Origin of the sequence: Streptomyces sp. NBC_01288 (assembly GCF_035982055.1) — a bacterium.
Classification (GTDB): Bacteria; Actinomycetota; Actinomycetes; order Streptomycetales; family Streptomycetaceae; genus Streptomyces.
In genome coordinates this window covers 7543548-7599700 of sequence record NZ_CP108427.1, presented here as the reverse complement: position 1 = coordinate 7599700, position 56153 = coordinate 7543548, and the positions used below count along the sequence as shown (strand labels likewise).

At 70.4% G+C, this 56153-nt stretch carries 57 protein-coding genes and 1 pseudogene (2 of these 58 cut by a window edge); 37 read left to right on the top strand and 21 right to left on the bottom strand.

Annotated elements, in window-relative coordinates; genetic code table 11:
• The 7 genes from OG194_RS34295 to OG194_RS34265 all read left to right on the top strand — a co-directional run.
• Positions 1-466 carry the 3' portion of a GntR family transcriptional regulator gene (locus tag OG194_RS34295; RefSeq protein ID WP_327404646.1) on the top strand. The gene continues 158 nt to the left of window position 1, outside the view, so the window shows 466 of its 624 coding nt (coding positions 159-624); the start codon falls outside the window, past its left edge; its stop codon occupies positions 464-466.
• Between the two features lie 431 nt (positions 467-897).
• On the top strand, positions 898-3609 hold the full coding sequence (gene aceE, locus OG194_RS34290; RefSeq protein ID WP_327404645.1) for a pyruvate dehydrogenase (acetyl-transferring), homodimeric type: 2712 nt from the start codon (positions 898-900) through the stop codon (positions 3607-3609).
• A gap of 282 nt (positions 3610-3891) precedes the next feature.
• Positions 3892-4875, top strand: coding sequence for a helix-turn-helix transcriptional regulator (locus OG194_RS34285; RefSeq protein ID WP_327404644.1), 984 nt, complete (start codon positions 3892-3894; stop codon positions 4873-4875).
• Between the two features lie 78 nt (positions 4876-4953).
• Positions 4954-5475: a DUF4240 domain-containing protein gene (locus OG194_RS34280; protein WP_327407309.1), complete on the top strand. Its 522-nt coding sequence runs from the start codon at positions 4954-4956 to the stop codon at positions 5473-5475.
• 75 nt (positions 5476-5550) lie between these two features.
• Positions 5551-6078: a carboxymuconolactone decarboxylase family protein gene (locus OG194_RS34275; RefSeq protein ID WP_327404643.1), complete on the top strand. Its 528-nt coding sequence runs from the start codon at positions 5551-5553 to the stop codon at positions 6076-6078.
• Between the two features lie 181 nt (positions 6079-6259).
• Positions 6260-6739 carry a hypothetical protein gene (locus tag OG194_RS34270; protein ID WP_327404642.1) on the top strand — a complete coding sequence of 160 codons (480 nt, stop codon included), beginning with the start codon at positions 6260-6262 and terminating at the stop codon, positions 6737-6739.
• Positions 6740-6793: 54 nt separating this feature from the next.
• The gene (locus tag OG194_RS34265) at positions 6794-7615 is read left to right on the top strand and encodes a S1 RNA-binding domain-containing protein (protein ID WP_327404641.1); all 822 of its coding nucleotides are present in this window, start codon (positions 6794-6796) and stop codon (positions 7613-7615) included.
• Between the two features lie 45 nt (positions 7616-7660).
• On the opposite strand, the gene OG194_RS34260 is transcribed toward OG194_RS34265, so the two are convergent.
• The 4 genes from OG194_RS34260 to OG194_RS34245 form a co-directional block, all read right to left on the bottom strand.
• Positions 7661-7891, bottom strand: a complete 231-nt coding sequence (locus OG194_RS34260; RefSeq protein WP_327404640.1) for a hypothetical protein — start codon at positions 7889-7891, stop codon at positions 7661-7663.
• Between the two features lie 103 nt (positions 7892-7994).
• Positions 7995-8876: a hypothetical protein gene (locus OG194_RS34255; protein ID WP_327404639.1), complete on the bottom strand. Its 882-nt coding sequence runs from the start codon at positions 8874-8876 to the stop codon at positions 7995-7997.
• 493 nt (positions 8877-9369) lie between these two features.
• Positions 9370-9741 (bottom strand): DUF397 domain-containing protein, encoded by a 372-nt coding sequence (locus OG194_RS34250; protein WP_327404638.1) that lies wholly within the window; start codon positions 9739-9741, stop codon positions 9370-9372.
• Positions 9738-10550: a helix-turn-helix domain-containing protein gene (locus OG194_RS34245; RefSeq protein WP_327404637.1), complete on the bottom strand. Its 813-nt coding sequence runs from the start codon at positions 10548-10550 to the stop codon at positions 9738-9740. Before OG194_RS34245 ends, OG194_RS34250 begins: the two co-directional genes overlap by 4 nt.
• Before the next feature lie 83 nt (positions 10551-10633).
• On the opposite strand from OG194_RS34245, the gene OG194_RS34240 reads away from it, so the two are divergent.
• Positions 10634-11041, top strand: a complete 408-nt coding sequence (locus tag OG194_RS34240) for an ATP-binding protein (protein ID WP_327404636.1) — start codon at positions 10634-10636, stop codon at positions 11039-11041.
• Between the two features lie 56 nt (positions 11042-11097).
• Positions 11098-12228: a lipid II:glycine glycyltransferase FemX gene (locus OG194_RS34235; RefSeq protein WP_327404635.1), complete on the top strand. Its 1131-nt coding sequence runs from the start codon at positions 11098-11100 to the stop codon at positions 12226-12228.
• 114 nt (positions 12229-12342) lie between these two features.
• Here the strand turns inward: OG194_RS34235 and OG194_RS34230 are convergent, their stop codons facing one another.
• Positions 12343-13158: a peptidoglycan recognition protein family protein gene (locus OG194_RS34230; protein WP_327404634.1), complete on the bottom strand. Its 816-nt coding sequence runs from the start codon at positions 13156-13158 to the stop codon at positions 12343-12345.
• A gap of 188 nt (positions 13159-13346) precedes the next feature.
• On the opposite strand from OG194_RS34230, the gene OG194_RS34225 reads away from it, so the two are divergent.
• On the top strand, positions 13347-14531 hold the full coding sequence (locus OG194_RS34225; RefSeq protein WP_327404633.1) for a MarP family serine protease: 1185 nt from the start codon (positions 13347-13349) through the stop codon (positions 14529-14531).
• A 10-nt stretch (positions 14532-14541) separates the two neighbouring features.
• Here OG194_RS34225 and OG194_RS34220 read toward each other — a convergent pair whose 3' ends face one another.
• Positions 14542-15030, bottom strand: coding sequence for a GNAT family N-acetyltransferase (locus tag OG194_RS34220; RefSeq protein WP_327404632.1), 489 nt, complete (start codon positions 15028-15030; stop codon positions 14542-14544).
• A 73-nt stretch (positions 15031-15103) separates the two neighbouring features.
• Here OG194_RS34220 and OG194_RS34215 point away from each other — a divergent pair, with 73 nt between their 5' ends.
• The 3 genes and pseudogenes from OG194_RS34215 (at position 15104) to OG194_RS34210 (ending at position 18068) form a co-directional block, all read left to right on the top strand.
• A complete protein-coding gene (locus tag OG194_RS34215; protein WP_327404631.1) occupies positions 15104-16000 on the top strand; it encodes a TIGR01777 family oxidoreductase in 897 nt (298 codons plus the stop codon).
• A gap of 211 nt (positions 16001-16211) precedes the next feature.
• Positions 16212-16367: pseudogene (locus OG194_RS47725) on the top strand (FAD-dependent oxidoreductase); the annotation flags it as partial.
• Between the two features lie 237 nt (positions 16368-16604).
• Positions 16605-18068 carry an FAD-dependent oxidoreductase gene (locus tag OG194_RS34210; RefSeq protein ID WP_442811817.1) on the top strand — a complete coding sequence of 488 codons (1464 nt, stop codon included), beginning with the start codon at positions 16605-16607 and terminating at the stop codon, positions 18066-18068.
• A 69-nt stretch (positions 18069-18137) separates the two neighbouring features.
• Here the strand turns inward: OG194_RS34210 and OG194_RS34205 are convergent, their stop codons facing one another.
• Positions 18138-19574, bottom strand: a complete 1437-nt coding sequence (locus tag OG194_RS34205) for a regulator (RefSeq protein WP_327404629.1) — start codon at positions 19572-19574, stop codon at positions 18138-18140.
• A gap of 284 nt (positions 19575-19858) precedes the next feature.
• Between OG194_RS34205 and lipB the strand changes: the two genes are divergently transcribed.
• The 4 genes from lipB (at position 19859) to OG194_RS34185 (ending at position 22958) form a co-directional block, all read left to right on the top strand.
• On the top strand, positions 19859-20656 hold the full coding sequence (gene lipB / locus OG194_RS34200) for a lipoyl(octanoyl) transferase LipB (RefSeq protein ID WP_327404628.1): 798 nt from the start codon (positions 19859-19861) through the stop codon (positions 20654-20656).
• A gap of 105 nt (positions 20657-20761) precedes the next feature.
• The gene (gene lipA, locus OG194_RS34195; protein ID WP_327404627.1) at positions 20762-21727 is read left to right on the top strand and encodes a lipoyl synthase; all 966 of its coding nucleotides are present in this window, start codon (positions 20762-20764) and stop codon (positions 21725-21727) included.
• Between the two features lie 262 nt (positions 21728-21989).
• A complete protein-coding gene (locus OG194_RS34190) occupies positions 21990-22190 on the top strand; it encodes an SCO2195 family GlnR-regulated protein (RefSeq protein ID WP_327404626.1) in 201 nt (66 codons plus the stop codon).
• Positions 22191-22250: 60 nt separating this feature from the next.
• Positions 22251-22958, top strand: a complete 708-nt coding sequence (locus OG194_RS34185) for a DUF4191 domain-containing protein (RefSeq protein WP_043682242.1) — start codon at positions 22251-22253, stop codon at positions 22956-22958.
• Between the two features lie 81 nt (positions 22959-23039).
• Here OG194_RS34185 and OG194_RS34180 read toward each other — a convergent pair whose 3' ends face one another.
• The 3 genes from OG194_RS34180 to OG194_RS34170 form a co-directional block, all read right to left on the bottom strand.
• Complete coding sequence (locus OG194_RS34180) at positions 23040-23555, bottom strand: flavin reductase family protein (RefSeq protein ID WP_327404625.1); 516 nt, start codon at positions 23553-23555, stop codon at positions 23040-23042.
• Positions 23556-24020: 465 nt separating this feature from the next.
• On the bottom strand, positions 24021-25196 hold the full coding sequence (locus tag OG194_RS34175) for an acyl-CoA dehydrogenase family protein (RefSeq protein ID WP_327404624.1): 1176 nt from the start codon (positions 25194-25196) through the stop codon (positions 24021-24023).
• Positions 25197-25417: 221 nt separating this feature from the next.
• Positions 25418-25888 carry an RDD family protein gene (locus OG194_RS34170; protein ID WP_327404623.1) on the bottom strand — a complete coding sequence of 157 codons (471 nt, stop codon included), beginning with the start codon at positions 25886-25888 and terminating at the stop codon, positions 25418-25420.
• A gap of 198 nt (positions 25889-26086) precedes the next feature.
• Between OG194_RS34170 and glnA the strand changes: the two genes are divergently transcribed.
• The 3 genes from glnA to pspAB all read left to right on the top strand — a co-directional run bounded on the left by glnA (position 26087) and on the right by pspAB (position 29441).
• Positions 26087-27496, top strand: a complete 1410-nt coding sequence (gene glnA / locus OG194_RS34165) for a type I glutamate--ammonia ligase (protein WP_327404622.1) — start codon at positions 26087-26089, stop codon at positions 27494-27496.
• Between the two features lie 425 nt (positions 27497-27921).
• Entirely contained in the window at positions 27922-28845 is a 924-nt protein-coding gene (htpX, locus tag OG194_RS34160) for a zinc metalloprotease HtpX (RefSeq protein WP_327404621.1), read from the top strand.
• A 2-nt stretch (positions 28846-28847) separates the two neighbouring features.
• Positions 28848-29441, top strand: a complete 594-nt coding sequence (gene pspAB, locus OG194_RS34155; RefSeq protein ID WP_327404620.1) for a PspA-associated protein PspAB — start codon at positions 28848-28850, stop codon at positions 29439-29441.
• 16 nt (positions 29442-29457) lie between these two features.
• On the opposite strand, the gene OG194_RS34150 is transcribed toward pspAB, so the two are convergent.
• Both OG194_RS34150 and OG194_RS34145 read right to left on the bottom strand, forming a co-directional pair.
• Positions 29458-29763 carry a hypothetical protein gene (locus tag OG194_RS34150; protein WP_327404619.1) on the bottom strand — a complete coding sequence of 102 codons (306 nt, stop codon included), beginning with the start codon at positions 29761-29763 and terminating at the stop codon, positions 29458-29460.
• Positions 29764-29992: 229 nt separating this feature from the next.
• The gene (locus OG194_RS34145) at positions 29993-31333 is read right to left on the bottom strand and encodes a DUF2252 domain-containing protein (RefSeq protein WP_327404618.1); all 1341 of its coding nucleotides are present in this window, start codon (positions 31331-31333) and stop codon (positions 29993-29995) included.
• Between the two features lie 153 nt (positions 31334-31486).
• Between OG194_RS34145 and OG194_RS34140 the strand changes: the two genes are divergently transcribed.
• Complete coding sequence (locus tag OG194_RS34140) at positions 31487-32671, top strand: winged helix DNA-binding domain-containing protein (RefSeq protein WP_327404617.1); 1185 nt, start codon at positions 31487-31489, stop codon at positions 32669-32671.
• A gap of 750 nt (positions 32672-33421) precedes the next feature.
• On the opposite strand, the gene OG194_RS34135 is transcribed toward OG194_RS34140, so the two are convergent.
• The 4 genes from OG194_RS34135 to OG194_RS34120 form a co-directional block, all read right to left on the bottom strand.
• Positions 33422-33736, bottom strand: coding sequence for a hypothetical protein (locus OG194_RS34135; RefSeq protein WP_033284269.1), 315 nt, complete (start codon positions 33734-33736; stop codon positions 33422-33424).
• A gap of 227 nt (positions 33737-33963) precedes the next feature.
• The gene (locus tag OG194_RS34130; protein ID WP_327404616.1) at positions 33964-34383 is read right to left on the bottom strand and encodes an arsenate reductase ArsC; all 420 of its coding nucleotides are present in this window, start codon (positions 34381-34383) and stop codon (positions 33964-33966) included.
• A gap of 48 nt (positions 34384-34431) precedes the next feature.
• Positions 34432-35250, bottom strand: coding sequence for an MIP/aquaporin family protein (locus tag OG194_RS34125; protein WP_327404615.1), 819 nt, complete (start codon positions 35248-35250; stop codon positions 34432-34434).
• A complete protein-coding gene (locus OG194_RS34120; RefSeq protein ID WP_327404614.1) occupies positions 35247-35645 on the bottom strand; it encodes an ArsR/SmtB family transcription factor in 399 nt (132 codons plus the stop codon). The genes OG194_RS34125 and OG194_RS34120 overlap by 4 nt, the downstream gene beginning before the upstream one ends.
• 99 nt (positions 35646-35744) lie before the next feature.
• Here OG194_RS34120 and arsM point away from each other — a divergent pair, with 99 nt between their 5' ends.
• The 4 genes from arsM (at position 35745) to OG194_RS34100 (ending at position 38816) form a co-directional block, all read left to right on the top strand.
• Positions 35745-36539 (top strand): arsenite methyltransferase, encoded by a 795-nt coding sequence (gene arsM / locus OG194_RS34115; protein WP_327404613.1) that lies wholly within the window; start codon positions 35745-35747, stop codon positions 36537-36539.
• 10 nt (positions 36540-36549) lie between these two features.
• On the top strand, positions 36550-36942 hold the full coding sequence (locus tag OG194_RS34110) for an arsenate reductase family protein (protein ID WP_327404612.1): 393 nt from the start codon (positions 36550-36552) through the stop codon (positions 36940-36942).
• Between the two features lie 89 nt (positions 36943-37031).
• The gene (locus OG194_RS34105) at positions 37032-38015 is read left to right on the top strand and encodes a proline iminopeptidase-family hydrolase (protein WP_327404611.1); all 984 of its coding nucleotides are present in this window, start codon (positions 37032-37034) and stop codon (positions 38013-38015) included.
• A 114-nt stretch (positions 38016-38129) separates the two neighbouring features.
• Positions 38130-38816, top strand: a complete 687-nt coding sequence (locus tag OG194_RS34100) for a hypothetical protein (protein ID WP_327404610.1) — start codon at positions 38130-38132, stop codon at positions 38814-38816.
• A gap of 4 nt (positions 38817-38820) precedes the next feature.
• Here the strand turns inward: OG194_RS34100 and OG194_RS34095 are convergent, their stop codons facing one another.
• Positions 38821-39627, bottom strand: a complete 807-nt coding sequence (locus OG194_RS34095; RefSeq protein WP_327407308.1) for an alpha/beta fold hydrolase — start codon at positions 39625-39627, stop codon at positions 38821-38823.
• Between the two features lie 133 nt (positions 39628-39760).
• Here OG194_RS34095 and OG194_RS34090 point away from each other — a divergent pair, with 133 nt between their 5' ends.
• The 7 genes from OG194_RS34090 to OG194_RS34060 all read left to right on the top strand — a co-directional run bounded on the left by OG194_RS34090 (position 39761) and on the right by OG194_RS34060 (position 47305).
• Positions 39761-40219: a MarR family winged helix-turn-helix transcriptional regulator gene (locus OG194_RS34090; RefSeq protein ID WP_327404609.1), complete on the top strand. Its 459-nt coding sequence runs from the start codon at positions 39761-39763 to the stop codon at positions 40217-40219.
• 256 nt (positions 40220-40475) lie between these two features.
• Positions 40476-41504 (top strand): glutamine synthetase, encoded by a 1029-nt coding sequence (gene glnII, locus OG194_RS34085; RefSeq protein ID WP_327404608.1) that lies wholly within the window; start codon positions 40476-40478, stop codon positions 41502-41504.
• A 352-nt stretch (positions 41505-41856) separates the two neighbouring features.
• Positions 41857-42426 carry a winged helix-turn-helix domain-containing protein gene (locus OG194_RS34080; RefSeq protein ID WP_327404607.1) on the top strand — a complete coding sequence of 190 codons (570 nt, stop codon included), beginning with the start codon at positions 41857-41859 and terminating at the stop codon, positions 42424-42426.
• Between the two features lie 92 nt (positions 42427-42518).
• A complete protein-coding gene (locus OG194_RS34075) occupies positions 42519-43511 on the top strand; it encodes an NAD-dependent epimerase/dehydratase family protein (protein WP_327404606.1) in 993 nt (330 codons plus the stop codon).
• A gap of 159 nt (positions 43512-43670) precedes the next feature.
• The gene (locus tag OG194_RS34070; protein WP_327404605.1) at positions 43671-44933 is read left to right on the top strand and encodes a sensor histidine kinase; all 1263 of its coding nucleotides are present in this window, start codon (positions 43671-43673) and stop codon (positions 44931-44933) included.
• Complete coding sequence (locus OG194_RS34065; protein ID WP_327404604.1) at positions 44918-45571, top strand: response regulator transcription factor; 654 nt, start codon at positions 44918-44920, stop codon at positions 45569-45571. The genes OG194_RS34070 and OG194_RS34065 overlap by 16 nt, the downstream gene beginning before the upstream one ends.
• 183 nt (positions 45572-45754) lie before the next feature.
• A complete protein-coding gene (locus OG194_RS34060) occupies positions 45755-47305 on the top strand; it encodes a DUF1996 domain-containing protein (RefSeq protein ID WP_327404603.1) in 1551 nt (516 codons plus the stop codon).
• An 88-nt stretch (positions 47306-47393) separates the two neighbouring features.
• On the opposite strand, the gene OG194_RS34055 is transcribed toward OG194_RS34060, so the two are convergent.
• Positions 47394-47795 carry a hypothetical protein gene (locus tag OG194_RS34055; protein ID WP_327404602.1) on the bottom strand — a complete coding sequence of 134 codons (402 nt, stop codon included), beginning with the start codon at positions 47793-47795 and terminating at the stop codon, positions 47394-47396.
• Positions 47796-47937: 142 nt separating this feature from the next.
• Here OG194_RS34055 and OG194_RS34050 point away from each other — a divergent pair, with 142 nt between their 5' ends.
• The 5 genes from OG194_RS34050 to OG194_RS34030 all read left to right on the top strand — a co-directional run bounded on the left by OG194_RS34050 (position 47938) and on the right by OG194_RS34030 (position 53295).
• Positions 47938-48450 carry a tetratricopeptide repeat protein gene (locus tag OG194_RS34050; RefSeq protein ID WP_327404601.1) on the top strand — a complete coding sequence of 171 codons (513 nt, stop codon included), beginning with the start codon at positions 47938-47940 and terminating at the stop codon, positions 48448-48450.
• A gap of 61 nt (positions 48451-48511) precedes the next feature.
• A complete protein-coding gene (locus tag OG194_RS34045; protein WP_327404600.1) occupies positions 48512-50437 on the top strand; it encodes a hypothetical protein in 1926 nt (641 codons plus the stop codon).
• A gap of 205 nt (positions 50438-50642) precedes the next feature.
• Positions 50643-51509 carry a metal-dependent hydrolase gene (locus OG194_RS34040; protein WP_327404599.1) on the top strand — a complete coding sequence of 289 codons (867 nt, stop codon included), beginning with the start codon at positions 50643-50645 and terminating at the stop codon, positions 51507-51509.
• Entirely contained in the window at positions 51509-52549 is a 1041-nt protein-coding gene (locus tag OG194_RS34035) for a PDR/VanB family oxidoreductase (RefSeq protein WP_327404598.1), read from the top strand. The genes OG194_RS34040 and OG194_RS34035 overlap by 1 nt, the downstream gene beginning before the upstream one ends.
• 56 nt (positions 52550-52605) lie before the next feature.
• Positions 52606-53295, top strand: a complete 690-nt coding sequence (locus tag OG194_RS34030) for a TetR/AcrR family transcriptional regulator (protein WP_327404597.1) — start codon at positions 52606-52608, stop codon at positions 53293-53295.
• 17 nt (positions 53296-53312) lie between these two features.
• Here OG194_RS34030 and OG194_RS34025 read toward each other — a convergent pair whose 3' ends face one another.
• The 3 genes from OG194_RS34025 to pulA form a co-directional block, all read right to left on the bottom strand.
• Positions 53313-53669: a 5-carboxymethyl-2-hydroxymuconate Delta-isomerase gene (locus OG194_RS34025; RefSeq protein WP_327404596.1), complete on the bottom strand. Its 357-nt coding sequence runs from the start codon at positions 53667-53669 to the stop codon at positions 53313-53315.
• Between the two features lie 31 nt (positions 53670-53700).
• Entirely contained in the window at positions 53701-55320 is a 1620-nt protein-coding gene (locus tag OG194_RS34020) for a fused response regulator/phosphatase (RefSeq protein WP_327404595.1), read from the bottom strand.
• Between the two features lie 78 nt (positions 55321-55398).
• A protein-coding gene (gene pulA / locus OG194_RS34015) for a pullulanase-type alpha-1,6-glucosidase (protein ID WP_327404594.1) crosses the window boundary here: on the bottom strand, positions 55399-56153 show its final stretch. It continues 4651 nt past the right edge of the window; 755 of the gene's 5406 nt are visible here — the last part of the coding sequence; the start codon falls outside the window, past its right edge — the gene reads right to left on this strand; it ends in the stop codon at positions 55399-55401.

The window sequence follows — 56153 nt, the reverse complement described above, 5'->3', positions numbered from 1 at the left end:
CGAGCTGGAGTCGCTGCGGCTGATCGAGTCCGCGCCGAACAAGGGCGTACGCGTCCGGAATCTGACCGCGGCCGACCTGGAGGAGAGCTACCCGGTGCGGGCCGGTCTTGAGGCGATCGCGGCCGAGCTGGCGGCCGGGAAGCTGGCCGAGGACTGCTCGGCGCTCGAACCGCATGTCGCCGCGCTCTACGAGGCCGACCGCGACGCGGACGGCACCGGCCAGGTCCGGCACACCGTCGGCTTCCACCGCGAACTGGTCCGCGCCGCGGGCAACTCCGTGCTGCTGCACACCTGGGAGGGCCTCGGCATCGAGGTGTTCACGGCGCTGTCGATCCGCTGGCTGGGCACGGTCCAGCAGTCGTACGCGGAGGAGCACGAGGAGTTGGTGGCCGCGTTCCGACGCCGGGATCCGCGGATCGCGGAGCTGGTGAAGGCGCATGTCCTGGGCTGCGCCCCGCGCCCCTGAACACCCAGCGAGGACACGGCCTCCGCCGATGCCACACCCGCACCTCCTGACCCAGCCCACCCCAATCCCCTAAGGGGCGCGGGGAACTGCGCGACCAGCCCCCACGCACCCGCACCCCGCACACAACCCAAGCCCCCACCCCGACCACGCCCGACCACAGGGGCGCTCCCCCTCCCAAAAGACCCCCTCCGACCTGCGAAAACCCCGGGCAACCACGACACCCGGTGCCGCCGCCGGAGGCACCCCGTGCCGACTTTCTCGTAATCAAGATATTTTGCCCGGGAACCTTTGATCGATCATCGATCAGGGAGTTACAGTCACCGACGGGCTCCTTACAAGGGCCCGCCGCCCTGTCCTGCCAAAGACCAAGGGCACCCCCGAAATCCCCTTGCCGATGAGGGAACCCCCCTTCGACCGAGGAAGGCGGCGTTATGACCGACCCCTACGCCATCCAGCCGAGCGAGCTCGACCAGCTCCCGGACCGCGACCCCGAGGAGACCGCCGAATGGCAGGCCTCCCTGGACGCCGTCACGAAGGCTGCGGGCCCGCACCGTGCCGCGTACCTGATGCGCCGCACGCTGGAGCGCGCGGAGGGCAACGGCCTCGCGCTGCCCAAGCTGCTTGAGACGGACTACGTCAACACCATCCCGACCGCCGCCGAGCCGTCCGCGCCCGGCGACGAGGCGCTGGAGCGCCGGATCACCGCGTGGAACCGCTGGAACGCGGCGGCCATGGTGACCCGGGGCGCGAAACACGGCGTCGGCGGCCACATCGCGACCTTCGCGTCCGCGGCCTGGCTGTACGAGACCGGCTTCAACCACTTCTTCAAGGGCAAGGAATCCCAGGAGGCGCCCGGTTCGGGCGACCAGCTCTACATCCAGGGCCACGCCTCCCCCGGCATCTACGCCCGCGCCTTCCTCGACGGCCGCCTCACCGAGGCGCACCTCGACAACTTCCGCCAGGAGGCGGGCGGCAACGGCCTCCCGTCGTACCCGCACCCGCGCCGGCTGCCCTGGCTCTGGGAGTTCCCGACGGTGTCGATGGGCCTCGGCCCGCTGTCGGCGATCTACCAGGCGCGCTTCAACCGCTACCTCACCGCGCGCGGCATCAAGGACGTCTCCGAGTCGCACGTCTGGGCGTTCCTCGGCGACGGCGAGATGGACGAGCCCGAGTCGACGGCGGCCCTCGCACTCGCTTCCCGTGAGGGTCTGGACAACCTGACCTTCGTCATCAACTGCAACCTCCAGCGCCTCGACGGCCCGGTCCGCGCGAACTTCAAGATCGTGCAGGAGCTGGAGGCCCAGTTCCGCGGCGCCGGCTGGAACGTCATCAAGTCCCTGTGGGGCAACGCCTGGGACGAGCTGTTCCGGCTCGACACCACGGGCGCGCTCGTACGACGCCTGCGCGAGGTACCGGACGCCCAGGTGCAGACGTACCAGACGCGTGGCGCCGCCTACATCCGCGAGGACTTCTTCGGCAAGGACCCGGCACTCGTCGAGCTGGCGAAGCTGCTGAGCGACGACAAGATCCTGGAGTGTTTCCACCTCTCCCGCGGTGGTCACGAGGCGAGCAAGGTCTACGCCGCGTACAAGGCGGCCGTAGAGCACAAGGGTGGCCCGACGGTCATCCTGGCGCAGACGGTCAAGGGTCACACGCTCGGCGAGGGCTTCGCGTCGAAGAACGCCAACCACCAGATGAAGAAGCTGTCGACGGACGAGTTCAAGCAGATGCGTGACCTGCTCGAACTCCCCATCAAGGACAGCGACTTCATCGACGGAGTCGTTCCGTACGGCCACCCCGGCGCCGACTCCCCCGAGGTCCGTTACCTCCAGGAGCGCCGCGCCGCTCTGGGCGGTCCCGCCCCGGCCCGCCGCACGCACCCCCTCGCCGCGCTGCCCGCCGCGGCCGACAAGACGTTCGCGTCCTTCGACAAGGGCTCGGGCACCCAGAACGTCGCTACGACGATGGCGTTCGTACGGCTCGTCAAGGACCTGGTCCGCGACAAGGAGACCGGCAAGCGCTGGGTCCCGATCGTCCCGGACGAGGCGCGCACCTTCGGTATGGAGTCGCTCTTCCCGTCCCTCGGGATCTACTCCCCCAAGGGCCAGACGTACGAGCCCGTCGACCGCGACCAGCTCATGTACTACAAGGAAGCCAAGAACGGCCAGATCCTCAACGAGGGGATCACCGAGGCCGGTTCGATGGCGGACTTCATCGCCGCGTCGACGTCGTACGCGACGCACGGCGAAGCGATGATCCCCTTCTACATCTTCTACTCGATGTTCGGCTGGCAGCGCACTGCCGACCAGATGTGGCAGCTCGGCGACCAGCTCGGCCGCGGCTTCCTCGTCGGTGCGACGGCGGGCCGTACGACGCTGACGGGCGAGGGCCTTCAGCACGCGGACGGTCACTCCCCCGTGATCGCGGCGACGAACCCGGCCGCGCTGTCGTACGACCCCGCGTTCGCGTACGAGGTCGCGGCGATCGTCAAGGACGGCATCCGCCGCATGTACGGCGAGGCCGCCCCGGGCGAGGACTCGAACGTCTTCTACTACCTCACGGTCTACAACGAGCCGATCCCCCAGCCCGCCAAGCCGGCCGGCCTCGGCATCGACGAGGGCATCGTCAAGGGCCTGTACCGCTTCAACACGGCGGAGTCTGCTGGACTTTCGCCGGTTGCCAACGCGGCGCGGATCCAGCTTCTGGGCTCCGGTACGGCGATCCACTGGACGCTGAAGGCGCAGCGGTTGCTCGCGGAGGAGTGGGGTGTGGCTGCCGATGTGTGGTCGGCCACGTCCTGGACCGAGCTGCGGCGGGATGCGTTGGACGCGGACGCGGCGTTGCTGCGGGGCGAGGAGCGAATTCCGTACGTCCGGCAGGCGTTGCAGGGGGCCGAGGGTCCGGTGCTCGCGGTCTCCGACTACATGCGCCAGGTTCCCGACCAGATCGCGCAGTGGGTCGAGCAGGACTACTCGTCGCTGGGTGCGGACGGGTTCGGTCTGTCGGACACGCGGGATGCGGCACGTCGGTACTTCGGGGTGGACGCGGAGTCGATCGTGGTCGCGGCGTTGGCGCAGCTGGCGCGGCGTGGGGAAGTGAAGGCGACGGCGGTCAAGGAGGCGCGGGAGCGCTACGGCCTGTAGGGGCTGTTTCTTCGCCCCCGCCGCCCCTACCCGTCCCGTCCTTCTGGGGCTCCGCCCCAGACCCCGCTCCTCAAACGCCGGAGAGGCTGAAAACAGCCTCTCCGGCGTTGCGGCTATCAATGGCGGGTCCGCACCACTCAGCCCGTCCGGCGTTTGAGGACGAGGCCGTTCAGGCCGAAGCGGGGGTCCGGGGGCTGGCCCCCGGGACGGGGTCTGGGGCGGAGCCCCTGGAGGATGGGACGGGTAGGGGCGGCGGGGGCGAGATCCCTCATCATGGGACGCATGCGCGCTGCCCGTCTCATCAAAATGGTGCTGCTGCTTCAGTCCCGGGCCTCGATGACCGCCGCTGAACTGGCCCGCGAGCTGGAGGTTTCCGAGCGGACCGTCACCCGGGACGCGCAGGCCCTGTCGGAGGCGGGCGTGCCGGTTTACGCGGATCGAGGGCGGGCCGGCGGGTATCGGCTGGTAGGCGGGTATCGGACCCGGCTGACCGGGCTGGGCCGTAGCGAGGCCGAGGCGCTGTTCCTGAGCGGGGTCCCGGGCGCGTTGCGCGAGATGGGGTTGGAGGACGCGGCCTCCGCAGCCCGGCTGAAGGTGTCCGCGGCGCTGATGCCCTCCCTGTCGGACGCCTCGCGCGCGGCGGCCCAGCGGTTCCACCTCGACGCCCCCGGCTGGTTCACCGAGCCCAAGACACCCGAACTGCTCCCCGCCGTAGCGGACGCCGTGTGGGACGACCGGAGGATGGTCGCACGGTACCGGCGCGCGGACTCCGACGTCGAACGCGAACTGGAGCCGTACGGACTCGTCCTCAAGGCAGGTGTCTGGTACCTGTGCGCGCGGATCACCGCCGACCCCGATTCCTACCGGGTGTACCGCATCGACCGGTTCACAGCGGTGGAGCCGAGCGCCGAACGCTTCGTACGGGACCCGGATTTCGACCTTCCGGCGTTCTGGGAGGAACGGGCGGAACAGTTCGCGCGGTCGATCCTGCGGGCGGAGGTGGTGGTGCGGCTGTCGCCGGACGGCGCGCGGAGACTGCCGTACGCCGTCGATCCGGTCGCCGCGCGGGAGGCGCTGGACGCAGTGGGCCAGCCGGACGCCGACGACGGGTGGGTGACGGTGACCCTGCCGGTGGAGTCCGAGGAGGTCGCCCACAGCCAGCTCGCGGGGCTCGGCCCGGACGTGGAGGTGCTGGCCCCGGAGAGCCTGCGGGCACGCTTCACGGACGACGCGCTACGGCTCGCCGCTCTGTACCAGCGCCCATAACGATCTGCCCCGCTCCAGGTGACAATCCGCTGCACTCCACGTGCGCACCACCCCTCCAGGCCCGATGCTTGACCCGTGATGGACGAGACGGAGTTCTGGGAGTTGGTGGACGCCACCCGCGAGGCCGCCGAGGGCGACCCCGAGGAGCAGGCCGACCTGCTCGTCGACCGGCTTCTGCTGCTGGACCCGGAGCTGGTCCTGGACTTCGCCCGGCATTTCGAGGCTCGTTACAACCGCGCGTACACGTGGGACCTCTGGGGTGCCGCGTGGGTGCTGCTGGACGGCGCGAGCGACGACGCGTTCGACTTCTTCCGGTGCTGGCTGATCGGTCAGGGCCGCGAGGTGTACGAGGGTGCCGTGCACGACCCCGACTCGCTGGCCGAGCTCATCGACGACTTCGACTACGAGATCGACGGCGACGGTGAGGAACTGGGGTACGCGGCGGACGAGGCGTACGAACAGCTCACCGGAGCCGTCGCCCCCGACCTGGGGATTCCCCCGGCGCCGGCCGAGCCGCTCGGGGCGGCGCTCAACCTGGAGAACGAGGCCGTGCTCGCGGAACGTTTCCCGAAGCTGCGGGAGAGGTTCCGGCAGGAGTGAGAGGGGTACGGCGATGGGTGCCCACCCCTCGACCGAGTCGATGGGCTCGATCAACCCGATCCCAGTGAGGTCACCGTGGCTCGAATACCGTACCCGGAGCGTTCCGCCGAGGCCGTGGACGCGCTTCCCACTCCGCTGAACGCGTTCCGCATGCTCTCCCACGCCCCGGATCTGACGGGTCCGGCGATCGACCTGGGCATGGGCGTGCTCGGGTCGTCGATACCGGTGCGGTTGCGCGAACTGGTGGTGGTGGCGGTGGCGGCACACACAGACTGCGCCTACGGGATCGTCCAGCACCGCCCGATCGCGCTCCACGCGGGGGTCACCGCCGACCAGTTGGCGGCGGTCGTCGAACTCCGGCGCGAGGAGGGCGAGTTCGACGAGGTCGAGTCGGCGCTGCTGACGGCGACGGAGGAGCTGATGGACCGACACACGCTCACAGACGCCACGTTGGGCACCCTGCGCAAGCATCTGACCGACCGTCAGGTGGTCGAGCTGATCACGACGGTCGGGTACTACACGATGCTCGCCGGCCTCCTGAACGGGCTGGGCGTGGACATCGATCCGGTGGGCGAGAAGTACCTGGGCATGGGCCGCGGCTAGGTACTGTCCGGGCCCCGCCCGCATCTGTGACGGCGCGTCAACTCCTGTGTCACAAGGGCGTCTTGATGTGGTCCCGCTCGCAACTTCCTCCTGACCGTGGGTCTCCTATGAGACAACAATGCCCTTTCGCCTTGGGCGAGTTGACGGACAAGTGCCGCCCACAGTCACCCCCGGAGGGGTCATGTTCCCGATCGTTCGCCCGCGTTCGATGGTTCTGCTCGGTGCCGCCCTCATCGTCGTACTGATCGGCGGGGCGGCCGGCGCCATGCTGCTGGTCGGAGAGCAGGCCGAGGGCAAGGAACTCAACGACCCTGATCCGCAGGCGGTCAGTACGGTCACCGTCTGCTCGGACGTGAAGGTCCACGCGTGGGTCACGATGAACGTCGGGACGGTCGCCAAGCCGGACGACAAGTTCGTCGACTACGACGTGGACGCCACCCGCCACGACCACGACCCCTTCGGCCGCACCCTGGCCAAGGGCTGCAACAGCGCGGCCGGAGCCTTCAACTCCCGGATGCAGTTCAGGGCCCCCGGCCTGAACAAGGGCCGCCCCCTCTATGTGACCGCGCCGGCCGACCGCCGACACGTCCTGGTCCTCCGCCTCACCCAACACCCGGACGGCACGGTCACCAGCACCCAGGAACTGGTCGCCGCACGCTGACGGCCAGGGCTGGAGCAGGGTCGGCGCACGGCTCCCCGTGAGAGGCTGGACGGCATGGGGACAGCGCCGGACGATCAGGCTTCTCGGGACTTCCTGGCCGGGATCCACGTCGGCGACCTGTGCAGCGGAACGGTCGCGGAGATCACGCGGTCGCACGGGGTGGTGGTGACCCTGGACGGCTTCCCCGCACGCCCGCTGGGGATCGTCCCGAAGCCAGACGTCTCCTGGCTTTGGAATGACGCCACGGCCCTGGAGGTCGGCCGACGGATCACCGCTGAAGTGACGGCCGTCGCCCCGGACGAGGGCCGGGTCCGGCTGGCGATGACCGCCACCGAGAACCCGGAACTCTGGGCGTTCCTGACATCGCGTAGGCGCGGTGAGATTCTCTCCGGAACGGTCGCGGCGATCGAGCCGTTCGGCGTGTTCGTGTCGCTGGACGACGGCCCTGCCCATCCGGTCTTCCCCGGCGTCGGGTTCATCACGGTCGCCGAACTGTCGTGGCGGCATGTCGAAGCGATGTCGGACGTCGTGCATGTCGGGCAGCTCATCTCGTGCGAGTTCCTCCAGTTCGACGACTGGAACGGAGAGGCGAGACTGTCCTTGAAAGCGATGTGGCCGGACCCTTTCACAGCGTTCGTCGAAGGACTGGCGGTGGGCCAGAGGCTGCAAGGACAGGTCACCAAGTTGGTCCCGTTCGGCGCCTTCGTTCGGGTCGCCGACAACGTTGAGGGGCTGGTTCATCTCCGAGAACTCGCCCCGGCGCCTGTGGAGACTCCGGAGGACGTCCTCCAGGTCGGCGATGAGGTCACGGTCGTCGTCACCGAAATCGACCGGCCCCGGCGCAGGTTGGCTCTCTCCCGACGCCAGGTCTCATGAAGGCGAGGCCTCGGCCCAACCCGCTGAACCCACACGATCACAACACTAGGCGGCACTCCGGCGACGGGTCGAGTCCGTCGAGATGTAGGCCTGCGTCTGGTCGGCGCGTACCGCGTGGTGCATCGGGGCCGCGTTGGCCTGGTCGAGTGCGGAGGCCGTGACGGCGGCCGGGCCGAGGATCACGGTCGCGACCGCGCAGACCACCGCCCAGGGGCCGCGGGCGGACCTGGCCCAACCGGCCGACTTCTCCGTGGTGTTGGTGTGACTGCTGTTCATTTTCCCCACCTCCAGTCAGTGCGTGTGCATGACGATAGGGAGGTTGTTTCGGTGAACCCGGTGAGTTGCCTGCGAGAAACCTGTGAGCGTACGGCGGCCTTGGTCAGGCGCGCAGCGCCGCCCGCACGAGGGCGATGCCGTTGAGCGACACGGGGGTTGAACCCGGTGTCGAAGGCGCCGTCGGGACCAGCCCCGCGCAGCGGCGGCAGATGCCCGTACGCACACCTCGCGGCAACGGGTCGCGGCACTCCCCGCACTCCGCCAGGGTCTCAACCGGCTTGCGTGGAGCGGTAGTTGTTGTCGGAGTCCGGGCTTCCAGGCGGTACTGGACGAGAGCGGCCGGCGAGCGCACGGGGTGGGGCAGGTCGGCGGTGAGGGCCTGGTACAGGTCGGCCTCGGTCGCCCCGCGCGCCTGCCAGCGGGCGACGAGAGGCGTGAGCCGTTCGATCTCACCGGCGCCGAGACGCAGGGCGGGGGTGCGGTCACCCAGGCGGGCAAGGAAGTTCGCGGCGCCGGTCTCCAACTCGCCTTGCGACGCGGGCTGGTTGGGGGTGTTCTCCTCGGTGTTCTCGCCCAAGGGGTATGCGCCGACGGCCTGGTCCGCCCCTGCCCCGACCGGCGGGCCCTGGTCACTCGGATCAGGAGAGGGGCGTACGGTCCCGAACGCGGCGGCGATCTCCTCCGGTGTCGTCAACGCCACGTTGGAGACGAGCACTTGGGTGGACCACTGGCCGGTCTCGGGGTGCTGGCTGCGCCGGGTGTGGAGGTAGCCCTCTTCTTCCAGTTGCCGCCGGGCCTTGCGAACGGCCAGGCGGCCTTCCGGCATCTTCTCGCCGATGGACTGCACGGTCTCCCTCGACCCCTCGGGGAGGGACAGCGCCCACTGGAGGAGTCGTACGGCGGTCCCGTTCAGGCGGGGATGCCGGATGATCTCGTTCGGGGTCTGGGAGAAGAAACGGGCAGGCGGGATAGCATGCTGGAGCATCGCGGTGGACCTCTGATCCACTAGTCGGTGTAGGCCCTCAGATTGGTGTTGGCGCACCGCTGAGGGCCGCTCCGTGTTGACGCACGGAGGGTGAGGACATGACTACTTTAGCGCCGACTGTGCGGCCAAGTTTACGAAAATCATCCATTCGTCCAGCGAAAACACCCCTTGCCGGACCTTGCCGGAGGGACCCTCCCCGCGAAAGTGTGTCACTTCGGGGCAGAGTGTCACACTTCTGTGACCCACCCCCTGGGGCTGGGCGTCTCCGCGCACCACCCAACTTCGACGAGCCAGCGAAAACGCCCGCCCCATCAAGCGAACATCGGCGTTACCAACATCAATGTCAGTAACTTTGATGTCAGGTCTGACGGACCGCGAGTTGGACGAGGTAGCGGCCGACAGCCAGTGGCCGCCTCGCGCAGCGGAACCGACCGCACGGGGCTCGACGCGGCCTACGGCCCAGCGGACCTGGTCGCGGCATGGTCCACCCGGGTCACGCCCCGACGGCAAAACCCACGAACGACGTCCACTCGTCCAACGAAAACGCCAGCGTCGAACCGGACTTGGCCTTCGAGTCACGGACGTGGACCGTGGGTCGGGCTGGTTCCAGGGCGACTTCGAGGCACTCGCCTCCGGCGTCGCCACTGTGGGAGGACTTGCACCATTCCAGCGCGGCTTCAAGGCACTCACCGCCCTGACTACCGCTGTGCGAGGACTTCCGCCACTCCATGGCGACTTCAAGGCAATCACCGCCCGCGTCACCGCTGTACGACGACTTCCGCCACTCCAGCGCGGCTTCAAGACATTGCCCGCCGGCATCCCCGCTGTAGCTGGACTTGAACCACGTCAGATCTGCGGTGCTCACAGTTCGCCCACCAACCCCTCGATCAGCTTCGCGGACTCCCCCGGCGGGAGCGCCTGAGACCGGATCATGCCAAACCGCTGGAACATCGCGCTGACTTCTTCACGATCTTCGACCACCAGGCCCCCGGCCTGACCTTCAACGTACGCGACCCACTCCCGCTTGGGAGTCTCCAGCAGCGTCCACCCACCGTTGAACCCGGCGTGCGCCTCAACGTCCGTCGGCATCACCTGAATCGAGATGTTCCGCTTCTCGCCGAGTTCCAGCAACCGCTCCAACTGCCCCTTGAGAACCGCCCGTCCGCCGATCGGCCGCCTCAACACCCACTCCTCGATGACCAGAGCCAGGGACACGGGCGGCACGCGTGTGAGCAGCGACTGGCGTGCCAACCGGGCCTGCACGCGGTGCTCGATCGTCTCGTCGTCCAACACCGGCACTCGTGCGCTCAGCACGGCCCGCGCGTAATCCTCCGTCTGCACAAGCCCCTTGATGACATGGGTGTCGTACGACCACAGACTGACCGCCTCCGCCTCCCGCTCCACATAGTCGTCGAACCACGACGGATACCTGCGCCGTTCCAGATGCTCCGCCGCCGCATCGATCGCAACCCGAGCGTGCAAGAACTCCCCCGCCCGTGCGATGAATTGCAGGCTCGGCATCCGCTCGCCCCGCTCCACCATCGCCACCTGCGACGCCGAGTACCCCACATGCGCCCCGAACTGCTCCCGCGTACTCCCCTGCGCCTCCCGCAGCGCACGCGAGACCGCCCCGAACATTTTCATGCTCGAAGACCCCTCGACACCGTCCTGCACAGCCAACCCCCTTGCCCGCACACTCCCTTGTGTGCCTCCGAAAGTCCTGTTCAGGCTAGCCACATATAACCCACCGTGAGGGCATGCACACGCAATCGCCCCCTGAAGTGGTGCTCCAACTCCTCGCGGAACCAGAGGGGTTCGCCGCCGCGCGCCAGACCGTCCGGGAGCAGCTCACCGCCTGGGGGTATCCCGAACTCGCCGACGGCGCAGCGCTCTGCGTGACGGAGATGCTCGCCAACGTCCACCGGCACGTGAACTCCCCGGAGTGCGAACTGCGCCTCCGCAGACTCCCGGAAGGCGGGGTTCGGGTGGCCGTCGCCGACCGTTCGCCCGAACTGCCCGTCTGGTACACCGAACCCGACTGGGATACGGAGAGCGGACGGGGCATCTTCCTGATCGCGTCCGTGGCGAGCCAGTGGGGCGTCACGCCCAGGCAGGGCCGACGCGGCAAACAGGTGTGGACGGAGTTCACAGCAGTGAAGTCTTGACCCGCCCGGTGAACCCCGGCTTACGGTGGCCGCCGCCGAACAGGAGCGTCGTGCCCATGACCAGCCCGTACGTGAAGGGGATCACCCGCGAGGAACACCTCGGCCATCTCCGGCTGCACCCGGACGCGAGCCATCTCCAGATCCCCGAGTGGGCCGACGTGAAGCCCGACTGGACGGCGGAGAGCGTCGGTTGGTTCGAGGGGGACGCGCTGACCGCCGTAGCGCTCGTGCTGTACCGGGCGTTCCCCGGCACCGGGCGCTGTCTCGCCTACCTCCCCGACGGCCCCGCGATCGACTGGCACAGCCAGCGCCCGGAACGGTACCTGGACCCCCTGATCGCGCACTTGGAGAAGGAGGGCGCGTTCTCGGTCCGTATAGGCCCGCCGCTCGTCGTACGCCACTGGGACGCGGCCACCGTCGCGGCGGGCGTCGCCGACCCCTCCGTACGGCATCTGCGCGACCTGCCGACGGACGGCATCGACGGCTACGCGCTGGACGCGGCGGAGCGGCTCCGGCACCTCGGGTGGCGGCGGTGCAAGGAGGAGGACGGCAGCGGATTCGGCCTCGGACAGCCGCGCTACGGCTGCCAAATCCCCTTGTCCGGCCGGTCGGTGAACGAACTGCGCGCCGCCCTCTCCCCCCACTGGTTGCAGTCGCTCCAGACAGCGGAAGCCGGCGGCGTCGGGGTCTTCTGGGGCTCGGCGGACGACCTGCCCGCGTTCCACCGCCTGTACCGGGCGACAGCCGAGCGCGACGGCTTCAAGCCCCGCCCCCTCGACTACTTCCGCCGCATGTGGCAGGCCTTGAACGCCGAGGAGCCCGATCGCCTGCGCATCTATCTCGCCGAGTACGACGACGAGGTCCTGTCCTCCGCCCTGATGATCAGCGCCGGCCCCCGCGTCTGGCACTCCTACCCCGCCTCCGGCCGCCGGGGCCGCGAACTCCGCCCCAGCAGCCTCCTGTTGTGGCGCATGCTCTGCGAGGCCCTGGACTCCGGCGCGGACACGTACGACCTCCGCTCCATCACCCCGTCCCTGATCGCCGACGACCGCCTAGTCGGCCGCCTCCTCTTCAAGACCGGCGCGGGCGGCCGAGCAGTGGAGTACCTCGGCGAATGGGAACGCCCGATAGGAACCCAAGGCAAGGTCCTGCAACGGGCGTTGAGCATCTATCTCGGCCGCAGATAAGAGCGCCCCAAAGGGGCGCGGGGGCTGACGCTTGGATGGCGGCGCAGCCGCCTTCAAGGGGCGCGGGGAACTGCGCGACCAGCCCCCACCGGACCCGCACCCGACACTCAACCCTCACCGCCCCTGCAACCGCGCCGCCACCCCCCGAACCTCCGGAAGCCGAGCCAACAACGCCGCCCCCGGACAACTCGTCATGTACCCGTCCTTGTGCCCCGCCAGCGCAGGCAGCACCGCCGTCGCCCCCCTGACGTACCGACTGAGGCTGTTACTGGACACCAGCCGCGCCTTCGCCCGCGGGTCCACATCCGCGAGCCCCAGCTTCCACGCGGCCAGCGCGGCGATCGCATCGGTCATCACCTTCGGCACAGCCATCCCCGCGGTGAACGTCCCGATCGCCGCGATCCCCGCCGTACGGTGATTGAACCCCTGCGTGTGCGCCCCCGTGACGGCCCGGTCGACACCCCCCGCCCGCCCCTCGTAGATCGTCCCGCAGTGGTCGACGAGGAAGTTGTACCCGATGTCGTCCCAGTCCCGGACCCCGGTCTGGCCGGCGTACAGGTAGCGGATGATGCGAGGCGCGTCCGCGCAGTCGTACCCGTTCGGCGAGTCCGTGTGGTGGACGAAGACGGCGACGACCTTGTCGTCGTAGCGCGGCGGCGGCTGCGCGTGCCGGGAGAGGGCGTCGAGCCAGGCCGAGCGCGGCACGATGTGCGGCTTGGGCGCGGTGTGCGCAAGGGCGGCGGGCCGGGCCGCGACGGGTGGCCGTGCGGCGGCGGTCGTGGCCCTGCGCCCGATGCCGTTCGCGCACAGGGCCAGTACCAGGACGGCGGCGAGACCGGGCAGGCAGGCCAGCAGAACGACCGCCGTGCGCGGTATTCGTACCCGCGGCCGTCGTCTTCGTGCACCCGGTGTTCTTCTCAGGACACGCATGGTGACACTCTCGGCCGGAAACGCTCGGTCCGCGATGTGTGCTGTGCCACCCGGTGGAACCATCGTCCTGGTCCAGCACGTTTCTGGGGGTACACGCACGCGTGGTGGGTTCACGGGGACCACGCGCGCGTAACTGATCAGTGGGCCCGTTCCTCGCGTACTAAGGGTTCCGAGAGAAAGGCGGCTCCGTGGACCTGCTCGACCTGCTGTTGGTGCTGGTGATCCTCGCCTACGCGGCGTCCGGATACCGGCGCGGCCTCGTCGCCGGATGTGTGTCGCTCGCCGGGTTCGTGGGCGGTGCGGTCATCGGCGTGTGGGTGCTGCCGTGGGTGATGGACCTGGTGACTCCGGGGACGACGACGGCGACGGTGACCGCCGTGCTCACGGTGCTGACCCCGGCGGTGGTCGGGCACGAACTGGCGGGGCGGCTCGCGCTGAAGCTGCGCAAGGAGCTGGACCAGGGGCCGCTGCGGGTGGCCGACGGGATCGGCGGGGCCGCGGCGAACTCGGTGGCCGTGATGATCGTCGCGTGGGTGGCCGCGAGCGTCCTGGGCGCGTCCTCGTCGGCGACGGTCACGACGGCGATCCAGGACTCGAAGCTGCTGGGCAGCGTGCAGAAGCTGATGCCGGACACGACCCCGACATGGTTCTCGCACGCCACCTCCGCGCTCACCGAGGCGGGCTTCCCGCAGGTCTTCAACCCCTTCGAGAACGAGTCGACGGCCGAGGTCGCCAAGCCCACCGGCGACAGCGTGACGGCCGCCGCGACGAACGCCTCCAAGCGGAGCACGGTCAAGATCGAGGGCTCCTCGGGCACTCAGGGCCGCGAGGGCAGCGGCTTCGTGTACGCCCCGCAGCACGTGATGACCAACGCGCACGTGGTGGCCGGCATCGACGACCCGACCGTCCGCATCGGCGGGGTCGGGCGGTCGTACGAGGCACGGGTGGTTCTCTTCGACCCGCAGAAGGACGTCGCCGTGCTGTACGTGCCGGGGCTGTCCGCGCCGGTGCTGAGCTTCGACGACAGCGCGGCCCGCGGCGACTCGGCCGTGGTCGCCGGCTATCCCCAGGACGGCGACCTGAACCTCCAGGCCGCGACCGTCGCCAACCGCGTGAACGCGACCGGCCAGAACATCTACAACAACGGGACGGTCACCCGCGAGATCTACTCGATCCGCTCCACGGTCCGCCCCGGCAACTCCGGCGGCCCCCTCCTCACCACTGGCGGCAAGGTCTACGGCGTCGTCTTCGCCCGCTCCACCTCGGACAACGAGACGGGGTACGTCCTGACGGCCGACGAGGTCTCCGGGGACGCGCGACGGGCGGCGACCGCGACGGCCCAGGTGGACACGGGCGACCTGGTCACGTCGTAGGCACAACAGGTCACAGCGCGCGGCCCATGAAGACGTCGTCGACGTACTTCCCGTCGAGCAGGAACTCCTCGGGCAGTACGCCCTCGACGGCGAAGCCCTCGGCCTCGTAGAGCTTCCGGGCCGGGGTGTTGTGCCCGAGCACGCGCAGGGTGAGCCGGCGTGCGCCCCTGCGCCGCGCCTCCTCGACGGCGGCCCGGATCAGCGCCCGGCCGACCCCGTGCCCGCGCGCCTCGTCGGCGACGGCGAGCCCCTGGATCTGCCGGACGTGCGCGTTGCAGGCCAGCTCGGTGGGAAAGGCCAGCCTGATGTAGCCGACGATCCGGCGGTCCAGTTCGGCGACCAGATGGTCGTCGGGCGCGTGCCGGGCGTCGAAGAAGGGGGCGTACGGCGGCTGCGGGCGGGGCATGACCGCGTGCAGGTGGGACCAGGTGGCGCGGTCCAGTGCGCCCAGTTCCTCGTCGTCGTCGGGCAGGGCTGTGCGTATGTTCGGCTCGGACATGTGGGCCAGGGTACGGCGGGGTCGGCGCGGTCCTCATGGGGGTTTTATGGATCAACGAGGCAGGATGGACGCCATGGAACGCTCGCGAATCGCGGTGACCGGCGCCTCCGGTCTCATCGGCAGCGCACTGGTCCGGTCCCTGACCGCGGACGGGCACGAGGTGGTGCGCCTGGTGCGGCACGGCGCCCGGGGCGCGGACGAGGTGTGCTGGGACCCCGAGGGGCAGTACGTCGACGCGGCCGGACTCGACGGCTGTGACGCCGTGGTCAACCTCGCCGGTGCCGGGGTCGGCGACCACCGCTGGACGGACGCCTACAAGAAGACCGTCCGCGACAGCCGCGTCCTCGGCACGGCGGCCCTCGCGGAGGCCGTGGCCGCGCTGGACCGGCCGCCGCGGGTGTGGGTGAACGGCAGCGCGATCGGCTTCTACGGAGAGACCGGCGACCGTGCCGTGGACGAATCGGCGCCTCCTGGGGACGGCTTTCTGCCCTCGCTGTGCACGGAGTGGGAGGAGGCGACGGCGCCGGTGCAGGAAGCGGGCGTACGGACGGTGTTCGCGCGGACCGGGCTGGTCGTGGCGCGCGAGGGCGGGGCGTGGGCCAAGCTGTTCCCCCTCTACAAGGCGGGACTTGGGGGACGGTTCGGGAACGGGCGGCAGTACTGGTCGTTCGTCGCGCTGCACGACGAGGTGGCGGCGATCCGGCATCTCATCGACACCGACGGGCTGTCCGGCCCCTTCAACCTCACCGCGCCGAACCCGGTGACGAACGGTGAGATCGCGGCGGCGATGGGCCGCGTGCTGCGCCGCCCGTCCCTCTTCACGGTGCCGGCGCCCGCGCTGAAGCTGGTGCTCGGCGAGATGTCGGGGGATGTGCTGGGGAGTCAACGGGTGCTGCCGAAGCGGCTGTTGGAGTCGGGGTTCACGTTCGCGTTCCCGGAGATCGAGGGAGCGATCCGGGCGGCGCTGTGAGCGTCCGAGACCCCCGGGGCATCCGATGACGCCCGACGACGCCCGATAGTGACGCTCGGCGCCCGTATGCGACCGCCGTGCGACCGTGCCCTGCGTATGCGCGACTGCCCTTGACCGATCACGGCCCTAACCTCGACCCGAACTCGGGTATCCCTGGAGGCTGTTGGGGGCATGACGACTCCACCGGCCGCGCAACCTCTAGGAGGGGCACGTGCTTGAGCCCGCGTACCAGGCGGACGTCGTCGTCGTGGGAGCCGGGGTCGCCGGACTCGCCGCGGCGCATCGGCTGATCAGCGCAGGAGTAACGACCGCAGTCCTGGAGGCCGCCCCTTACGTGGGGGGCCGTATGTCGACCGAGAAGGTCGACGGGTTCCGGCTCGACCGGATCGGACAGTTCCTGTCCACCTCGTACCCCGAACTACGCCTGACCCCGGGCCTCGACGCCCTGGTGCTGCGCGCCTTCGCCCCGGGGGTCCTCCTCCACAGCGACGGCCGCCACCACCACGCGGGCACCCCGGCGCCCGGAGGGAGCGCACGGGGCGCATTCCACGCCGTACGCGCCCTGGCGAGCGCCCCTCGGGTGGGGGCGGTACGGAAGGGCCCTCTGTGGGGCGGGCCGGTGACACGGGGACGGCCCGGCTTCTCGTGGGGCGGCCCGGTCGCAAGGGGCCGCGGGGGCGCCTCCTGGGCCGCGGCGGCACCCGGGGGCGGCGCGAACACCACCCGGGACAGGGCGGTCACCGCCGGGAGCGGGGCGACACTCAGGAACCCGGCGGGAGTCTCCGAGGGCGGGGCGACATCCCGGGACCGAACAAACACCCCCACGCAAGAGCCCATCCCCGGGAACGGGACAGGATCCCCCGGCGGCGCCTCCGCGCCCGAGGACCGCACGGGAAGTTCCATGGGCGCCGTCGCCTCCAAGGGTCGGACCGCGCCCCTGGGCGGGCTGACCGGCGCATCCTGGGAGGCGCTCAAAACGCGGGCAGGCTCACCGCTCAGGGACCGTGCGGGAGCCTCCCGGAACCGGGCGGACTCCTCCTGGGGCGGACCCACGGTCAAGGATCGGGGTGCGGTCACCCCGGGTTCCCCGACCGTGCCCAGGCCCCGCTCCACCGCCCCCCTCGGCGGCCCCGTCGACCAGGCCCGGCTCGGCACCGCGCTGACGCGGCTCGCGGGCACGCCCGTCGAACGCCTGCTGTCCCGGCCCGAGTTGGCGGCCGGGCAGGCGCTCGCGGCACGCGGAGTACCCGCGCGGACCATCGACGGGTTCCTGCGCCCCCTGCTCGCCGCGCTGCTCTGCGACCCGGAGTTGACGACCTCCAGCCGCTGCGCGGACCTCGCGCTGCGGGCCTTCGCGGGCGGGCGGCTGTGTCTGCCGGAGGGGGGCGCGGAGATGCTGCCCGAGGTGCTCGCCGCCGCGCTGCCGCCGGGCACCGTGCACACCGGCGTGCGCGTGACGGCCGTATCGACGACATCGGTGACCACGGCCGAGCACGGCGAGATCCGTTGCCGGGCGGTCCTGGTCGCGACGGACGCGCGCGCGGCGGCCGAACTCCTGCCCGGCCTGCGCGTACCGGACTTCCACCCGGTGACGGTGGTCCACCACACGACCGACGACCCGCCCACGACCGGAGCCGCCCTCCTCCTGGACTCCGACCGCGGCGGCCCGGTCGCCCACACCGCGATCGTCAGCGAGGTCGACCCGAGCCGAGCCCCGGCCGGCCGCGCCCTCGTCTCCTCGACCGTCCTGGGCCCTCCCCCACCGGACGTCGACACCGCCGTACGCATGCACCTGTCGCGCCTCTACGGCACCTCGACCACCCGTTGGGAGACCCTCGCCGTCCACCACACCCCCACGGCGGTCCCCGTCATGCGCCCACCGCACGATCTACGGCGCCCCGTACGCCTGTTGGCCGGCCTGTACGTGTGCGGCGACCACCGGGACACGAGCACGGTTCAGGGGGCTCTGCACTCCGGCCACCGGGCATCGTCCGCGATCCTGGCGGACCTGGGCGCGGCGGCCTCGATGCACCGAGCAGACCCGATCCCGACAACACAGGCGGCCTGAATTCCCTCAGGGGCGCGGGGAACTGCGCGGCCGGCCACGACGGCGCCGCGCAGTCCCACCCACCCCAGCTCACCCGTACGCGGCGACCTTGTCGCGATACCCCCGAACCGGCGCCGCATCCTTGTACGGCTCAAGCCGCCGCTCAAAGTCCCGCACATACTCCACAGCCCGAACCGACCGCATCTCCGCCGCCTGCCCCGCCGCCTCAGCCCCCAACGCACACGCCTGATCAAGCTCCCCGAGCCCAAGCCGGGCGGAGGCAAGAACGACCCGGCAGAACAACCGACTTCGGGCAAACGCGGGCGCCCGCAACTGCAACGACCGCTCCGCATGCTGGGCAGCCGCCCGGAACTGCTGAAGATCCCGATGCGCGTGCCCGAACTCGTCGGCAAGCTGCGCCTCGTCGAAGAACCGCGCCCAGTAAGGCACTTCGTCCCCCGCCCGCGCCGTCTCAAGGGCGCGCTCGGCCCGCACCAGCGCAGACGTACACGCCCGCACCTCCCCCAGCACCCCGTGCGCCCGCGCCTCCACGGAGTGCAACAGCGCCTGCACGACAGGCGGCGCACTGGTCCCGACCCCCTGCTGGGCGACCCGCGCGAGCTGTACGGCCTCGCGCCCGTGCCCGAGGTAGACGGCCTGCCGACTCATGGTCATGAGCACGTAGGAGCCGTAGGCCCGGTCCCCCGCGGCCTGCGAGAGCCGCAGCGCCTGCACGAAGTACCGCTGCGCGAGCCCGTGCGCCGCGATGTCGTACGACGTCCAGCCCGCGAGCCGGGTGAGGTCGGCCGCCGCCGCGAACAGGCGCCGGCCGGTCTGCTCGCCGTAGGTGCCGCGCAGCATCGGCTCGGTCTCGTGCTCCAGGTAGCGCACGAGGGCCTGGCGGGCGTGGCCGCCGCCGTAGGCGTTGTCGAGGGTGCGGAAGAGTTCGCCGACCGAGCGGAGGGCGGAGATGTCGCCGCCGGTGACCTTCTGGCCGGGGCCGCGCTCGCCTTGGCCGCGCTGGCGGGGTACGGCGGGGCGGCCCTGCGGGGGCACGCGGTTGGCGGGTTCGGCGCGGCCCACACGGTCGTCGGCGCGGCCGATGAGCCAGTCCCGGCTGGGCACCACGAGCCCGGCCGGGGTGAAGGCGATCTTGCGGAGCTCGGCGTGGCTGCCGGAGTCCTTGCGCCACAGCCCGCTGACGATGTCGACGGCCTCCTCGGGGGTCGCGGCGAATTCGAGCCCGGCGTACACCGGCGCGCAGGCATCGAGCCCGAGGTCCTGGGCGGTGAGCCGGCGGCCGAGCCGGCGGGTGAAGACCTCGGCGATGAGGGCGGGCGTGGTGCCTCTGGGCTGCTGTCCGCGCAGCCACCGGGTGACGGATGTCTTGTCGTATCTGAGATCGAGTCCGTGCTCCAGACCGAGCTGGTCCACGCGACGGGCGAGACCTGCGTTGGAGAACCCCGCTTCTGCGATGAGCGCGGCGAGCTGACGGTTGGGAGTGCGCTGCGCGGGTCGTTCCGTCATCTGCGGTGCGGTCTCCTGCCTTTCGGGCCCCAGCAGGGGCCGATGCGGCCACTGCCTGCCCGGATTGCCTGTGAGCAGCCCTTTTGGCCTCGTGAACGGCGCGAATGTAGCGGAGCGTAAGCATCCCGTCGCACATTCCGACGTGCATTCATCCGATCGTGTGAGGATTGGTCGTAGGGCTGACGGTCCCGGCCGCCCGGTGGGCTGTCAGCGGTCGGTCGTACAGTGGCGTAGGCATGTTTCGTGCCTTACGACTCATAGGTGCTGCTGAGGAGGCGCTTGCCGTGGGTGAGTTGCGGTTCGTCCGGATGGGCTTCGGCGCGGAGGCCGTCGAGTACCAGGAGGCGTGGGACGAGCAGCGCCGGGTGCACGCGGCCCGCTTCGCGGACGAGGTCCCCGACACCGTGCTGCTCCTGGAGCACCCGCCGGTCTACACGGCCGGCCGCCGCACGCAGGACAACGAGCGCCCGCTGGACGGCACTCCGGTGATCGACGTGGACCGCGGCGGCAAGATCACCTGGCACGGCCCCGGCCAGCTCGTCGGCTACCCGATCCAGCAGCTGCCCCGCCCGGTGGACGTCGTCGCGCACGTACGACGGCTGGAGGAGGCGCTGATCCGGGTGTGCGCGGAGTTCGGCGTGGAGACCAGCCGGGTCGAGGGGCGCAGCGGGGTCTGGATCCTCGGCGACCCGGTCGATCAACGCCCGTCGATCGGCGGCCTGTCCCTCGACTTCGACCCCCGCCTGCAGGACGAGGAGTTCGACCCGCGGATGAACGGCCCGGAGTACGCCCCGTCGAACGCCGGCCAGCGCCGCGAGGACCGCAAGATCGCCGCGATCGGCATCCGCGTCGCCAAGGGCGTGACGATGCACGGCTTCGCCCTGAACGTGAACCCGGACAACCGCTGGTTCGACCGCATCATCCCGTGCGGGATCCGCGACGCGGGCGTCGCCTCCCTGGCCGCCGAGCTGGGCCGGGACGTGACGATCGGCGAGGTGCTGCCGGTGGTGGAACAGCATCTGAAGGACGTACTGGAGCACGCGGATCTGAAGCCCCGGGAGATCGAGAAGGCGACCGCCTGACCCGGGAATGTGACTTTCCGCTCTGAGGTTGGCCTCAAGGCGGGGGTCGGAAATCACGGGCGTACCCTGGTGTACGCCGAAGAATCGAAGCTACAGGGAGCCGATGTGTCCGCAGTCGCACCCGACGGACGCAAGATGCTGCGCCTGGAGGTCCGGAACGCCCAGACCCCCATCGAGCGCAAGCCCGAGTGGATCAAGACCCGGGCGAAAATGGGTCCCGAGTACACGAAGATGCAGGCGCTCGTGAAGAGCGAGGGTCTGCACACGGTCTGCCAGGAAGCCGGCTGCCCCAACATCTACGAGTGCTGGGAGGACCGCGAGGCGACCTTCCTCATCGGCGGCGACCAGTGCACGCGGCGCTGCGACTTCTGCCAGATCGACACCGGCAAGCCCGAGGCCCTGGACCGCGACGAACCGCGCCGGGTCGGCGAGTCCGTCGTCACCATGGACCTGAACTACGCCACGATCACCGGCGTCGCCCGCGACGACCTGGAGGACGGCGGAGCCTGGCTGTACGCCGAGACGGTCCGCCAGATCCACCAGCAGACGGAGTCCCGCGAGGCCGGCCGCACCAAGGTCGAACTCCTCGCCCCGGACTTCAACGCGGTCCCGGAGCAGCTCGCCGAGGTCTTCTCGTCCCGCCCCGAGGTCTTCGCGCACAACGTCGAGACGGTCCCCCGCATCTTCAAGCGCATCCGCCCCGGCTTCCGCTACGACCGCTCGCTCAAGGTCATCACCGAGGCCCGCGACTACGGCCTGGTCACCAAGTCGAACCTGATCCTCGGCATGGGCGAGACTCGCGAGGAGGTCAGCGAGGCGCTGCGCCAACTGCACGAGGCGGGCTGCGAGTTGGTCACCATCACGCAGTACCTGCGGCCGTCCGTACGGCACCACCCCGTGGAGCGCTGGGTGAAGCCGCACGAGTTCGTCGAGCTGAAGGAGGAGGCCGACCAGATCGGCTTCTCCGGTGTCATGTCCGGCCCGCTGGTGCGCTCTTCGTACCGCGCCGGGCGCCTGTACCAGATGGCGATCGAGAAGCGCGGCGCGTACGTGGCCTCGCAGGCGGTGTGACCCCGCCTCACCCCAGCCCGCCTACGGCTGTGTGAATTCGCGCACAAGTGGCTACTCGCGGGTAGCACCACGCTACGACGCGGTCCTGACCGTCCTCCCAGTTGAGGGCGTCCATCAGGGCCGTGTCAGCGTTTGGGCCCCGCGCATCAAGGCTTCATTGGCGTTTGACCGGTCGGTCACGCCCTGGTAACACCAAACAGTGACACTGGGTTTACAGCACGTAGACCCATACCCAGAGCCGTTCCGAGGGGGGACCTCCACGATGCAGGCCGCGCCCGTCCGTGCCACCGCCATCCCGTCCGTCACCGACGCCCTGCGCGCGGTCGAGTCGCTGCTGCTGAGCAGCGGCCAGCGCACCGCCCGCCGCAACGCCTGGACCTCCGTCCTGGAGGACCGCCGCCGCGCCAAGGACCGGGTCGAGGCACAGCTCGTCATCGAGCAGGCCCTGATCTCGCACTCCTGAATCCCCACCCTGCGGGCACCACCGTCGTCGGCGCTCCCGCGGGCACGTAGACTTCCCCGCATGGCGAGGAAGGACACGACAGCGGAAAACGCTGCGAACCCCGGGCGACTCAAGCAGATCGCTCTGACGTACAAGATGACGCGCAAGGCCGACAAGACGATCGGTCTTGTACTCGCGGCTGTCGGAATTGCCACCTTCGGTGTCTTCCTCGCGATCGGCTTCTTGCTCGGTCACCCCATCTATCTGGGCATTCTCGGCCTGCTGCTCGCCTTCCTCGCGGCGGCGATCGTCTTCGGACGACGCGCCGAGCGGGCGGCCTTCGGGCAGATGGAGGGCCAGCCGGGCGCGGCCGCGGCGGTACTGGACAACATCGGCCGGGGCTGGACGACGACTCCGGCGGTGGCGATGAACCGCAGCCAGGACGTGGTGCACCGCGCGGTCGGCAAGGCCGGCATCGTCCTGGTCGCCGAGGGCAACCCGAACCGGGTGAAGTCCCTCCTGGCCGCCGAGAAGAAGAAGATGAACCGCATCGTCGCGGACGTCCCGGTGCACGACGTGATGGTCGGCACGGGCGAGGGTCAGATCCCGCTGAAGAAGGTCCGCACGACGATGCTGAAGCTCCCACGCGTCCTGACCGGCCCGCAGGTGACGGCGACCAACGACCGCCTGCGCGCGATGGGCGACCTGATGAGCAACATGCCACTGCCAAAGGGCCCGATGCCGAAGGGCATGAAGCTGCCCAAGGGCGGCGGCGGCAAGGCCCGCTGAGCCCCCGTACACACGGTTTCTACGACGGAGGGGGCGCCCGGATCTGATCCGGGCGCCCCCTCCGTCGTAAGCCGATCCCGGTCAGGCCAAGGTCCTGAACCCCCGGTCGTAATACACCATCGGGGACCCCTCCCCCAGTCGCACGCCCGTCACCCGGCCGATCAGGACCGTATGGTCCCCGGCCGGGTGACGTGCGTGGGCGGTGCAGTCCAGTTCGGACAGCGCGCGGTCGACCGTGGGCAGGCCGTCGGGGCTGGTGCGCAGGCCGCCGGAGGCGAACTTGTCGCTGCCCTTGGTCGCGAAGCGCACGGCGAGCGGCCGGTGGTCCGGGGCGAGCACGCTCACGGCGAACCGGTCGCAGTGCCCGAACGACGGCGCCGAGTCGGCGGAGTTCGCCAGACAGACCAGAACCATCGGCGGCTCCAGCGAGACCGAGCAGAAGGAACTGGCGGTGAAGCCGCGCGGGGTTCCGTCCTCGCAGCACGTGGTGACGACCACGACACCGGAGGGGAAGCGGGCCATCGCGGCCCGGAACTCCTCGGGCACCACAGCCGCTCGTTCTCGTACTTCTTCGAGTACTTCCTGACGCTCCGGCATGACGGTGCACCACCTGTCGGGCCTCACGGAGACCACCGCGGGTTCAGCAGCCTCGGGCCAGCCTCGGACGCGGCTCACCGACAGTGATCGGGACCGCCATCCGGGTCCAGATCGACTATGCGGGCAGGGCCTCGGACCGGCAACCGGGGCGGGGGCGGGGGCGGGGGAACGGATCGGCGCACCGGCAGCCTAGGTAGGGGCCGAGATCGGAGCCCGGCCGAGGCCGGGATTCCGACCGAGACCGGCGCACCGGCAACCAGCCGGGGCCAGCCCGGGGTCGGAGTCGCGCCGGGGCCAGCGCCCTGCCGGGACCGGAGCCAGCCCGTGGGCAGAGACAGCCCGGGATCGGAGCCACGCCCAGGCCAACGCCCAGGCCAACGCCCAGGCCAACGCCGGAGCCGGCCCGAGAACGGAGCCAACCCGACGCCAAAGCCAAGCCCGAACCAGAGCCGTGCCAGAGCCCGATCAGCGCACCGCGCCCACCCCCCGCTCGTCCCCCGACATCGCCCACGCCCCGTAAGCCGCCCCGGTCGTCTCGAAGGACAGGGCGACATGCGACGCGGCGCAGTTCACGTCGCGCCAGAAACGCTGGACCGGGTCGGACGACGACTGGCCGGATGTGCCGCCGGCGCGGAAGACGCGGTCCACCGCCGAGACCAACAGCTCCACCGCCAGCGCCAGGTCACGGGCGCCCCGGACCGCGACCTCGCCGCCCGGTGGGCATTCCTGCGTGCCGTCCGCGACCGCCGCCGTACGCAGGATCAGGAGTTCGGCGGCGTCCACCTCGGCGGCCGAGCGGGCCAGCGCGACCTGGGTCGAGGGCTTCTCGCCCACGGCCTGCCCGCGGCGGTCGACGCGTGCACCGGTCCGCGCGATCCAGGCCCGCAACGCGCCCCGGGCCGCGCCGACCAGCGGGGCGGCGAACGGCAGGGCGTTCACGGCGTGCATCGGGACGATGTGGCAGCGGGCGTCCGAGGCGGGAGCCTGGCCCGCGTGCACCACCGAGCGGGCCAGGGTGCGGTGTTCCGGTACGAAGACGTCGGACAGGAGCAGGGTGTCGCTGCCGGTTCCACGCATTCCCACGGTGAACCAGCTGTCCTCGATCGAGAAGTCCGCCCGCGGCACGGCGAAGAACCGCACCTCGGGCCGCGCCTCGGGGTCCACCGGTCCCTCCGCGGGTACCGCCGCGCAGGCCAGTGCCCAGTCGGCGAAGTGCACCCCGCTGATGTACTTCCACTCACCGCTCAGCCGCCAGCCGCCGGCCACGGGCTCCGCCTTGCCGGACGGCATGAGCGCGCCGGCCAGCAGGGCATCCGGGCCGTCCGCCCAGATCTCCGCCTGACCCTCGGCGGGGAGGAACGCCGCGTACCGCCCGGCGTACGCGGCCAGCGAGGCGGCCCAGGAGGCGGAGGTGCAGCCCTCGCCCACCAGGCCGACCGCAGCGGTCAGTTCGGAGAAACCACCGGCCTCGCCGCCATGGGCCACCGGTACGAAGTGCCGCGCGAAACCGGCGTCCAGCACCGCCCGGACCACCTGCGGCGAGAGTCGCCGCGCGGTCTCCGCCTCGTCCGTGTGCCGGGCCGCGATCTCGGCGACCCCCGGCGCCCGGGTCACGATCGTCGACTTGTCGCCTTGCGGCATCCTGGCCACCACCTCCGTCGGGAACAGGGAGTGTCCCCGGCCGGACCCGCCCTCGACCGCACCCCGGGCCGAGACCACCCGACCGGCACGGAAAAGAGGCACCGGCACAGCAGAAGGGGGCGCCCAGATCGCTCCGGGCGCCCCCTTGGCCGTACGACCACTGCTTCCTCAGTCGTACGACTACTGCTACTGCTACTGCTTCCTTCTAGATCCGTACCTCGCTAGATCCGTACCTCGACCGTGCGCGCGAACCGGTCGTGCAGCCCGCGCCCGTCCCGGTCCCAGATCAGGGCCGGGATCGCGATGCACAGGAGGGCGGTGCGGAGCAGGATGCGGAGGGGGTTGGGGCGGCCGGAGTCGAGGGCGTACACGCGGAGGCCGAAGAGGCGCTTGCCCGGGGTGAAGCCGATCGTGCCGACCGTGAGGGCGCTCAGGACGAAGAAGACGAGGAGGGCCCAGTTGCCGGTCGCGCCCGGCTTGTAGCCGTGGGTGAGCAGGCCGTATGCGATCAACAGGCACAGGGCCCAGTCGACGGCGAGGGCGCCGAGGCGGCGGCCCGGGCGGGCGATCGAGCCGGGGCCGTGCTCGGGCAGACCGAGCTGCTCGCCGCGGTAGCCGAAGTCGACACCTGCTCGTTCCGCGGCCTCGCGGGGCCCGGAGAGCCATGAGCCGATTGCATCCCTGTTGTCCACCCGTCCACGGTACTGCCCGCGTTCTGCCATGCGGACAGGAGGGGCCAGCGGGCCCAAGACCGGTTAACTTGGGCGAAACAAATGGGTCACGCTGGAGAAATCCCCCGTCCCTAAGGTCGGGTCCAGCGTGTGCCACCGCACTGGCCGCACGAACGAACTACCACCCCGGCACGGACGGTCGGGAGTAGGAGGAGCTGGATGTTCCAGAACGCCGACGAGGCCAAGAAGTTCATCGCGGACGAGGACGTCAAGTTCGTCGACGTCCGATTCTGCGATCTGCCGGGTGTGATGCAGCACTTCACGCTGCCGGCGACGGCCTTCGACCCGGACGAGGAACTCGCCTTCGACGGCTCCTCGATCCGCGGCTTCCAGGCCATCCACGAGTCCGACATGGCGCTCCGCGCCGACCTGTCGACCGCGCGCGTGGACCCCTTCCGCCGCGACAAGACGGTCAACATCAACTTCTTCATCCACGACCCGATCACGGGCGAGCAGTACTCCCGTGACCCGCGCAACGTGGCGAAGAAGGCGGAGGCGTACCTCGCCTCGACCGGTATCGCGGACACCGCGTACTTCGGTCCCGAGGCCGAGTTCTACGTCTTCGACAGCGTGCGCTTCGACACCAAGGCGAACGAGTCCTTCTACCACATCGACTCCGAGGCGGGCGCCTGGAACACCGGTGCGGTCGAGGACAACCGCGGTTACAAGGTCCGCTACAAGGGTGGCTACTTCCCGACCCCGCCGGTCGACCACTTCGCCGACCTGCGTGCGGAGATCTCCCTGGAGCTGGCCGCGTCCGGCCTCCAGGTCGAGCGCCAGCACCACGAGGTGGGCACCGCCGGCCAGGCCGAGATCAACTACAAGTTCAACACGCTGCTCGCCGCGGCCGACGACCTCCAGCTCTTCAAGTACATCGTGAAGAACGTGGCCTGGCGCAACGGCAAGACCGCGACCTTCATGCCGAAGCCGATCTTCGGTGACAACGGCTCGGGCATGCACGTCCACTCGTCGCTGTGGGCGGGCGGCACCCCGCTCTTCTACGACGAGGCCGGCTACGCGGGTCTGTCGGACATGGCCCGCTACTACATCGGCGGCATCCTCAAGCACGCCCCGTCGCTGCTCGCGTTCACCAACCCGACGGTGAACTCGTACCACCGCCTGGTGCCGGGCTTCGAGGCGCCGGTCAACCTGGTGTACTCGCAGCGCAACCGCTCCGCCGCGATGCGCATCCCGATCACGGGCTCCAACCCGAAGGCCAAGCGCGTCGAGTTCCGCGCGCCCGACTCCTCCGGCAACCCGTACCTCGCCTTCTCCGCGCTCCTCCTGGCGGGCCTGGACGGCATCAAGAACAAGATCGAGCCGGCCGAGCCGATCGACAAGGACCTCTACGAGCTGGCCCCCGAGGAGCACGCGGGCGTCGCCCAGGTCCCGACCTCCCTCCCGGCCGTCCTCGACCGCCTTGAGGCCGACCACGAGTTCCTCCTCGCGGGCGACGTCTTCACGTCCGACCTGATCGAGACGTGGATCGACTTCAAGCGCACGAACGAGATCGCACCGCTCCAGCTGCGCCCGCACCCGCACGAGTTCGAGCTGTACTTCGACGTGTGATCCAACCGATCGAACCGATCGTCGGGTGCCCCCGTCTCTCTTCGGAGAGGCGGGGGCACCGTCGTACGCGGACTGGTTCACGCAGACTGTTCTCCGGGCATCGACGGTCGTTGTGCCGGGGAGTGTCGTCGGGGTCATCGTGTTGTTGGGGTACGTCAACTTCCGGGCGCCGTACTAGAGCTGGACGCAGGAGGGAGGGCTCGCCGAGCCTCGGTTCGCGATCGCCCTGTGTCATCACGACGGGCGGTATGTGTTGACGCGGCGGATACGGGAGGCCGGGCTTCCCGGCCGACCTGCGTCCTCGTGCGCTCATCGGATTCTCAGGGACCTTTTGCTCCGCCTAGGGCCGATCGGGACCACTTCATGGGAAGGGGCGGGTGCACACTGGGCGGTGGGACGAGTGCCTGACTGCGGGGTGATGGCAGATGCAGAGCCGCTTCCGGAGCGACCGGCGGTTGACCATACGTATGGGTCTGACGCTGTTCCTGCTCGGGCTGTTGTACGTGGCGTTCGTGGCCGCGCTGATCGTGTTGCTGAAGTCCTGGGTGCTGGTCGTGGTGCTGGCGGGCGGGCTGCTCGTCGCGCAGTACTGGTTCTCCGACCGGATCGCGCTGTACGCGATGCACGGGCGGATCGTGGAGCGGGAGGAGTATCCCGAGCTGCACGGTGTGATCGACCGGCTGTGTGCCGTCGCCGATATGCCGAAACCTGTCGTCGCCGTTTCCGACATCGACATGCCCAACGCCTTCGCCACCGGGCGGAACGCCGACCACGCCGTCGTCTGCGTGACCACCGGTCTGCTACGGCGGCTGGAGCCGGCCGAGCTGGAGGGTGTGCTCGCGCACGAGCTGTCGCACGTGGCGCACAAGGACGTGGCCGTGATCACGGTGGCGTCGTTCCTCGGGGTGCTCGCCGGGCTCATGGTGCGGTTCGCGTTCTACTCGCAGATCTTCCGGGGGCGCAAGGACCAGAACACGCTGGCCGTGTTCGCGGGGATCATGGGGATCTCGGCGGCCGTGTACGCGATCAGCTTCCTGCTGATCAGGGCGCTGTCCCGGTACCGCGAGCTGGCGGCGGACCGCGCGGCGGCCCTGCTCACCGGCAAGCCCTCGGCGCTGGCGTCCGCGCTCACCAAGGTCGACGGCGACATCGCCCGCATCCCGACCAAGGACCTGCGGACCGCGCAGGCCTTCAACGCCTTCTACTTCAGCCCGGCGAACGGCGCCGAGCCCGGTATCTCGCGGTTCTTCTCGACCCACCCGAGCCTGGAGCAGCGGCTCGACCAACTGGGGCGGATCTCCGCCGAGTTGGGTGAGGCGGCGGTGCCCGGTATCGGGAAGGCGGACTGAGGATGGGGTTGCTGGACATCCTGCTCGGCCGTACGAAACCGGTCGCTCCCGATCTCGACCAGCTGTTCGCGCTGCCCTCGGCGGCGGTGACGCTGGAGGCGGCGGCCGGGTTCCGGGCGACCGGGCGCGGTGCGGTGTGCTTCGCGACGGTGGAGGGCGGGGCGTTCGAGCAGACGCACCGGGAGGTCCAGGCGCTGCTCGACGCGGACGCCGAACGCACAGGGCCGCCCGTGGAGTTGACCCAGGATGCCTACGGCTACTCGTGGCTGGTCTCGCGCCGGACGCCCGATCAGTTGTCGTCGCTGGTGAACGATCTGCACGCGGTGAACAGCGCGATGGAGGTCAACGGCTTCGGGCCTCAACTCCTGTGCTCGCTCGCCGGGTTCGAAGACGGAGGGGCCGACGGGGGCCGACGACTGGCGCTGGTCTATCTGTACAAGCGCGGGACGTTCTTCCCGTTCGCGCCGCTGGCCGGTGACGGTCAGCGGCGCGACAGCGCGTTGGAACTCCAGGTCAAGTCGATGCTCGGCAACGACCTGCGGATCGAGCAGGACCTGAGCCGGTGGTTCCCGGTGTGGGGCGCCCCCGGGTTGTGACGGGCGCCCCGGTCTCCTACTTGCTCTTCTGACGGGCCTGCCGACGGGACTCCAGAGGGCGCTCGCGCTGATAACGGCGCTCCCACTTGGCCTGCTTGTCACGGCGGTCGCGGTACGCGCGGTAGCTCGACGGGGTGCTTCCCGAGGAGGAACCGCCGCCCGACGCGGACGACGTGGACGAGGTCGATGAGGTGGACGACGTCGAGTCCCTGCCGTACCGCACGTAGAGGAAGAGCACGGCGACGGCGGCGAGCCACCAGACGTGGTTTCCGAATCCTAGGACGACCAGGACGACGGTCCCGGAAAGAACGATGGTGCCCATGACGGGCCTCCGTGGGCGTGGGTGTGGTGATGTCCGAGCGGTACGAACACTGTCCCGACAGGGCGCTGGGGTGGGCGGCCGACCGTCGGTGGGTTGGGTGCGAACGAGACTAGCGCCGACTCCGCAGGGTGACGCCTGCCCTGCGTGAAACGGTGGTGACCTGCTCCGCAATACCTCTCCAGCGTAGGGAGTCGGTCACTCGGTGTGCATCTTCTTTTTCTACGGGCGGTCAGACGCCCGGTGCCGCCGTGATCACGCCTGCCGCCACGGCCGCGCCTAGGCTCGCGTGGTCGGCGGTCGTCTGGCCGGCGTAGGACAGGGCGAAGTCCGCCACGGCTCGTTCGAAGGTGTCGGTGCTGCCCAGGTAGGCGGCGATGGCGATGCGATCGCCGGAGCGGGCGTGGGCCCGGGCGAGGGCGTTGCCGCAGAGGCGGGCGTAGGCCGTGAGGGCCCGCGGGCCCATGCCGACGACGTCTGCGGAGCCCTTCATGTCGCGGAGCTGGCGCCAGTAGAAGGCGCGGCCCTGCGGGCCCGTCATCCAGCCGAGGAAGATGTCGCTGGCCGCCTGGAGGAGGCGCTGGCCCGCCACGACCCGGTGGCCGGGGTGGACGTAGGGGCCGTTCGGCAGGTGCTCCTCCAGTACGGACTTCCGCGCCTCCTTGATCTGGAGGAACAGCGGGTCGTCCTGGTCGCGGCCGGCGAGCAGCACGACGAAGCAGCGGGTGCCCACGCTGCCGACACCGACGACCTTGCGGGCGGCGTCGACGAAGCGGTAGCGGTCCAGGAGCAGGCGGCGTTCCTCGGAGAGCGTGGAGCGGTAGTCGCTGAAGATCTTGCGCAGGGAGGCCATGTCGGCGGCGCCGGCCGGTTCCAGGAGGGGCGGGTCGTGGACGATACGGCGGCGGCCGTCGACGGTCTCGGTCAGTTTGCCCACGGCGTGCAGGCTGGTGCGGCGGCGGGCCCGGGTGAGGCTGGACTCCACCTGGCGGCGGTGGCGGCCGGCGCGGACCAGCGGCAGCAGGCTGTCGGCGTCGATCCGCTCGTACCAGACGGCCAGTTCGCCCTTGCGGGCCAGACCGCGAAGAGCCGTACGGTACGCGGCTGTCGCCTCCAGCGCGGCGCGGTGGGCCTTGGTGTCGCTGTGGCCGTTCTCGCGGGCGGCGACGGCCACGCTCGCGGCGAGACGCTTGACGTCCCACTCGAAGGGGCCCGGGAACGTCTCGTCGAAGTCGTTGAGGTCGAAGAGCAGGGCGCGTTCCGGGGAGGCGTACAGGCCGAAGTTGAGGAGGTGGGCGTCGCCGCAGAGCTGGACGGTGAGGCCGGTGTGCGGTTGGGACGCCAGGTCCGTCGCCATCACGGCGGCGGAGCCGCGCAGGAAGGCGAAGGGGGAGGCGGCCATGCGGCCGTACCGGATCGGGAGGAGTTCGGGGAGTCTGTCCCGGCCCTGTCGTTCGAGTACGGCGACGGGGTCCGGGCGGTCCACGGCGGGGATCCAGCCGGCGTGGGCGGAACGGGCAACGCGTTTGCGCGCGGCGCGGCCCCGCTCCGCTCGGTCGGCCGGGGTGGTCATGTGCCGTGTCTTTGCATGCCGCCGCCTTCTGGGATGGCACCGCCTGTTGCTACGCAGTGAAACCGGGTCGGGGTGGGGGTGCATTTCGGGGACGTCGATCGGGTGAACGTTTACTGTCGGTCGAGAAGTGGACGTCTTCGAGGCGAGGTCGAGATGAGTCGCACCCCCCGTCACATCACCACCCCCGAGCGCCGAGCCCGCCTCGCCCTCCGCCACCGCCTCGCCGCGTCCACGCACGCCGCGACCCCCGAGGCCGTCGCCGACTCCCTCGTCGCCCTGCACGGCACGGACCCCGCGACGGTGTACCTGGCGGTGGGCGCCCGCCTCGCCGACCCCTCCCTCACCGTCCCGGAGACCACCCGCGCCCTGTACGAGGACCGCACCCTGCTCCGTATGCACGGCATGCGCCACACGGTGTTCGTGTTCCCCACCGACCTGACCGCCGTGGTGCACGCCTCGACGGGACTTGCCGTCGCCGCGCGTGAACGGGCCTCCCTGCTCAAGGACATGGCGAAGGCGGGGGCACCGGACGCGGCCTGGCTGAAGGAGGTCGAGGCCGCGCTGCTGGCCGCGCTGGCCGAACGCGGGCAGGCTACGGCGGCCGAACTCGCCCAGGACGAACCGAGGTTGAGGGAACAGTTCGTGTACGCGGCCGGGAAGAACTACGAGGGCGTCCACACGGTCTCGACCCGCCTGCTGAGGGTGCTGGGCGTGGAGGGAAAGGTCGTACGGGGACGGCCGTTGGGCTCGTGGACATCGAACCAGTTCCGCTGGGCGGTGGCGCCGGAACACCCCGAGCTGGATGTCGCCGAGGCCCAGGCCGCACTCCTCGACCGCTGGCTCACGGCCTGCGGCCCCGCCACCGAGGCCGACCTGAAGTGGTGGACGGGCTGGCGGGTGACGGACGTCCGCCGGGCCCTGACGACGATCGGCGCGGAGCCGGTGTCCCTGGACGAGGGAACGGGATACGTCGCCGCGGGCGACCTGGCCCCGCTCGCGGGTCCCTCCGAGCCGTGGGCGGCCCTGCTCCCCGGACTCGATCCGACGGCGATGGGCTGGCAACAGCGGGACTGGTACCTGGCACCGGAGTTGCGCCCCGCACTGTTCGACGGGAGCGGCAATGTTGGGCCGACGGTGTGGTGGGACGGGCGGGTGGTGGGGGGTTGGGCACAGCGGCCGGACGGGGAGATCGCGTGGCGGATCCTCGACGGGGAGGGAGTTGGCCGGGAGGGGGAGGCTGCGATCGGGGTGGCGGCGGAGCGCTTGCGGGGGTGGGTGGGGGTTACTCGGGTGACGCCTCGGTTTCGGACGCCGGTGGAGCGGGGGTTGTTGGGGTAGGGGGTGGCTTTGGTGGGGTGGGGGTGGTGGCGTAGGAAGAACGGGGTTCGGTGGGGCGGGAGTTGGCGGGGTTGGAACGGGCTTCGGTGACCCGGGAAACTGTGGCGCCGGAACGGGCCTCGGTGGGGCGGGAGTTGGCGAGGTAGGAACGGGCTTCGGTGACCCGGGAATCGGTTACGCAAGAGCGCGTCTCGGGGGGCGGCGCGGGAATCGGCGGCGCAGGAACGGGTCTCGGCGGGCCGGGAGTCAGTGGCGTAGGAGAGCAGGCCCCGGCGGCGCGGGAGTCGGTCGCGCAGGAACAGGCCCCGGCGGAGTGCAAGTTGGCGGCGCAAGAACAGGCCCCAGTGAGCCGGAAATCGGTGACGTAGGAGCAGGTTCCGGTGGGCCGGAAATCGGTGACACGGGAACAGGCCCCGGCAGAGCAGGAGTTGGTCGCGCAAGGGCTCATGTTCAGTCGGCCCGGAGTAGGCCTTTTTGCGCGGCGGGCGGAGTCATCGAGCCCGTCCGGCGTTTGTGGACAAGACCGGGCCAGCCCGAGCCCGCCCACCCCCTGAGGGCGACGCTCGAAGAGGCCGCATCTTTCAGCGCAGGCCGGCACGATCCAGCCCGTCCGGCGCTTGAGCCAGCCCGTCCGGCGTTTGAGGACGAGGCCGTTCAGGCCGAAGCGGGGGTTCGGGGGCGGCAGCCCCTGATGGCGCGAGCGCCGACGCCGGGCGCCCCGAAAAACGCAGGGCACCCGGCGCCACCCGCTCAGCGCGAGTACCGCATCAGTGCCCGGACCATGTGACACGTCGTGTCGGACGGCGCGTGGACGCCGATCAGTTCCGCGGTGCTGCGGATCGTCTCGTTGCGGGCCTGGTTCGGGACGTACACGCCCGAGTCGAGCAGGGCGATGGCCAGCCGCATCGCCTTGAGGCGGCGGTTGTGCGTGACGTACCAGTCCCGCGGGCGCCCGGGCGGCAGCGGGCGCTTCTCCACCGGCACGTAGGGCAGGTCGAGTTGGACGGAACGCTTCGCGGTGGACTGGGTCGGCAACGGCTTCGGCTTCAGTGCGGCAGCGGGCACGGACATCCTCCTGTCGCGGTCAGGGCGCCGTCCGGACCCCCCGGCGACACCCTCGAACACTGCTCCTAGTTTACTGCCCGCCACTGACAACCGGCGAACCCCGACATCCCACCAAATCCCCAGGTGGGAAAGGATATTGCCACCGTGTCACGCAAGCTCCGGGAGGTATCCGTGAGGCGACACCAAATTCGAACAGAGCGCTCCGCCCCAGGGGTACGATCCGGCCGTCAGACGGCCAGTACGTCCGAGTCCGAGATCAGCCCCCGCACATACCCTTCGATCGCGTCCCGGATCGGCCGTACCGCCTCGACGCCCTGCCCGGCGGGATCGTCGAGCCGCCAGTCGAGATAGGTCCTGCCGGGAAACACCGGGCAGGTGTCACCGCACCCCATGGTGATCACCACGTCGGACGCCTGTACGGCCTCGACGGTGAGGATCTTCGGGGTCTCCGCCGCGATGTCGATGCCGACCTCGGCCATCGCCTCGACGACCGCGGGGTTCACCTGGTCGGCGGGGGCCGATCCGGCGGAACGGACCTCGACCCGGCCGCCCGCGAGGTGGGTGAGGAAGGCGGCGGCCATCTGCGAGCGGCCGGCGTTGTGGACACAGACGAACAGGACGGACGGGCGCGGGACGGTCGAAGACACAGGGAGAGTCCTTGTCGGCGGAGGGCGGCCAGGTCAGGTCAGGTCAGGTCAGGTCAGGGCTGACTCCGCCTCACCACGCGGTTCCGATCCCGGTACCGGTTCCGATCCCGATCCCGATCCCGGTACCGGTACCGGTACCGGTACCGGGATCGGGATCGGGATCGGAACCGCGGCCGTGTCACCGACCGGTGCGGCACGGCCGTAGAGCAGCACCGCAACGGTCAATCCGAGCGCCGCGCCCACCAGTTGGGCCGCGATGAACGGGAGGACGGACGCGGGGGCGATCCCGGCGAAGGTGTCGGAGAAGGCGCGGCCGACGGTCACCGCGGGGTTCGCGAACGAGGTGGAGGACGTGAACCAGTAGGCCGCGCCGATGTAGGAGGCGACGGCGGCCGGTGCGAGATGGGAGCGGCCGGTGCGTTCCAGTCCGAGGACGAGGAGGATCAGCCCGGCCGTGGCGACGACCTCGCCCAGCCACAGGTGCCCGGCGAAACGGTCGTGCGTGGAGAACCTCAGCAGCGGCTTCGCGAACATCGCGTCGGCCACGACCGCGCCGCCGATCGCCCCGGCCACCTGCGCGGGCACGTACGCGGCGACATCACGCAGGGACGGTCCGGTACCGGTACGGCGGCCCGCGCACCAGGCCGCCAGGGTGACGGCCGGGTTGAGGTGCGCGCCGGAGACCGGACCGAGCAGGGTGATCAGCACGGCCAGGCCGAACACGGTGGCGAGGGAGTTGGCGAGCAGCCGTAGGCCGGTGTCGTGGGTCAACTCGGTGGCCTGGATGCCGGAGCCGACCACGACGGCGACCAGCAGACCGGTCCCGAGCGCCTCGGCGGCGGCACGACGGCCGAGGGAGGTACTCACGCCGGCGTCGCGGCGGTCCGCGGGGTGACCAGGAAGTCGGCCAGGCGGTCCAGTGCCTCGGGCAGCGCCCAGTAGTACACCCACGTACCGCGGCGCTCGCAGTCGATCAGTCCGGCCTGGCGCAGCAGCTTGAGGTGGTGGGAGATCGTCGGCTGGGCCAGGTCGAAGGCGGGGGTCAGCTCGCACACGCACACCTCACCGCTCCGGCCGCCCTCGCCGCCCTGGCCCTGCGAGGCGATCATCGACAGCAGCCGTAGGCGGACCGGGTCCCCAAGTGCCTTGAAGACCTTGGCCAGTTCTGTCGCGCGTGCGTCGTCCAGCGGTGCGGACGCCACTCCGCCGCAGCAGGACCCGGCCGCGCCCTGGCCGATCACCTCAAGCTCTTGTTTCGACATCCTTCTATATTGACATCCTTCAATCCAGGGCGCAACGTTGCATCGAAGAACATCAATGCAGGACATCAATGCAGCATCAACACAGGAGGCAGAGCAGACATGAGCGAGCACTCCACCGACCTGCGCGAAGCCGTCCGCCGGCGCTACGCCGCCGCAGCGGTACAGGTCACCGAGGGCGGCACCGGCTGTTGCGGGCCGCAGCCGGCCGAGACCGACGACAGCTTCGGCGGCGACGACATCTTCGGTTCCGCCCTCTACTCCGCCGACGAACGCGGCACCCTGCCCGCCGAGGCCGTGGCCGCCTCCCTGGGCTGCGGGAACCCCACCGCCGTCGCCGAGCTCCGGGAGGGCGACCGCGTCCTCGACCTCGGCTCGGGCGGCGGCATCGACGTCCTGCTCTCCGCGCGCCGCGTGGGCCCCACCGGCCGGGCGTACGGCCTCGACATGACCGACGAGATGCTCCGGCTCGCCCTGGCCAACGCCGAGAAGGCGGGTGCGGCCAACGTCGAGTTCCTCAAGGGCACCATCGAGGCGATCCCCCTCCCGGCGGACACCGTCGACGTCGTGATCTCCAACTGCGTGATCAACCTGTCCGTCGACAAGCCGGCCGTCTTCGCCGAGACCTTCCGGGTCCTGAAGTCCGGCGGGCGTCTGGGCGTCTCGGACGTCGTCGCCGACGACAGCCTCACCGCCGGGCAGCGCGCCGAACGCGGCGACCACGTCGGCTGCGTCGCCGGGGCCCTGTCCTTCGCGGAGTACCGGGAAGGCCTCGAAGCGGCCGGGTTCACGGACGTCTCGATCACGCCCACCCACCCCGTCGCGGACGGCATGCACTCCGCCCTCGTCCGCGCCACGAAGCCGCTCACCGGGCCGGACCGGGCGTCTCTCGCCTAACGTGAACGCCATGGAGATCTGGATCAACCCGGCCTGTTCCAAGTGCCGTAGTGCCGTGAGTCTGCTCGACGCCGAAGGGGCCGAGTACACCGTCCGGCGCTATCTGGAGGACGTGCCGAGCGAGGGCGAGATCAGGGACGTACTGGAGCGGCTCGGGCTCGAACCGTGGGACATCACGCGTACGCAGGAGGCCGTGGCGAAGGAGCTGGGGCTCAAGTCGTGGGCGCGGGACGCGAGTTCGCGGGAGCGGTGGGTGGCGGCGATGGCCGCGCATCCGAAGCTGATCCAGCGGCCGATCATCACGGCGGAGGACGGTACGGCGGTGGTGGCCCGCAGTGACGAGGCCGTACGGGACGCGCTGTCGCGGCGGTCGGGACCGGGGGCGGGGTCGGACTCCGCGTAGGTCAAGTGGCCGATGTCCGTTCGTTTCGGCGTGATAGAGGGTTGCCTCGGCATCTTCAAGTCTCGTACGAGAGCGGAGAGTTCCCCCCGATGATCAACCGTCGCAGCGTTCTCAGGTCGACCGGCGCCCTCACCGCCGGCGGCTTCGTGCCCGTCCTCGCCCCGGGGCGGGGCGGACCCGGTGGCGCGTCCCGACTCCGGCCCGGTGAGCGGTATGTCGGCGTGCCCGGTGGCCGGGTCTGGGTGAACGTCGTCGGGCACGGGTCGCGGCCGCCGCTGCTGGTGCTGCACGGCGGGCCGGGGGCCGGGCACGACTATCTGGAGTCCCTGGGCGACCTGGCCGTGGACCGGTCGGTCGTGTTCTACGACCAACTGGGGTGCGGGCGTTCGGAGAAGCCGGACAACCCCGCGCTCTGGGTGGTCGACCGGTTCGTCGCCGAAGTGGAGGCGGTCCGGCGGGCGTTGGGGCTGCGGCGGTTCCACCTGTACGGGCACTCGTGGGGCGGCTGGCTCGCCATCGAGTACCTGTTGCGTCAGCCGCGCGAGGTGAGCGCGGTCGTGCTGGCCAGTACGGGGTCGAGCGCGCCCCAATTCGTCACCGGCACAAGGGAGTTGCGCACGCAGCTGCCGGCCGACGTGCAGCGCGTCCTCGACGAGTACGAGGCGAAGGGCGACTACACGGCACCGGAGTATCTCGACGCGGTGAACGTCTTCTACGCGAACTTCTTCTGCCGTCTCGACCCGTACCCCGAGGCCCTGTTGCGCAGCGCCGCGAACGTCGACGGCAACCAGGTGTACGCCACGATGAACGGTCCGAACGAGTTCGTGATGACCGGCAACCTCGCTTCCTGGGACCGGACTTCGAAGCTGCGCCGGATCAGGAAGCCCGTACTGCTGACGCGCGGGCGCTACGACGAGTTCGCCGTGGAGTGCACGGACACGCTGGAGCAGGGGCTTCCCTTCACCGAGCGGGTCGAGTTCCCGCACAGCGCGCACATGGCGATGTGGGAGGACCGGGAGGCGTACATGCGCACCCTCGGGTCGTTCCTGTCCGACTGGGACGGGGTGCGCTGAGCCTCAACCCCCTTGTGACGCACGTCACTTATGTGACTCCTGTGTCCACTGAGTTACATCGTTCGGCATCCCGTACATAGCGGCGTACGCTCCCCTACCCCACAGGAGACGCGCATGTCGCGCAGGAGAACTGCCAGTACGAAGAAGAAGCTGGCGCTGCTGGTCACCGCCGCCGCGGTCGCGGGCGGCGGGGCCTTCGCCCTGGCCACCACCTCGAACGCGTCGCAGTCGACAGCGCAGAACGCCAAGACGCTGTCGGCCGCGAACTCGACGGTCTGCCAGGGGCTCGCCACCGCGCTCGGCAACAACCAGAAGTTCATCGACGGTCAACGCGCCGCGCCCGACGCCCAGTCGAGCGCGCGGATCGCCAACCGCGAGGCGGTCATCGCGCAGATCAAGGTGCAGCAGAAGGCGTCGGGTTGCGCGGTTGGGGAGTCGGCTCAGGACTCCCAGGTCGCGCAGCCGGCGCAGTCGGCGCCCGCGGGTTCCAAGACCACTCCGGCCGCGACCCCGCCGGCGGCGGGCAACAACGGTGGCGGCAACGCCGCCGCGGGCAGCCAGGTGTGCAACGGCTCGACCGTCACGCTCTCCGGCGAGGCCGGTGCGCCCGCCGCGTCGAGCAACCAGTTCCCGGCGGGTACGACGCTGAAGGTCACCAACCTGGACAACAACAAGTCCACGACGGTGAAGGTGACTTCGGTCTCCGGCAGCTGTGTCCTGCTGAACAACGCCGCGTTCGAACAGGTCCGTGAGCCCGGCAAGTTCCTCATCCGCCGCGCTCTGATCCAGAAGGTGGGGTGACGCTTCAAGGTCCGAGAAAACCGGTGAGGTGACGGCCCAGTCGCTCCGGCGCGGCATGCGGCAGCGCGTGATGCGAGACGTCCGGGAGGATGTCCGTCTCGACGCGCGGCAGCAGACCGCCCGCCCGGGCCGCCACCAGGTGAGTGTCATGGGTCCTGCTGCTTCCGGCCAGAAGCAGCAGGACCGACGCGTTCAGCCCGCGCAGCGCCTCGGGCGCCGGGCGGGGACCGGTCACCGGTCTCACGGACGGGAACCCCGCGCCCGCCTCCTGGAGGCGGAGCCAGTCGGGGTCCAGCGGCACTCCCCCGGTCTCCCACTCCAGGAACGCGCGGACTCGGCGCGGAGTGGGCCGTAGCAGCATCGGCAGTGCGTGCAGCAGGTACGCCGTCTCGAACCCGGCGAAGCACTGGGTCGGGTCGAGGAGGAACAGACGGCGTACCCGGGCGGGCGCGCGCAGTGCGTAGTGCAGCGCGATCCAGCCGCCGTACGAATGGCCGCCGAGGTCCACGACCGGCGCCCCCAGCCCGTCGAGCACCGCGTCCAGCCAGACCGCCAGATCGGCCACCGTGCGCGGCCGCCGGCCGACCACCGGAACGCTGCGGCCCGGGGCGCCGATCAGGTCCATGGCGTAGAGGCGGTGGGTGCGGGCGAGTCGGTCGGCCTGGGCGTACCAGGACGCCGAGGTCGCTCCCCCGCCGCCCGGCAGCAGCACGAGCGGGCGCCCGTCGGCGGGCCCGCACACATTGACGTACGTCTCCCCGAACGGCGTCGGGACGGTCACCGCCTCCCGGTCCTCGGGCCACTTCGCCATGACCTTGTCGTAGGCGGCCCCGAAGCGCTCGGGGTCGTACGTACTCCGTGTTCCTGTTCCCACGGTCGGCCACCTCCCCTATTATCTCGCTGAGCGAGATACTCGGTGAGCGAGATGATAGCCGGAGGCGGCCGTGCGGAACCAGAAGGCGGACCCCGGGCCGGAGCTGGAGATCGTGCATCTCCTGCGGGCCGTCGCGGTCGAACTCGGCCTGCACAGCGCCCGGTTCGCGAACCAGAACGGTATGCACCCGACAGACGTGCGCGCCCTGATCGCCCTCATGGACGCGGACCGGGCCGGCGAGGAGATGACGGCCGGGCGGCTCGGCGGCGCGCTCGGGCTCAACTCGGCGGGGACCACCGCCCTGGTCGACCGACTGGAACGCGCCGGGCACGTGCGGCGGGTGCGGAGCGAGGGGGACCGGCGCAGGGTCGTCGTCGAAGTGGACCAGCGGGCGGTCGCACTCGGGCAGGCCTTCTTCGGTCCGCTCATCGGGAGTGCCGTAGAACTGCTCCGCGGGTACGACGACCGGGAGCGGGCCGCGATCCGCAGCTTCCTGGACCGGGTCCGCGAGGCCGCCGCCGAGGGCTAACCCCATCGCATACGAGCCGTACGGCGCCCCCCGTCTGCGACTGCGAACAGCGGGTTCACAGCGGTCTCCCGGCGTGCCGTGCGCAGCGCACGTGAACCGCGACACAGCGCCACCAGGTAACACGGGGTTCACACTTGGGCAATGATCGGGAAATCGCATGTTGACAGGCTGCCCGGCATGAATCGTGGCGCCCCAGTGCCGCTGCGCCGCAGCACCGCGAGTGCGACCGAAAGACCCACCCCGAAGGATGTGGCCCGTGACCTTCAAGGCTGAGTACATCTGGATCGACGGCACCCAGCCGACGGCCAAGCTCCGTTCCAAGACGAAGATTCTGGCGGATGACGCCAAGGGCGCGGAGCTGCCGATCTGGGGCTTCGACGGGTCGTCCACGAACCAGGCCGAGGGGCACTCCTCGGACCGCGTGCTCAAGCCGGTCGCCAGCTTCCCGGACCCGATCCGCGGCGGCGACGACATCCTCGTCATGTGCGAGGTCCTTGAGATCGACATGACGCCGCACGAGTCCAACACGCGTGCCGCGCTCGCCGAGGTCTCGGCCAAGTTCGCCGCTCAGGAGCCGATCTTCGGCATCGAGCAGGAGTACACCTTCTTCGACGGCGCCCGTCCGCTGGGCTTCCCCGAGGGCGGCTTCCCGGCGCCCCAGGGCGGCTACTACTGCGGCGTCGGCGCCGACGAGATCTTCGGCCGCGAGATCGTCGAGGCCCACCTGGACAACTGCCTCAAGGCCGGTCTCGCGATCTCCGGCATCAACGCCGAGGTCATGCCCGGCCAGTGGGAGTTCCAGGTCGGCCCGGTCTCCCCGCTGGAGGTCTCCGACCACCTGTGGATCGCCCGCTGGCTGCTCTACCGCACCGCCGAGGACTTCGGCATCTCCGCGACCCTCGACCCCAAGCCGGTCAAGGGCGACTGGAACGGCGCGGGCGCGCACACCAACTTCTCCACCAAGGCGATGCGCGAGGGCTACGACGCGATCATCACCGCGTGCGAGTCCCTCGGCGAGGGTTCCAAGCCCCTCGACCACGTCAAGTACTACGGCGCCGGCATCGACGACCGCCTGACGGGCCTGCACGAGACCGCCCCGTGGAACGAGTACTCCTACGGCGTCTCCAACCGCGGCGCCTCGGTCCGTATCCCGTGGCAGGTCGAGAAGGACGGCAAGGGCTACATCGAGGACCGCCGTCCGAACGCCAACGTGGACCCGTACCTCGTGACGCGCCTCATCGTCGACACCTGCTGCTCCGCACTGGAGAAGGCCGGCCAGGTCTGATCCGCACCCCGCTTCCCCGAAGAGGCGTCCACCGTCGTGGTGGGCGCCTCTTCGCGTTGCCGACTGCCGCGTTCTCGTGTCAAGGAAGCGTCCAAGCTGTGAGAGGAGGGTCCTGTTGCGGGCGTGTGTCTGCTTCAATGGGCGCATGGGCAACTACCAGAAGTGCGGAGCGACGGGTCGCCATGACCTTGAGCCCTTCTGGCCTTCCCGTCAGCACCATGACTTCGACCGGGTGTGTTGTCGCGCGATGAACGCGCCGGCCCTCTAAAGCCGAAACACCCTCGGCCTCCGGCCTGCGCGACTCGACGTACGTCCCCTCGACGAACCTCTCGCGCGAAAGAGCTGACTTCTCATGGCGATCATCCGTTCTCTCCCCGCTCTTCCCTCCACCACGCTCGACACCCCCGCTCCGAACGCTCCACGGCACCATCTGCGCGCCGTGGACCGGGACGAGGTGATCGACGTCGCGGAGTTCCTGCCGCCGGGCGCCACCTGGCTGCCCGCGCCTCCGCACACGCTGCCCACGCTGCCGGGGCAGCCGCCGATGGTCGGGTACCTCGTCCTCATCCCGGCCGACAGCCCGCACCTCACCCGGACCGAGCCGGTCCCGGCTCTCCCCGCCGAGGCCGAACCCCTCGTCCGCATCGACACCGTGCAGCGCACCGCGCAGCTGAACGGCGCGGAACTCGACCTGACGTACCTGGAGTTCGAACTCCTCGCGCATCTCGTCGCGCACCCGAACCGGGTCCACACGCGGGACCAGCTCGTCACCACGGTGTGGGGGTACGGGCATGTGGGCGACGGTCGTACCGTCGACGTCCACATCGCCCGGCTGCGCCGCAAGCTCGGTGTCGAGCACCGGAAGGCGATCCAGACGGTGCGGCGGGTCGGGTACAAGTACACGCCGCCGACAGCTCGTTGATCATCGGCGGTTCGGTGGTCCGGTGGTCCCGGTGATCTGCTGACGGCAGATCGACGTTCCGTTCCGTGCGCCTCGCGGGCAGAGTCGTCGGTATGAGACTTCTGGTGCTGGGCGGTACGGAGTTCGCGGGGCGGGCCGTCGTGGAGGCTGCCCTCGGTCGGGGCTGGGAGGTGACCGTCCTCAACCGGGGCCGGCACGAAACCCCGGCCGGGGTACGGGCGTTGCTCGGTGACCGCACCGCGCCCGGTGGGCTCGCCGCGTTGGCCTCGGGCGAGTGGGATGCCGTGGTCGACACCTGGTCGGCGGCGCCGCGGGCTGTCGACGACGCGGCGCGGCTGCTCGCCGACCGGGTGGGCCGGTACGTGTATGTGTCGAGTTGCTCCGTGTACGCGTGGGCTCCGCCCGCCGGGTACGGGGAGGACGCGCCGCTCGTCGAGGGGGCCTCGGCCTCCGCCGACAAGACCGACTACGCGCGTGACAAGCGGGGCGGGGAGCTGGCCGCGCTCGGGGCGTTCGGGGCGGAGCGGTCGGTGTTCGCCCGGGCCGGGCTCATTCTCGGGCCGTACGAGAACATCGGGCGGTTGCCGTGGTGGTTGGGGCGGGTTGCGCGGGGTGGGCCGGTGTTGGCGCCCGGGCCTCGGGATCTGGCGCTTCAGTATGTGGATGTGCGGGATCTGGCGGAGTGGTTGCTGGGTTCTGTGGAGCGGGAGTTGAGCGGGGCGTACAACCTGATCTCCGCGCAGGGGCACGCGACGATGGGGTCGCTGTTGGACGCGTGTGTGCGGGTCAGCGGTGGAGGGGCTGAGCTGCGGTGGACCTCGCCGGAGGTGGTGCTCGGGGCGGGGATCGAGCCGTGGACTCAGTTGCCGGTGTGGATTCCGGGCGGGAGTGAGGGGTACGACGCCTTGCACAGTGCGGATGTGTCTCGGGCGGTGGCCACGGGGCTGACGTGTCGGTCTGTCGAGGAGACGGTGGCTGACACGTGGGAGTGGTTGCGGAGCACGCCGGAGTATGCGGGGCGGCCGGGGGTTGGGCTTGACCCTGCTGTTGAGGCGAAGGTGCTTGGGGTTCCGGTCGAGGGGTGATTCGTTGTCTGCGGGCGCGTTGGGGCTGGTCGCGCCCACGCGGCGGAGCCGCATATCGATACAGCCCCGCGCCCCTAGAAGCAGGAGGGGATAGCACCACCCCCTTCATGGGGGCCTGAGCACCGTGACCCGGGCTCGCCCCTCGGTAAGACTGAGCGTATGGAAACCAACCGTGAGCGGGCCCGTACTGTCCTGGTCGCCGGGGTGCGTGGGCTTGGCCTCGCGATTGTCTCGCTAGGCGGTTCACTCACCCTCTTCGTCCTCACCCTCGTCTCCCTCGCGCTCATCCCGGCCGGCGTCGGGCTGATCACCACCCCCTGGGTGTTGGCCGGTGTGCGAGCGCAGGCGAATCTGCGGCGGGTGCTCGGCGTGCGGTGGTGCGGGGTGCGGATTCCGGTGGTGTACCGGTCCGTCCCCGCCGGTGCGCGGCCCTGGACGCGCACCCTCCATCTCCTCCGTGACCCCGCGACCTGGCGGGATCTGCGGTGGCTGCCCGTCGACATGGTCGCCGGGTTCGTCACCGCGCTGGTGCCCGCGGCTCTGGTGTTCTATCCGCTGGAGGGCTTCGCGTTGGCGTTCGGGTTGTGGCGGGTGTTCACGGACGGGACGTATGTGGGGTGGTGGTACGGGTTCGTGCCGGTGGGCGGGCAGGGCAGTGCGCTGCTCGCGGGGCTGCTCGGCGTCGGGATTCTCGTCGCTTCCTACTTCCTCACCCCGGCCCTGCTCCGCGTCCACTTTCTGCTGACGCGTTCCCTTCTCTCCCCAGGGCAGGGTGAACTCGCCGAGCGGGTAAGGGTGTTGACCGAGACCCGGCGGGACGCGGTGGACGGTTCCGCCGCTGAGCTGCGGCGGATCGAGCGTGATCTGCATGATGGGGCGCAGGCCCGGCTGGTGGCCATGGGGATGGATCTCGGGACCATCGAGGCGCTGTTGGAGAAGAACCCGGCCAAGGCCCGGGAGTTGCTCGCCCGGGCTCGGCAGTCCTCCGTCGAGGCCCTCGGCGAGCTGCGTGATCTCGTGCGGGGTATTCATCCTCCGGTGCTGGCGGAGCGTGGACTCGGGGACGCCGTAAGGGCGTTGGCGCTGCGGATGCCGGTGCCGACCGAGGTGAGTGCGGAGCTGGGGGGCGGGCGGGCCGACGCGCCGGTCGAGTCGGCCGCGTATTTCGCCGTCAGTGAGGTGCTCACCAACGCCGTGAAGCATTCCGGTGCCGATCGGATCTGGGTCGACATGCGGTATGCGGAAGGGGCGTTGAGGGTCTCCGTCACCGACAACGGTGGGGGTGGGGCCGTGGTCGGGGCGGGGTCGGGGCTCTCCGGGGTCGGGCGGCGGCTGGGTACATTCGACGGCGTCCTGGCCGTCAGCAGTCCCGCGGGCGGTCCCACCATGGTGACCATGGAGATTCCGTGCGTGTTGTCCTAGCCGAAGACCTGTTCCTGCTGCGGGACGGGCTGGTGCGGCTGTTGGAGGCCTACGACTTCGAGATCGTCGCGGCGGTGGAGAGCGGGCCCGAACTCACCAAGGCGCTGGCCGAGTCGGCGCCCGACGTCGCCGTGGTCGACGTACGGCTGCCGCCCACGCACACCGACGAGGGGTTGCAGTGCGCGTTGCGGGCACGACGGGACCGGCCGGGGCTGCCGGTGCTCGTGCTGTCGCAGCACGTGGAGCAGTTGTACGCGCGGGAGTTGCTCGCCGACGGGACCGGCGGGGTGGGGTATCTGCTGAAGGACCGGGTGTTCGACGCCGAGCAGTTCGTGGATGCCGTGCGGAGGGTGGCAGGGGGTGGGACGGTGATGGATCCGCAGGTCATCCAGCAGTTGCTGGCTCGGCGGGCAGCCGACGACCGGCCGCTGGGGCGGTTGACGCCCCGGGAGGTCGAGGTGCTGGAACTGATGGCGCAGGGGCGGTCGAACGCGGCGATCGCGGGGCAACTCGTCGTCACGGAACGGGCGATCGGGAAGCACACGTCCAATATTTTCGCCAAACTGGGGCTGGAAGTCTCGGACGATGACAATCGCCGCGTGCTGGCGGTATTGGCCTATTTGGACCAGGGACGCTGAGCACTACCTGTGAGTCGATCACAACTGCCGGTGTTTAAAGGGCAGTTGGGAGGGGACTTACCCAAGAATCTCTCATCAGTTTCTGAGACGGCTGAACACTCCTGGGACCCCCTGCGTATCAAAGGGCGCCGCTTCACTCCTGTCGGGCGCCTCGCTGCCCCGCAAGGAAGTCAGAGGAGTTCCATGGGACGCAATGATCGTAAACGCCGTACGCCGCTGGCCACCAAGGCCATTGCCGCATCGGCTGCCCTAGCGCTCGGTGGGGGCGGGCTGCTCTGGGCACAGATGAACGCTTCGGCGCACGAGTCCAACTCGGGCCAGAACGAGACCAAGGCCGCGGCCGCCTCGGCGCAGGTCGCCACGATCGCCTGCCCGGACGTCGGCCAGCAGCTGACGAACGTGCCGCAGAAGGCTCGTCAGGGTGTCGCCGTCGAACTGGCGAACCTCGACAAGCAGATCACCGAGGCCTACGCCCGACTCGCGTCGACGCGTCAGGCCCAGGCGAATGACGCGAGCTTCGTACAGAACGCGATCGTCGGCCCCCTCAAGGAGAAGCGGGCCGCGACGATCGACCGCATTCGCATCGACATCCAGCGAGTGGGCGGCTCCGTCAATGCCACCGCGCTGAAGCAGCTCGCCGCCTGCACCACGCAGAACGCCACCAACACCACCACGGCAGGTCGCGGCGGCGGTCGGGGCAACGGCGGCAAGGGCGGCGGCAAGAACAACGGCGGCGGGCAGAACACCGCCGCGCCGAGCGCGAGCGCGAGTGCCTCCGCGGCGCCGCCCGCCAACAACGGCGGCCAGGCCGGCAACGGCCCGGTGGCGGCAGACTTCGTGGACATCACGAAGGTGGCGAACAACGTACTGGCGAAGCCGCAGAACAGCGGCCAGGCTTCGACCGGTACGTTCACCACCAAGTGCGGTGTCAACGCGAACAAGAACCACAACACCGACAACGTCATCGTGGCGCCCGGCGTGACCAACGGCGCGCACCACGAGCACGACTACGTCGGCAACCAGAAGGTCAACGCGTTCTCCACGAACGACTCGCTGCTGGCCGCCCCCTCCAGCTGCCAGAACCAGAGTGACCTCTCGTCGTACTACTGGCCGGTCGTGCGTGTGCAGGACGGCTCGCAGGAGTTCGACGCCAACGCGGACGGCGGTGGCAAGGAAGGCAACGTCGGCAAGATCCTGACCGCGCAGTCGGCGACGATCAAGTACGTCGGTTCGCCGGCCGCCAAGGTCGTCGCGATGCCGCAGTTCCTGCGCATCATCACCGGTGACGCCAAGACCCTCACCAACGGTCTGGCGAACGCCAACGCGCACTGGAGCTGCACCGGCTTCGAGAGCAAGGTCCAGCTGACGGAGCAGTACCCGATCTGCCCGCAGGGCAGCAACGTGGTCCGCACCTTCGCGTTCCAGAGCTGCTGGGACGGCGTGAACATCGACAGCGCCAACCACCGTACGCACGTGGCCTTCGCGGACCCGGCGAGCGGTGTCTGCGGGAACGGCTTCAAGGCCATCCCGCAGCTGACGATGAGCCTGGTCTACAAGATCACGCCCCCCACCCTCCAGGCGGACGGCACCGTGAAGAACGCCTACGCGGTGGACGGATTCCCGGAGCAGCTGCACAAGCCGTCGACCGACCACGACGACTTCATCAGCGTCACCAAGAACAACCTGGCGGCGAAGATCGCCAACTGCATCAACGCCGGCAAGCAGTGCCAGTGAGCGCGAGTAGTAACCGGTAAGACCCGGTAACGCGAAAGCGGGCGGTGGGTTTCTCCCACCGCCCGCTTTCGTGTGTCCGTACGGGAGTTCAGCTGGTGTGCTTCGAGTGGTCGACGCCGATCTCCTCGTTGCCGCCGAGCGTGGTCTGCAACTTCTTGACGATCGTGTCGGTGCCCACGGCGACCCACTTGCGGCCGACGAGGTAGAACCCGCCGTAGTCCTTCGCGTCGTTGATCCACTCGCGCTGGCCGCGGTCGGTGGCGAAGGTCGCGAGGACGAACTTGCCGTAGCTCATCTTGCAGATGGCCTGGCGGAGTTCGTCGGCGTCGGTCTGGATGTCGGGCGTGCACTTCACCTTGGCGGCCAGGCTCTCCAGGCTGCCGGTGGCCTCCGTCGGCACGGTCGCGGCCTTGGTGTCGGCACCGCACCCCACCAGCGCCAGCGCCGCCGCGGCGCCGGCCATCGCGAGCATCGGTCGGGTCAACCTCATCTGTCGTTCCTCCGGTCGTCCGGTCAACAAAAGCATGCCGCGACGCACCCCGGCGAGGGGCCGTCTCATCCGATACGGCCCCGAAGCGCCCAGCGCTCAAATCCATGGTCATCGGCCGGCCGCGTGTGCGAGGGTGGCGCCCATGGATCAAGAGGGCTGGGACGACCGTGTGACCGCCGCCTGGGCGAGCTTCGACGACTATCCCGAGGAGCGAGCGCCCGAGTTCCGTGCCCTGATCGACGCGCTCGTCGCCGAGCTGCCGGACGGCAGTCCGCTACGGCCGTTCGAACAGGCCTGTGCCTGGGACTCCACCGGGCACTCCGACAAGGCCGCTCCGCTGTACCGGGAGGCGCTCGCGCGCGGGCTGAGCGAGGACAGCGGCTACAAGGGGCGCCGGGCGAAGATCCAACTCGCCAGCTCCCTACGGAACATCGGGCAGGCGGAGGAGGGCGTCAAGCTGCTCACTCCCGAACTCGACGCCCCCTCGGACGAGTTGGACGACGCGGTCCGCGCGTGCCTCGCCCTGTGTCTGTCCAGCCTGGGCCGCGACCGCGAGGGCCTGTCCCTCGTGCTGGGCGCCCTCGCGCCCCATCTGCCGCGCTACCAGCGGTCGATGGCGAACTACGCGCGGGCGCTGGTCGACCCCGAGGGCTGACCGGAGGGCCGAGTCCCCCGGGCGGCGGTGACCAACTCACCATTCGCTCGTTTTGCTGAACGTGCAGTCACAGGATGTCGCCAAGCGCCCCGCAGCTTCACCCACCGACCCGGTCGTCGATGTCGAACAGGCCGAGGCCGCGCTCGTCGAGCACTATCCACGGCTCGTCCGGCTCGCCTATCTGGTGCTCCCCCCGAGCCTCGGCCGCAACCGGCGCGTCCTGACCGCGCACGCCCTCACCCAACGCGCCCTGCCCAGAGGCCGCGCGTCCGCGTCCGTGATCCCGGCCCAGTCGACCGGCCGCGACGTCGACCCGGGCTACGCCTTCGTGCGCCTCAACGTCGTCCGTACGGCACTGGAGGCGGGCCTCCCGCTGTCGTTCCGGGCATGGCCCAAGCGGTCCCAGCTCCCGCCGCTGCTCCCCCAGGTGCGGGGTCTGCGGCTCTTCCCGCGCTCGGGCGGCGCCGACGAACTCGCCCTGGACCAGCGGCTGTCGGCGCTGTCCGGCCCGGCCCGCGCGGTGTACGTGCTGCGCGGCCTGGAGAAGCTGCCCGACGGCGACGTACGCAGGGTGCTCGCGGCGGCCGGCGTGGACGCGGACGAGGTGGACGAGGCGCTGAGCGAGGCCGACGAGGCGCCCGCGCAGTACGAACTCCTCGACTCCCCGGAGTTCGACCCCTGTTCGCTGCACGCCCGGCCCACCGACCTGATGCGCCGCCGCCAGCACGGCAAGGCCGCGCTCGCCGCGGCGGCGGCCGTCGCGGTGTGCGGCGCGCTGCTCGCGATGCCCGGCGGCGGCTGGGGCCCGGACGGCGCCGCCGCACCCGCGTACGCGCAGAACCCGGCGTCCCAAGCAGCCCTGAACCCGGGCAAGTTGATCAGGATCGCGCCCACCGCGTGGGAGTCCTCCGCGCGCGAGGACTTCTCCGTCTGGCCCGCCCGCGGCGACCTCACCGAGGACACCGCCCTGCTGCGCCGCGCCCTCGCCGTCTGGGCCCGCCCCGGCGAGTCCGTCCAGGTCTCGGCCACCCCCGGCACCCCCTCCGGCGGCCCGGCGGGCCCGCCCCAGCTCCTCTACGCCGGCACGGTCGACAACGCCCGCGTGGTGATCCTCTACGACGGTCTGCGCATCGCCCGTTACGCCGAACCGAAGGACGGCACGAAGGGGGCGGCGCTGGACTTCGCGCGCGTCGACGGCGCGACCGGGTCCGAGGCGAACGCGGTGGTCCTGGACCGCGCCGACGGCAACGTCCGCTATCTGACGGCCCCTTGGGTCAAGAAGGCGGCCGAGCGCGACCTCCAGAAGCCGAACGCCGGCGCGCTGCCCATGACCATCACCGAGGGGATCACCTCGCCGCTGGCCAGCCCCGCGCAGGCGACCGGCGCGTGCACGTCGTGGAACGTGCTCCAGCTGACCGACGACACCGGCACCCGCCTGATGAGCGACCTCGGCGAACTGGTCCCGGCGCACCTCACCGCCGGCCGCCCCGGCGCGGTCCACGAGGTGTCCGGCGCGGCGGCCCAGCACGCGTGGGCGCCCTTCGCCTGCTCCCTCGGCGCGATGCGCTCGCTCGGCGTACGCACCGTGAACGCCTGGCAGTTCGCCGCGCAGCCGCTGCCCGACGCGAGCGGGGCGGCGGAGTGGGTGTGCACCCGGGCCGAGACCTGGCAGGGCGGCGGCGAGCGGGTGCTGGCCCAGTTCCGTACGCCGGGCGGGATCTACGGCGCGGTCGCCGCGAAGGCCTCTGGCGTGGCGGCGTGCGGGGTGCGTGATCCGCACGTGCTGGCCGGGGTGCTGTGGAAGTCGGCGGCGGGGCACTGGTTCCTGTTGGCGGCGGGTAGCAAGGGCACGGAGGCGGTGAGTGCGACGGGTGGGGTCAGTGGCTCGGCTCGGGGTGCGCTGCTCGCCGTGAAGACCAAACAGGGTGTTCAGGCCGAGTTGAAGGGGACTTTGGACGACGGCACCACGATCAGCGGCCTGCGTTAGCGCTCCGCGGGGTGGGTGCGTCGTCGGGTGCGGGGCCGTCGTGGCTGGTCGCGCCCACGCGGCAGAGCCGCACATAGATACAGCCCCGCGCCCGTTCAGGGTGCTTGACCTCAGCCGGCGCTCCTTCGCCCCCTAGCTGACATTCACGTCAACAAGTCTCCGCACAAGGGTTCCCCAGGGACTTACCCGTCAGTACATTGACGCCATGTCTAACACGCCGCTCAAGGCCCGAAAGGTGTCCTTCTCCTGGGAGGGCACCCCGCTGCACTGGGTGCCCGGCGATCCGTTCACCACGCACACGATCAACGTGCTGCACCTGCTGCTGCCCGCCGGTGAGCGGTGGTTCGTGCACGTCTACAAGCAGGTGCTGCCCCTGATCCGGGACGACCGGCTGCGCGCGGACGTGATCGGGTTCATCGGCCAGGAGGCGATGCACTCCCAGGCGCACGACGAGGTCCTCCCGCACCTGAAGGAGTTGGGCCTCGACCCGACGCCGTACACCGCGCAGGTCGACTGGTTCTTCGAGAAGCTGCTCGGCGACCGCACGCTGCCCCCGGGCAAGGCCCGGAAGTGGTGGCTGCTGGAGCGGGTCGCGATCATCGCGGCGATCGAGCACTACACCGCGTTCCTCGGCAACTGGGTGCTGAACGCCGAGGAGTTGGACCGGCGCGGCGCCGATCCGACCATGCTGGACCTGCTGCGCTGGCACGGCGCCGAGGAGGTCGAGCACCGGTCCGTCGCCTTCGACCTCTTCACGCACGTCGACGGCAGCTACCGGCGGCGCGCCCGCACCTGGGCGACCGCGTTCGCCGCCCTGATGTTCCTGTGGCAGCGCGGGTCCCGCTTCTTCATGGCGAACGACCCGACCCTCGTCGACGCCCACGTGAGCTTCAAGGACTTCTACGTCGCCGGAAAGCGCGGCACCCTGCCCGCCACCGGGGACATGCTCAGGTCCATACCTCGCTACCTGAGCCGCGCCTACCACCCCTCGCAGGAGGGCAGCACCGAGCAGGCCGTCGCCTACCTCGCGTCCTCACCCGCCGCGGTGGCCGCCGAGAAGAGGGCGGAGTAGTGCCGAAGCCTCTCACCGTCGCCGTCCTGGCGGGCGCCGCCCTGCTGACCCGCCGCGCGCTACGGCGCCGGGTGCGGGCCTCGCCCCTGTGGCCGCTGCCCGCGCTGGACCCGCCGATCTCCGGCCGGCCGCGCTCACGGGCACTGAGGCTGAGGGTCGCGGCGCGGGAGACGATGGCCGAGGGCGTCGTACAACTGCGGCTGGAAGGAAGGGACTTGCCGCGGTGGGAACCCGGGGCGCACATCGATCTGGTGCTGCCGTCGGGGCTGGTGCGGCAGTACTCGCTGTGCGGGGACCCGGCGGACACCTCGTCGTACACGGTCGCGACGCGGCTGGTCGAGGACGGGCGGGGCGGGTCGCGCGAGGTGCACGAACAGGTGCGGGTGGGCGCGGAGTTGGAGGTGCGGGGGCCGCGCAATCGGTTCCCGCTCGTCGAGGCGCCCGCGTATGTCTTCGTCGTCGGCGGGATCGGGATCACCCCGGTGCTGCCGATGCTGCGGGCACTGCCGGAAGGAGCCGACTGGCGGCTGCTGTACGTGGGCCGTACGCCGAACTCCATGCCGTTCCTCGGGGAGTTGGCGGAGTTCGGCGCGGACCGGGTCACCGTCGTGAGCGGGCGGCGGCCCGAACTCGACGCGCTGCTCGGGGAGTTGCCCGAGGGCGCCGCCGTCTACTGCTGCGGGCCGGAGGGGCTGATGGCGTCCGTGGCGGAGTGCTTCCCGGACGTACGCCTCGAACGCTTCGCGCCCCGCACCTCGCCGGACGGCAGCCGCGGTGACGCGGCCTTCGAGGTCGAACTCCGGCGCAGCGGGCGGACGTTGACCGTGCCGGCCGACTCCACGGTGCTGGCCGCCGTACGGGCCGAGCTGCCCGACACGCTCTACTCCTGCGAACAGGGGTTCTGCGGAACCTGTCGGCAGCGGGTGGTGGAAGGGGAGGTGGAGCACCGGGACGAGCTGCTGACGGACGCGGAGCGTGATGACTCGATGCTGATCTGTGTATCGCGGGCCCGTGGTGAGCGAATCGTGTTGGACATGTGAACGACCTTGGGTGGACCGGGCCGTTGAGGGCCGGTTCCGATCGGTAAGGTGTTCGCATGAGTACCGGGGTTCGCCGCAGGATGGGAGTCGAGGAACGGCGACAGCAGTTGATCGGCGTCGCTCTCGACCTGTTCAGCCATCGCTCGCCCGACGAGGTCTCCATCGACGAGATAGCCGCGGCCGCGGGCATTTCCCGGCCGCTGGTCTACCACTACTTTCCCGGCAAACTCAGCCTGTACGAGGCCGCGTTGCAGCGTGCGTCGGACGATCTGGCCGAGCGGTTCGTGGTCGCCGAGGAGGGCTCGCTCGGGGGACGGCTGCTGCGGGTGATGGGCCGGTTCTTCGACTTCGTGGACGACCACGGGCCCGGTTTCGCGGCGCTGATGCGCGGCGGTCCGGCGGTCGGCTCGTCCACCACCAACGCGTTGGTCGACGGGGTGCGGCACGCCGCGTATCTCCAGATCCTGTCCCACATGAAGGTCGAACAGCCGCCCGCCCGGCTGGAGTTGATGATTCGCTCCTGGATCTCGCTGGTCGAGTCGACGGCCCTGATCTGGCTGGACGGCCGACGCATCCCGCGCGCCGACCTGGAACGCCAACTCGTGCACGACTTCGGGGCGTTGGCGGCGGTGAGCGCGGCGTACGACGACGAACTGGCCGCGCTGCTGCGGGAGTCCCTCCGGAACGAGCCGGGCGACGGGCCGTTCACCGACCTCGTCGTCCGGCTGATCGCGCTGGCGTCCTAGCTGCCGTAGAACAGGCTCTAGCGCTCGAACTTCCGGTAGGACGCGTCCAGTTCGCGCACCTCGGCGGAGGCGTGCAGGACCGAGCCGTCCTCGTCGATGTACTCGCGGAGGAGTTCCAGGACCTTCTCGGTCAGCTTGGCCTTGGTCTCCGCGGTGCGTCCGGCGAGCAGGCCGAGGGTGATGTGGACGACGGTGTGTCCCAGCTCGTCGAGACCCTCGTACCCGAAGGCCGTGTACTCGCTCGGGCGGAACTGGGTCTTGCACGCCTCCGGCTTCGCGGCCGCGATCTCGACGACCGCCTCGTGCAGCGCACGGGAGAAACCGTCCTGGTCGAAGGAGATCGTGTGGGAGTGGTCGACGGTGATCTGCGGCATGGGCTTCCCCTGTTCTAGGCCAACAACGCGCTCACCCTAGCCGGAGCGCCAGCATCGCGATGTCGTCGTCCCGGTCGACACCGAAGCAGTCCAGCAGCGTGTCGCACAGGGCGTCCAGGCCGGGCAGCGCGCCGGAGGCGGCCGCGCGGAGGTGTTCCATCGACACGGAGATGTCCGTGCCCCTGGTCTCGATGAGGCCGTCGGTGATCATGAGGAGCCGGTCGCTGGGTTCGAGGAACAGCTCCGTGGGCGGCGGATGGGGCAGGCCCACGCCGAGCAGCGGGCCGGCCGCCTTCGCGTAGTCCGCGCTGCCGTTGTCCCGGATGATCAGCGGCGGGATGTGACCCGCGTTGGCGATGAGCGTGCGCCCGGTGTCCGGGTCGACGAGGGCCAGGCACACGGTGACCGTGGTCTCCTGGTGGTAGTGCTGGAGCATCCGGTCCAGCCGCTCGGCGAGGACGCTCGGGTCGCTCTCGTCGACGCAGTAGGCGCGCAGGGCGTGCCGCATCTCCACCATGACGGTGGCCGCCTCCAGCGAGTGCCCGACGACGTCGCCGACGGCGAACAGCACTCCCCCGGCGACCTTCAGGACGGCGTAGAAATCGCCGCCGATCTCGGTGTCCTGGGAGGCCGGCACGTACCGTACGACCGTGTCGACGCCCGGGAGTTCGGGCAGCCGGTCCGGCGTGGGCAGGAAGCTGCGCTGGAGGGTGAGGGCGACATGCCGCTCGACCTGGTACATGAGGAGCGGCTCGGCGGCGAGCGCGGTGGCCTGCGCGAGTTGCGCCAGCAGTGCGCCGGCCTCGGGGCCCACCCGGCGCAGCCCGCGGGTGGGGGCGGCGAGACAGACCGGGGCCCGGCCCTCCTGGGTGAGGACCAGCGCCAGCCGGGCGTCGTGCTCCACGCCGGGCCGGAAGAACCCGGTGGGCCACAGCGGCGCGGGCACCGTGGTGATCTGCACCCCGGACTGCCCCTGCGAGAGCCGCCGCAGCAGTCGGGCCACGGCCCGGTCGGCGTCCTCGCCCGGCAGCGCGACCGCGGTGCGGTCCCGGGGCAGGCCGCGGTACAGCTGGTCGTCCCGGTCGAGGACGAACACGGCGGCGGGGGTGCCGGTGAGCCGTGCGGTGCCGTCGGCGGCGACGTCGACGAGTTCCTGGAGGGAGCGCGCCGCCTGAATGGTGACGATCATCTCCGAGAGCAGCGTCAGCCGTCGTACGAGCGCCTGGTCGTCGGCGCGCAGCCGGGCGGCGCGGACCGCGGACCGGACCGCCGCCTCGATCTCCTCGGGCTCCGCGGGCACCGTCAGAAAGGCCTCGTCGCCCGCGTCGAGCGCCTGGCAGCGGTCGCTCGGGGGCGCGGCGAGCGCCGAGACGTGCACGACCGGCAGACCCGCCATACGCGGCCGCTCCTTGAGCAGCCGGCACAGGTCGAATCCGCTCATGTCCGGCAGGTGCACGTCGATCAGCGCCACGTCGGGCAGGTTCCCCTTGCGCAGCCGCACATCGAGTTCGTCGAGCGCCTCGGCGCCGCTGCCGACCGCGAGGACCCGGTGCCCGGCGCGGCTCAGCACACTTTCGACCGCGAACCGGCTCGCCGGCTCGTCGTCCACGACCAACACGGTCGCATGCGTCAGTTTGCCGTTGACGTCCATTTTTCTCAGACCTGGCCCTTTGACACACCGGTGGAGCAGGCCGGTGTCCACAGCCTGCCCCACTACGGTAATGCGCTTTCAGGGTGTCCGGGAGAATACCGCCACAGTGCGTCCCGGAACGGCGAAGGTGCCCGAAACCTTCGTGTACGAGGCCGACTTCACGGTGGCGTCCGCGCCCGCCGCCTGCACCGGGTGCAGCCGGTAGCCGGTACCGGCCAGCGCTTCCACTTTCTGCTCCCGCGCGCTCGGCGTCGCGTTGAACACGACCACCAGATCACCGAGTTCCATGGTGATCACCCCGGGCGTCTCGTCCTTCCCGGACAGCGGGAAGGACATCTCCGACTGCACCTGCCCGGCCGTGCCGAGCGAGAAGACGGGCTCGGTCGTACGGATCTTCAGCAGATCCTGGTACGCGGCCGAGGCCCCGTCGATCTGCCCGCAGCCCACCTTGACCGACGTCAACAGGCCTTTCGCGTACGGCCACTTGGACGCGTTGTCGGCCGCCAACGGCAGACCCCGCCCGAAGCCGTTGCCGTCCGCGCAGTTCCAGTGGATCGCGTTGAACCAGTCACCGCTGTCGAACGAGTTGCGGTCCAGTGACTTGGAGCGCAAGAGGTCGGTCCCGGCCTGGGACAGGGACGGCCCCTGCGAGAGCGTGGCGGTGGCCATCGCGAGGACCTGCATCCGGGCCCGGTCGGAAGCACTCGTCGTGGCCGGCAACTTGTAGGTCAGCGCGTCGAACAGCGACTCGTTGTCGTGCGCGTCGACATAGGCGAGGGCGTCGCCCGGCGCGTCCGCGTACCCGGCGGGAGCGCCGTTGTAGTCGATCTCGG

Excerpts from the sequence above, each read along its gene's own strand:
- OG194_RS34075 (WP_327404606.1), top strand. The coding sequence starts at position 42,519 with ATGAGACTTCTGGTGCTGGGCGGTACGGAGTTCGCGGGGCGGGCCGTC.
- htpX (WP_327404621.1), top strand. The coding sequence starts at position 27,922 with ATGCAGAGCCGCTTCCGGAGCGACCGGCGGTTGACCATACGTATGGGT.
- OG194_RS34145 (WP_327404618.1), bottom strand. The coding sequence starts at position 31,333 with ATGACCACCCCGGCCGACCGAGCGGAGCGGGGCCGCGCCGCGCGCAAA.
- OG194_RS34190 (WP_327404626.1), top strand. The coding sequence starts at position 21,990 with ATGCAGGCCGCGCCCGTCCGTGCCACCGCCATCCCGTCCGTCACCGAC.
- OG194_RS34230 (WP_327404634.1), bottom strand. The coding sequence starts at position 13,158 with ATGCGTGTCCTGAGAAGAACACCGGGTGCACGAAGACGACGGCCGCGG.
- OG194_RS34215 (WP_327404631.1), top strand. The coding sequence starts at position 15,104 with ATGGAACGCTCGCGAATCGCGGTGACCGGCGCCTCCGGTCTCATCGGC.
- OG194_RS34020 (WP_327404595.1), bottom strand. The coding sequence starts at position 55,320 with ATGGACGTCAACGGCAAACTGACGCATGCGACCGTGTTGGTCGTGGAC.
- OG194_RS34100 (WP_327404610.1), top strand. The coding sequence starts at position 38,130 with ATGTCGCGCAGGAGAACTGCCAGTACGAAGAAGAAGCTGGCGCTGCTG.
- OG194_RS34220 (WP_327404632.1), bottom strand. The coding sequence starts at position 15,030 with ATGTCCGAGCCGAACATACGCACAGCCCTGCCCGACGACGACGAGGAA.
- OG194_RS34265 (WP_327404641.1), top strand. The coding sequence starts at position 6,794 with ATGGGGACAGCGCCGGACGATCAGGCTTCTCGGGACTTCCTGGCCGGG.
- pspAB (WP_327404620.1), top strand. The coding sequence starts at position 28,848 with ATGGGGTTGCTGGACATCCTGCTCGGCCGTACGAAACCGGTCGCTCCC.
- OG194_RS34030 (WP_327404597.1), top strand. The coding sequence starts at position 52,606 with ATGAGTACCGGGGTTCGCCGCAGGATGGGAGTCGAGGAACGGCGACAG.
- OG194_RS34180 (WP_327404625.1), bottom strand. The coding sequence starts at position 23,555 with ATGCCGGAGCGTCAGGAAGTACTCGAAGAAGTACGAGAACGAGCGGCT.
- OG194_RS34255 (WP_327404639.1), bottom strand. The coding sequence starts at position 8,876 with ATGCTCCAGCATGCTATCCCGCCTGCCCGTTTCTTCTCCCAGACCCCG.
- OG194_RS34270 (WP_327404642.1), top strand. The coding sequence starts at position 6,260 with ATGTTCCCGATCGTTCGCCCGCGTTCGATGGTTCTGCTCGGTGCCGCC.
- OG194_RS34080 (WP_327404607.1), top strand. The coding sequence starts at position 41,857 with ATGGCGATCATCCGTTCTCTCCCCGCTCTTCCCTCCACCACGCTCGAC.
- OG194_RS34175 (WP_327404624.1), bottom strand. The coding sequence starts at position 25,196 with ATGCCGCAAGGCGACAAGTCGACGATCGTGACCCGGGCGCCGGGGGTC.
- OG194_RS34040 (WP_327404599.1), top strand. The coding sequence starts at position 50,643 with ATGTCTAACACGCCGCTCAAGGCCCGAAAGGTGTCCTTCTCCTGGGAG.
- OG194_RS34070 (WP_327404605.1), top strand. The coding sequence starts at position 43,671 with ATGGAAACCAACCGTGAGCGGGCCCGTACTGTCCTGGTCGCCGGGGTG.
- OG194_RS34025 (WP_327404596.1), bottom strand. The coding sequence starts at position 53,669 with ATGCCGCAGATCACCGTCGACCACTCCCACACGATCTCCTTCGACCAG.
- OG194_RS34060 (WP_327404603.1), top strand. The coding sequence starts at position 45,755 with ATGGGACGCAATGATCGTAAACGCCGTACGCCGCTGGCCACCAAGGCC.
- OG194_RS34205 (WP_327404629.1), bottom strand. The coding sequence starts at position 19,574 with ATGACGGAACGACCCGCGCAGCGCACTCCCAACCGTCAGCTCGCCGCG.
- OG194_RS34055 (WP_327404602.1), bottom strand. The coding sequence starts at position 47,795 with ATGAGGTTGACCCGACCGATGCTCGCGATGGCCGGCGCCGCGGCGGCG.
- OG194_RS34105 (WP_327404611.1), top strand. The coding sequence starts at position 37,032 with ATGATCAACCGTCGCAGCGTTCTCAGGTCGACCGGCGCCCTCACCGCC.
- OG194_RS34260 (WP_327404640.1), bottom strand. The coding sequence starts at position 7,891 with ATGAACAGCAGTCACACCAACACCACGGAGAAGTCGGCCGGTTGGGCC.
- OG194_RS34280 (WP_327407309.1), top strand. The coding sequence starts at position 4,954 with ATGGACGAGACGGAGTTCTGGGAGTTGGTGGACGCCACCCGCGAGGCC.
- OG194_RS34240 (WP_327404636.1), top strand. The coding sequence starts at position 10,634 with ATGCACACGCAATCGCCCCCTGAAGTGGTGCTCCAACTCCTCGCGGAA.
- aceE (WP_327404645.1), top strand. The coding sequence starts at position 898 with ATGACCGACCCCTACGCCATCCAGCCGAGCGAGCTCGACCAGCTCCCG.
- glnA (WP_327404622.1), top strand. The coding sequence starts at position 26,087 with ATGTTCCAGAACGCCGACGAGGCCAAGAAGTTCATCGCGGACGAGGAC.
- OG194_RS34110 (WP_327404612.1), top strand. The coding sequence starts at position 36,550 with ATGGAGATCTGGATCAACCCGGCCTGTTCCAAGTGCCGTAGTGCCGTG.
- OG194_RS34120 (WP_327404614.1), bottom strand. The coding sequence starts at position 35,645 with ATGTCGAAACAAGAGCTTGAGGTGATCGGCCAGGGCGCGGCCGGGTCC.
- OG194_RS34150 (WP_327404619.1), bottom strand. The coding sequence starts at position 29,763 with ATGGGCACCATCGTTCTTTCCGGGACCGTCGTCCTGGTCGTCCTAGGA.
- OG194_RS34285 (WP_327404644.1), top strand. The coding sequence starts at position 3,892 with ATGCGCGCTGCCCGTCTCATCAAAATGGTGCTGCTGCTTCAGTCCCGG.
- OG194_RS34050 (WP_327404601.1), top strand. The coding sequence starts at position 47,938 with ATGGATCAAGAGGGCTGGGACGACCGTGTGACCGCCGCCTGGGCGAGC.
- OG194_RS34095 (WP_327407308.1), bottom strand. The coding sequence starts at position 39,627 with ATGGCGAAGTGGCCCGAGGACCGGGAGGCGGTGACCGTCCCGACGCCG.
- OG194_RS34185 (WP_043682242.1), top strand. The coding sequence starts at position 22,251 with ATGGCGAGGAAGGACACGACAGCGGAAAACGCTGCGAACCCCGGGCGA.
- arsM (WP_327404613.1), top strand. The coding sequence starts at position 35,745 with ATGAGCGAGCACTCCACCGACCTGCGCGAAGCCGTCCGCCGGCGCTAC.
- OG194_RS34140 (WP_327404617.1), top strand. The coding sequence starts at position 31,487 with ATGAGTCGCACCCCCCGTCACATCACCACCCCCGAGCGCCGAGCCCGC.
- OG194_RS34235 (WP_327404635.1), top strand. The coding sequence starts at position 11,098 with ATGACCAGCCCGTACGTGAAGGGGATCACCCGCGAGGAACACCTCGGC.